This window comes from Streptomyces yerevanensis (assembly GCF_000716805.1).
In the GTDB taxonomy this organism is placed as follows: domain Bacteria; phylum Actinomycetota; class Actinomycetes; order Streptomycetales; family Streptomycetaceae; genus Streptomyces; species Streptomyces flaveus.
Genome location: NZ_JNWJ01000003.1, coordinates 227,191 through 281,507, shown reverse-complemented (window position 1 = coordinate 281,507; position 54,317 = coordinate 227,191). Strand labels below are relative to the sequence as shown.

Sequence of the window (54,317 nt, the reverse complement as noted above, 5' to 3'; positions counted from 1 at the left end):
GGGTTACGCAGCAGCTCCCGGCCCAGCAACACCGCATCCGCCTCACCATTGGCAACGATCTTCTCGGCCTGCTCGACATCGGTGATGAGACCGACGGCGGCCACGGGCATGGACGTCTCGTTCTTCACGCGGGCGGCGAAGGGAACCTGGTAGCCCGGGCCGACGGGGATGCGGACACCGGAGGCGTTGCCACCGCTGGAGACGTCGAGCAGATCGACGCCATGGGCGTTCAGTTCGTCGGCGAAGCGGACCGTGTCGTCGGCCGTCCAGCCGTTCTCCTCCAGCCAGTCGGTGGCCGAGATACGGAAGAACAGAGGCTTGTCGTCCGGCCATACGGCCCGTACGGCGTCGACGATTTCGAGGGCGAGGCGTGTGCGGTTCTCGTACGAGCCGCCGTACGCGTCCGTGCGCCGGTTGGAGTGCGGGGAGAGGAACTCACCGATCAAGTAGCCGTGCGCACCGTGGACTTCGACGATCTCGAAGCCGGCGGCGAGAGCGCGGCGCGCGGCGTCGGCGAACTGGCCGACGACCTCCCGGATCCCCTCGACCGTGAGCTCGGTCGGCACCGGGTGGTTCGCGTCGAAGGCGAGCGGGCTGGGCCCGAGCGGCTGCCAGCCATGGGCGTCGGGACCGACGGGAGCACCGCCCATCCAGGGGCGGTCCGTCGAGGCCTTGCGGCCGGCGTGCGCGAGCTGCACGGCCGGAACGGTGCCCTGCCCCTTGAGGAAGCGCGTGATCCGCTGGAAGGCCTCGGTCTGCGTGTCGTTCCAGATGCCGAGGTCGTACGGCGAGATCCGGCCCTCGGGACTGACGGCCGTGGCCTCGACGACGATCAGGCCCGTGCCGCCGGTGGCGCGCGCCGCGTAGTGGGCGAAGTGCCAGTCGTTCGGGGCGCCCGCCTCCGGGCCGTCGGGCGCCGCCGAGTACTGGCACATCGGGGGCATCCAGACCCGGTTCGGGATGGTCAGATCGCGCAGGGTGTAGGGCTCGAAGAGCGCGCTCACGGCGGACTCCAATCGTCACGGGGCCGGGTTACGACTCGTACGATAGGCATCGTAGTACGGGAGATGTCAAACTACGAGAGCTCTCGTACAATGAAATCCTCCGGAGCGATGGAGCCCCCAGAAACCTCGGAGACCGCCGGAACCTCCGGACCAGAAGGCCTGAGCACTCTGAGCACAAGGACTGGAGCCGCCGTGACGACCGCCACCCCGACCAGCAGCAGCCGTGAACTCCCGCACCCCGCACGCGAAGAGATCCGGCTGGAATCCGTGCTGCATGCGCTCTCCGACCCGATGCGGCTCCAGGTCGTACGAGAGCTCGCCGCCGACGGCGACGAGCTCTCCTGTTCGCACTTCGACCTGCCCGTCACCAAGTCCACCACCACGCACCACTTCCGGGTGCTGCGCGAGAGCGGAGTGATCCGGCAGGTCTACCGCGGCACCGCCAAGATGAACGGGCTACGCCGGGACGACCTAGACGATCTCTTCCCGGGACTTCTCGCCAGCGTCCTGACCGCCGCCGCTCGCCAGGCCGTCCGCCTCGGGGGCGGCTGAACCACCCTTTGAACTGCCCTTCGAGGGAAGGTGGTTGAAGAGCAGGTTCAGCACGATCGCCGTCAGGCAGCCCGCGCTGATCCCGCTGTTCATCACCGTCTGGAACCAGTCCGGGAACTTCCCGTAGACCGTCGGCACCCCGACCGGCAGCATCCCCACGGCGACCGAGACGGCCACGACCGTCAGGTTGTCGTTGCCCTTGAAATCCACCTGCGCCAGCGTCCGCAGCCCGCTCGCGGCGACCGTCCCGAACATCACCAGGCCCGCGCCGCCGAGCACCGGCGCCGGGATCGCCGCGACCACCGCACCCAGCTTGGGCAGCAGGCCGAGCAGAACGAGCATGCCGCCGGCCGCCGCCACGACCCAGCGGCTGCGGACCCGCGTCATGCCGACGAGGCCGACGTTCTGCGCGTACGCCGTGTACGGGAAGGTGTTGAAGACACCGCCGAGCACCGTGGACAGGCCGTCGGCGCGCAGACCGTCGGCGAGCGGGCGAGGCTCGACCTTCCGCCCGGTCATCTCGCCGACCGCGATGAAGTCACCCGTGGTCTCGGTCATGGTTACCAGAGCTACTACCAGCATCGACGCGATCGCCGACGCCTCGAAGGTGGGGGCGCCGAAGTGGAACGGCGTGCTGATCCCCAGCCAGTCCGCGTCCCCGACCCCGCCGAAGTCCGTGAAACCGAAGGGCACCGCGACGGCGAGGCCCACGGCGATGCCGATCAGTACCGCGATCCGGCGCAGGAACACCGGGGCGAACCGCTGCACACCGAGCACCACCGCGAGCACGAAGGCCGCCAGCGCCACGTTCTTCGGCTCACCGAAGTCCTCCGCGCCCGCGCCACCGGCCGCCCAGTTGCCCGCCACCGGCAGCAGCGAGAGTCCGATGATCAGGATCACCGTGCCGGTGACCAGCGGCGGGAAGAACCGCAGCAGCTTTCCGAAGACCGGTGCCAGAAGGATGATCGCGAGTCCGGCGACGATCACCGACCCGTAGATCGCGGGCAGTCCGCCGCCGCCCGTACCGATCAGCACCATCGGCGACACGGCCGCGAAGGTGCAGCCCTGCATGATCGGCAGCCGCACCCCGAAGCGCCAGAAGCCGACGCACTGGATGAGCGTCGCGATCCCGCACAGCAGCAGATCGGCCGTGATCAGATACGCCATGTCCGCGGGCGACAGCTTCATCGCACTGCCCACGATCAGCGGGACCGCCACGGCGCCCGCGTACATCGCGAGCACGTGCTGCAGCCCGAAGGCGGCCAACTGGCGGACGGGTGGGACCTCGTCCACGGGGTGCACGGGACGTGCGGGTGTGGTGGTTGCCATGGGCACTCCAGGAGCGGCGGGGGAGCGGAGCGGGGACTGCACGTGACCGTAAGGGGCTTGAACAGTTTGTTGATTTCCTCGCTGTTGCCGTCAGGTGTCATGCCCTCCGAGGCCCGCTCGACCCTGCTACGGCCCCGCCGTCCGCGCCGCCTCCATCAGTGACGACCAGTCGGGCAGCTTGACCACGCTCCGCCCGAGTGAGGCCCCGAGCTCCGCCTCGGCCCGCTCGATCGCCAGCCAGCCGGACCACTCGACCGGCCGCAGACCCTCCGCGCGCAGCACTGCGAGGGGATCGTCCGGCACCTCACGGCGTACGAGTACGGGGGCGTCCTCCAGCAGCGAGGTCACCGTCTCCTTCGCGCAGGGCCGGTTGGTGCCGATGACGCCCGTCGGACCCCGCTTGATCCACCCCGCCACGTACTCGCCCGGCGCCACCGAGCCCTCGCGCAGGACTCGTCCCGCGAGATGCGGCACCGTGCCGTGCTCCCCGTCGAACGGCAGGCCTTCCAGCGGTACCCCGCGATAGCCGACCGAGCGCAGGACCAGTTGCGCCTCGATGTCCTCGTACCGCCCTGTGCCCGTCACACCACCGTGCCCGTCCGGCGCCGTCCGCTCGAAGCGCACGGCGCCCACGCGTCCTCCGTCGGGGAGCAGCTCGACCGGGCGGAGGAAGAAGCGCAGCCGGATCCGCCGGGAGGCGCCCTGCGGTGGCCGCGTGGCCCAGTCGCGCAGCACCTCCACGTTGCGGCGCCGGGCGGCGGGGAGCACGGAGGGGTCGGCGTACGCCGGATCGAGCGCCAACTCCTCGGGGTCCACGATCACTTCGGTGTCGGGCAGTGCGCCCAGCTCCCGTAGCTCCTTGGTGGTGAAGCGGGCCTGGGACGGGCCGCGCCGGCCCACCATCTGGATGTCCCGCACCTGGCTGTGGGCCAGCGCGGCGAGTGCTCCCTGCGGCATGTCGGTGGGGCTCAACTCGGCGGCGCCGCGGGCCAGCATCCGGGTCACGTCCACCGCGACGTTGCCCACGCCGATGACGACGGCCGCACGCGCGCCGAGCACGAAGCCGTCGGCGATGGCGTCCGGATGCGCGCTGTACCAGGACACGAACTCGGTCGCCGACCAGCTGCCCGGCAGCTCCTCACCGGGCACTCCGAGACGCCGGTCGGTGGCGGCTCCCACGCAATACACGACCGCGTGGTACAGCTCCCGCAGCCGGGCGGCCGACAGCCCGTCCGGGCCGATCTGGACGCCGCCGAGGAACCGCACCCGCTCGTGCTCCAGGACCGTACGCAGATTGTTCTGCAGCGACTTGATCTTCTCGTGGTCGGGCGCCACGCCGTACCGCACCAGTCCGTACGGGCACGGCAGCCGGTCCAGGACGTCCACGTGGACCTCCGGCACCTGGCTCTGCTGGACGAGACTCTGCGCGGCGTAGACCCCACTCGGCCCCGAACCGACCACGGCGACGTGCAGCACGGCGGAACTCCTTCCCGTAGGAGCTACCTCCACAATCGCACCGAGCCGCCCTCCACGGGAGGGCCACGAACGCGTCGCTACGCCACCGGAGTGCACCACCGCGCGACCGGCCCGGCCCACCCCGAAGGTGCGCGCCACCGGCACCCTCCACTCGACGCGCGCCGCCCGCGCCGGGCCGACCCCGCAGAAGCGGCATGCGCGCCCCGGGTCAGGGCATGTCCCTCATCTTGTTGATCTCTGTCGTCTGCTGGGCGATCACGTCGTCGGCCATTTCGCCGATCTGGATGTTGTTGCCCTGCGCGAGCACATCCGTGGCCATGGTGATGGCGCCGTCGTGATGGGTGATCATCAGCTTGAGGAACAGTTCGTCGAAGGCTTTGCCCTTCGCCGCGCGCAACTTCTTCAGCTGGGCCTCGGTCGCCATGCCCGGCATCGCCTCGTGGTCGTGCGCCTGGTCGCCCTTCTTGTCGCCGCCGTGGGCCTGCTGCCAGCCCTTCATGGCGTCGATTTCCGGCCCCTGCGCGGCGGCGATCCGCTCGGCGAGGCGCTTCACCTGGGTCGACTCGGCGCGTTTCGGGACGAGTTCGGTCATGTCCAGGGCCTGGGTGTGATGCTCGATCATCATCCGCGCGTACGTGAAGTCCGCCGAGTTGGGGGAGTCGTCGGGCCGCCGCTTCTCGGCGTCCTCGGCAGAGAGCGTCTCAGCCGCCTCACCCGGTTTCCCCGGAGCGATCACCGAAGGACCCTTGCCCGACGCGGACTTGGGCTCGTCGTCCGAACCGGTGCAGCCGGCGAGCGTGAGCACGGCGACCGTCACGGAGGCGGTGACCACGTGACGGTACGTACGACGAATGAGCACAGCGGCCTCCTGTGGCACACGAAATGGCGGACACCTTGTGGGTGTTGGGAACCGTCCTACCCCGTTGCCGTTCGCCGATGACACGTTGCCGTTCGTGAATGATCAGAAGAATTCGTTACGACTACATTGCACCCTGTTGTTCTGAGCATGATGAAGACGATACTGCGGTGGTGCCTTAACCGTTCAACTGCGAACGGCTACAAGGGAGGACGCAGTGACCCTGTTGAACAACCACCGAACACGGCGCAGACGACTGGGAGTTGTCGCGACCGCGGCCGGACTCCTGGCCGCGCTGCTCACGGCCGGTCCGGCGGTCGCGACCCCCGACCCCGGGGACACGCCGGCCACCCCGGACAAGGTCTCCAAGAGCAAGGCGGCCGAGGTCAGGGAGGCGATAGAGAGCGGCGACATACCCGGGAAGGACGAGATCGTCCACTCGGACAACATCACCCACCTCGCCAACATCCCCAAGGACGCGCTGCCGGGCACCAATTCGGACCTGGCCTTCCAGGGGAAGTACGCGTACTCCGGCAACTACGACGGCTTCCGCGTCTTGGACATCAGCAACCCGAAGGCCCCGAAGACGGTCTCCCAGGTCCTCTGCCCCGGTTCGCAGAACGACATCTCCGTCTCCGGCGACCTGCTCTTCCTCTCCACCGACTCCTCGCGCAGCGACAACTCCTGCAGCAGCACCACGCAGCCCGCGACCGAGAAGTCCTCGTGGGAGGGCATGAAGATCTTCGACATCAGCGACAAGCGGAACCCCAAGTACGTCGCCGCCGTCGAGACCGCCTGCGGCTCGCACACCCACACGCTGGTGCCCGAGCGTAAGAACGTCTACGTGTACGTCTCCTCGTACTCGCCCAGCGCCACCTTCCCGGACTGCCAGCCACCGCACGACGGCATCTCGGTCATCAAGGTGCCGCGCAAGGCGCCCCAGAAGGCGGCGGTCGTCGGCTTCCCGGTGATCTTCCCCGGTGAGGGCCCCGACGGCGGCGGCAATCCCGGCGCGCCCACCAACCCGGGTGTCTCCAAGACCACCGGCTGCCACGACATCACCGTGCTGCCCTCCAAGGACCTCGCGGCGGGCGCCTGCATGGGCGACGGCATCCTGTTCTCCATCAAGGACCCGGAGAACCCGAAGGTCATCGACCAGGTTCAGGACAACGTGAACTTCGCGTTCTGGCACTCGGCGACCTTCAACCAGAAGGCCAACAAGATCGTCTTCACCGACGAGCTGGGCGGCGGCGGCGCGGCCACCTGCAACGCGGAGATCGGCCCGAACAGGGGCGCCGACGGCATCTACGACATCGTCGGCAAGGGTGACAAGCGCAAGCTCGTCTTCCGCAGCTACTTCAAGATCGACCGCCACCAGGCGCCCACCGAGGTCTGCGTGGCCCACAACGGCTCGCTGATCCCGGTCAAGGGCAAGGACATCATGGTCCAGGCCTGGTACCAGGGCGGCGTCTCCGTCTGGGACTTCACCAACTCGGCGAAGCCCAAGGAGATCGCCTACTTCGAGCGCGGCCCGGTGGACACCGAGCGGCTCACGACCGCCGGCTCATGGTCGGCGTACTACTACAACGGCTACATCTACTCGAACGACATCGCCAAGGGCTTCGACGTCCTGAAGATCAGCGACCGGCGTACGGACCCGGCGAAATGGGTCCGCGTGGATGAGCTGAACGTGCAGACCCAGCCGGACTACTTCGGCTGGCGAGGCTGACCGGCCAGGCCTGCCGCGTCGGCTTCGGGGTCCTGGGGCGAGAAGAACCGTGACAGGTCCCCGCCATTGGTCCCGCCGGGCGCCTCGGCGTCCGGCGGGACCCCCAGCTCCCAGTCGAGCCCATAGCGCTTGAACAGCTCGGCCCGCAGAGTCGGCAGCGGCATCGGGACGCCCGGCACCAGGGCCGCGTACACCGAGCCCATGAGCAGCGCCCGCAGCATCGGATACTCGACGGCGGCGTCCGGCGAACCGTAGCGGGCGACGGTGTCCCTGAGCAGTTCCGCCAGGCGTTGCTGCTCCGGGCACTGTACGAACCCCTCGGCCTGCAGGATCCCGGCCATGTGCTGGCGCATCAGCAGGGGATGGTCCCGGGCCAGGCCCAGGATCGCGTCAATGGCGCGCGCCATGCGCTCCCGGCCGTCCCCTGTGCGCGGCTCGCGCTCCAGCGCCTCCTGGAGCGTGCAGTGCATCAGCCGGTGGACCGCCGACTGCACGAGCTGACGTTTGCCCGGGAAGTAGTACGAGACGAGTCCGCGCGCGGAGCCGGCGCGGTCAGCGATGTCGCCAAGTGTTGTCGCCTCGTAACCATGCGCGCTGACCAGCTCAAGGGCGGCCTGCAGCAGCTTTTCCCGGGATCGCCGCCGCAACTCTTCATTGACCGAGCGGCTGCGGGGGGACATTCTGTAACTCCTGGGTTGACTGGCTGCCAGCCAACTATACTCAGCGCGTCCATGGTGGCCCCTTCCCAGGGGTCCCCTTCGGGCTGCCGTCCGCCTGGGCGACGCGGGGGATCGTCCAGGCGGACGGGAATCTCAGAGCTCTCAGCCGACCAGGCCCAGGACCGGGCGGAGCCCGTCCGGACGCTCGGTCACCGGCAGATGGTCGACGAAGTGCACCGCGCAGCCCAGGGTCGCCGCGCCGCCGTCCGCGCGGCGGTCGTCGCCCACCATCAGCGTCTCCCGCGGATCGACACCGAGTGCGTCGCAGGCGGTCGCGAACAGGCGTGGGTCCGGCTTCTGGATGCCGTGTTCGTACGACAGGACGTACGCGTCGACGTACGGATCGAGCCCATGGTCTCGGAAGACGGGCCGCAGGTCCCAGCCGATGTTGCTGACCACACCGACCACCACACCGCGCTCACGCAGCGCGCCCAGCACCTCGGCCGTGTCGGGGTACGGGCGCCAGGCGGCCGGTGTCATATGGCGGTCGTACAGCGCGTCGTGCAGGGCCGGATCGGGCAGCGACACCTGACGGGAGAGGCCGGTGTAGGCAGTCCGGTGCAACTCGGCGCTCTTGTCGCGGATCTCCCACACAGGGGCGAGCTCATCGGGGATCCGCCCCGAGGGAAAGGACCCGCCCGGCAGCGCGCCCACCGTGTCCAGGGCCCGGGCAGCCCGGATCAACTCGGGCTCGGGGAGGGAGACTTCGGTCTCGGCCAGCACCGCGCGCAGCCAGGACTCGGTGGATTCGATACGGAAGAGCGTTCCGGAGAAGTCGAACAAGACAGCAGCCACGCGCTGGACCTTACCGGTGTTCCTGTTCGGCGAGTGGCCGCTGTGGCGCATCGGCCGAAGGCGCCGGCCATCGCTCGTACGCCACCACCGTGAGCGCGACGGTCAGCGCGCCGAGCAGCCAGCCGCCGAGCACGTCCGTCGGCCAGTGCACGCCCGTCCAGACCCGGGTGAGGCCCACGCCGACGACGGAGACCGCCGCGAGGGTCACGGCGATACGCCACAGGACGCGTCCGGCGCCGTACAGGTGCAGGAGCCAGAGCAGCAGGCCGCACACCACCGCCGCCGTCATGGCGTGGCCGGACGGGAAGGCGGCGTAGTGGGCCGAGTCCACGGGGTCGGGCCACACGGGCCGCTCCCGGCCGACCGCGGCCTTCATGCCCTGCTGAAGCAGGGTGCCGAGGAGCGTGGCGGCCCCCAGCCAGAGGGCGGGCCGCCAGGCCGAGCGTCGGATGATCAGCCAGAGCACGGTCGCGGTGGCCAGGGCACGCATGGTCCAGGGGTCCCACACCCAGTCCGTCAGGATGCGGGCCGTCTGCGTGACGTCGGGCTCGTCGACCGCCCACTCGTGCGTCGTACGAGCGATGTCGCCGTCCAGGTCCATCAGCGGGTCCCAGGACAGGGCGACCAGTGCCAGCAGCAGCACGGAGGGAACGACGAGGGCCACCGCGGCCCGGACGGCGGCTGTGGGGGCCGGCGTGCGGGGTGGCGAGTCGACAGTGGGGGAGTGCATGGAACGATTCTCGCGGACCTCTGGGGCCGAAGGCCAACTCCGGGGCGTACGTCGACTTGTGCGCTTGGTTACCCCAGCGCCCGCAGCCCCGGCACGAACGCCACCAGCAGTGGAACCACCGGTACCAGCGCCGCGGACGCCGTGAGCCGCAGCCGGTGGACGGGCGGCAGGCGGTCCGGGGGAGTGAGCAGACGGTTCACGCGCTGCGGGACATGGGCCTGCGGAGTGGGACAGGGGCCGAACACACCCCGGTCCTCGTTCAGTTCCACCAGCGCGAGGGCGGTCGTCAGCCGGCCGAAGCGGCGAGACGCCATGTCGTCGGCGGCGAGCTCGACCAGCCGGTGCATCTCGTCGCGGAACGCCGCGAACACGGGAACCTGCGGAAAGCCGTTGGCCAGTGCCGCCGAGGAGTGCAGCAGCCAGTCGTGCCGGGCCCGCGCGTGCCCCTGCTCATGAGCGAGCACGGCGTCCAGTTGGCTCCCCTTGAGGCGGCGCAACGCGGCGGTGGTGATGACGAGTTGGGGCGCCGCCCCGGGCAGCCACCAGGCGTCCGGACGCTCGCCCTCCAGCACGACGAGCCGGTCGCTGCCGGGCTCCTCGCCGGGCAACAGCGGGGCGCGTACGCGGAGTTCGGCCCGCTCGCGGCGGCGGCGCGCACGGGCCCGTACGATCTCGCGGACCAGCATCGCCGCGCTCCACAGGCCGCCTGCGGCGAGTGTCACGGCGGTCGCCGCGGCCCAGGGGCTCGCTTCGGCGAGCGCGTAGGCGTCCACGACGTGGTGCGGGGCGGGGGCGAACACATGGCCGCGCACCGCCTGCCAGGCGGCAGCCGCGCTGAGGGTCATCGACAGCACGCAGCACAGCAGGACCGCCGCCACCACGCACTGCCACACCCACAGGGCGACCACCGGTTCGCGGTCCGCCCAGTTGGCTCGGGCGAGCAGCCGCGGAGCCAGGACGGCGGCCAGAGCGCCGAGCAGCAGCAGTGCCGCGGGGACCATCATGAGGGCAGCCTATGAGCGGGGCGGCGCCAGAGGATACGGGCTGCCGCGGCAAAGTGACGCAGACCACGGTTTCGTACAGTCGGGTCACAGTGCGAGAAGCATCGCGAGCATCCCGATGCCCATCGAGAGCCGGCATGCCAGCGCCAGCTCCGGGCGGTCCCCCCAGCCGACCGTGCGGGTGCCCCCTTCGGGTGCGTCGACGACGGCCGGCATCAGGCGCGTCCCGGTCCACAGCACGTATCCGGTGAAGTACGCGAAGAGTGCCCCGGTGAGCACGGGCAGCCCGGAGTGTGTCCCGCCTGCCATCACCACCGCCATGTAGAACATCGCGGCCGCGCCCACCAGATGGTGCAGATGATGGCGGCAGGTCCGCGCCGCCCACAGGGCGCGCAGCGCGGCCGCGCCGAACACTGCCGCGCAGACGAGCCAGGCCCATCTCGGCGGCGTCAGCACCGCGGCGGGCACGGCCATCGCGGCCATGCCGAATCCCATGAGCGCCTCACCGCCCGCCGTGCGCCGCTGCTCCTCGACGGAACTGCGCATCCGCAGCAGACAGTAGGCCCCGGTCGCCGCGCACAACGCGACGAGCAGCCAGAGCGCCGACACCGGTCCGTGCACCGCGCACCTCCCCGATCAACGGTGTTCGGACAATCCGGTCGAAGAGATGCCCTGGCCTGCTTGCGGGCATGCGAGCGCAAGGGTGTACACGGGGAGCGTGCGGGGGTGCACCTGCCTCGGGAGCGGGTGCTGCGCGCCGGGCAGGCCGGACGCCGTACGCTCGCAGCGACGGTACGACGGCAGGGACTGCGGGCACTCGGGGGCGCACAGGCATGACGACAGTGAACGGGCGGGCGATAGCGGGGGACACCGTCGCGACGGTGGTACGGCAGTGGCGGACGGTCCACCCCGACCTCGACACCGGACCCATCGAGATCATCGGCCGCATCAACCGCTGCGCCGCCCTGCTTCAGCAGGCGGAGGATGCCCCGCTGCGCCATGCCGGGCTCACCCGTCCCGAGTTCGAGCTGCTGGCCGCCCTGCGCCGCACCGGCCGTGAACTGACCCCCAGTGAGCTGGCCCGGGAGACCTTCTCCTCCGGCGCCGCCGTCACCAAGCGGCTCAAGCAGCTGACAGGGCGCGGCCTCGTCGAGCGCCGCGGTGACAGCCGTGACCGGCGCGTCGCCCATCTGCGTCTCACGGACGCCGGACGCGAGCTCGTCGACGAAATCGTCCCCGGCCAACTCGCGTACGAGACGGCCGTCCTGTCCGGGCTCGACCCCTCGACGCAGGGTGAACTCGGCGCGCTTCTCGGGGAGTTGCTGGGCCGACTGGAAGAACGGCTGGGCGCGCCGCGGGTCTGAGTGTTTCTGTCGCGTCGGAAACTTCTTGGTTACCGACCGTTGACATGAGACCTGTGTCACTCCTAGCGTTCGGCACGCCGGTTCGGGAAACCGGCTGACGTACGAAATGTCGAACGACTCTGGGTGTGGGGGAGGTGTGTCCGCGATGTCGAACCGGTTCGACGAGGTGGCCGAAAACAGCCGCGCCCCCATCCAGGGCGACCGCACCTCTGCGGCCGAAGACAGCCGCATTCCCGTGAACAACGGCAGCCCCACGCCCGTCAACATCGGCGAGATCGCCCGCCTCGCCGGTGTCTCGCGCAGCACGGTCTCGTACGCCCTGAGCGGCAAGCGGCCGATCTCGGAGCGGACCCGGCTGCGCATCCAGCAGGTCATCGACGAGCACGGCTTCCAGCCCAACGCCAGCGCCCGCGCTCTGGCCCACGGCCGCACCCAGACCATCGGCGTGGTGTTCCCGCCGGCCGGACGGCGCTACACCGACATGCAGCTCGACTTCCTCAGCGCGGTGATCGACGCCGCCGCCGTGCACGACCACGACGTACTGCTGTCCCGCAGCGGTGAGGGCTGGGACGAGGCCTTCGACCGGCTGGTGGGCCAACGCCGCGTGGACGGCGCGATCCTGATGGAGATACGCGTCCAGGACTCGCGGGTGGACAGGCTCCTCGGCAGCGGATTCCCCTTCGTCACCATGGGGCGGACCGCGGACCCCGATGCCCTGTCCTGGGTCGACATGGACTGGACGGAGCTCACCGCACGCTGCGTACGGCATCTCGCCGAGCTCGGTCACCGGCGGCTCGCCCTGGTGAACCGGCCGCGGAAGCTGTTCGCCGTGGGGTACGAGGCGGCGCACCGAGCCGTCGACGGCTTCCGGACGGCCGTCGCCGAGCTGGGGCTGACCGGCGAGATCCACCACTGCGGGGACGACGCGGCCTCCGGCGAGGCGGTCGTCCAGGAACTCCTCGACCACGACCCGCTGACGACCGGGCTCGTGGTGCTCAACGAGGCGGCGCTCGTGGGCCTGTACCGCGGGCTCGACCGGGCGGGCCTGTCCGTGCCCGGCGATGTCTCGGTGACCGGCGTCGTCGGCGCCCGCTGGGCCGAGACTGTCACCCCGATGATGACCGGCTTCGACAACTCGTCGGACGTCATGGGCCGGCTCGCCGTGGACCTGCTGCTGGAACGGCTGGCGGGCTCCTCGACGGCAAGGCCCCGGCAGCACCTGCTCACCCCCGAACTCACGGTCCGCGCGAGCACTGGCCCCGCGCAGACGCGCAGTTGATTCACGCACCCTCTGGGAGACGCACATGTCGAACCGGTTCGACCGCCGCTCGTTCATGCGGATATCGGGCACTGGAGTTCTCGCCGCGGGCCTGGCCGGCCCGCTCACCGCCTGCGGCGGCTCGGAGAGCGGCTCGTCCGGCTCGAACGAACTCGTCTGGTGGGACTACCTCGTCGAGGAGGCCCGCCAGCCCGGGATGAAGGCCCTCATCGCCGACATCGAGAAGCAGGTCGGCGTCAAGATCACCCGGCGGACCTTCCCCTTCGCCGAGCTGGAACCCGCGATCATCAAGGGTGCCGCCTCCGGGGACCTGCCGGACATCGCGATCGTCGACAACACCTCGATGAACTCCTTCGTCCCGCAGGGACTCCTCACCGACCTCACCGACCGCGTGAAGAAGTGGGGCCAGTCGAAGGCGTACTACGAAGGCCCGTGGAACAGCGGTGTCATCGACGGCAAGACGTACTCCGTGCCGAACAACTCCAACTGCCTCTGCCTGTACTACAACACCGAGATGCTCGAGGCCGCGGGCGTCGAGCCCCCGAAGACCTGGGACGAGCTCGCCGAGGCGGCGAAGAAGCTCACCAAGGGCGACACGTTCGGGTTCGCCATGAGCGCGATCAAGACCGAGGAGGGTGTCTTCCAGTTCGAGCCCTTCCTGTGGTCCACCGGCGGCGACCTGGACACCTTCGGCACCGACGGCGCCAAGGCGCTCGCGTTCCTCAAGGAGTTGGTGGACGCCGGCTCGCTGTCGAAGCAGAGCGTGGGCTGGACGCAGCAGGACGCCAACACCCAGTTCGTGTCCGGCCGCGCGGCCATGCAGATCAACGGGCCCTGGCAACTGCCCGCCCTGCAGGACCAGACGAAGGTCAAGTGGGGCGTCGTACCGATTCCCGTCGACAAGGAGCCGGCGAGCTGCCTCGGCGGTGAGAACTGGGTGATCCTCAAGACCAGCAGCAAGGCCGACCAGTGCTGGGAGGCCATCGTGCGCAGCCAGGAGAAGGCGGTCCTGGCCAAGTACCTCGACGGGCTCGGCCTGTTGCCCGCCCGCTCCGACATGGCCGACGCGGGCAAGTGGGCCACCGACCCCACCCTGAAGGTCTTCGTGCAGGAGTTCGCCAACGCGCGCCCCCGCTCCTACGGCCCGAACTACCCGCAGATGTCACAGGCGATGGCCGAGGCCCTCCAGGCGTCCCTCACGGGCAGCTCCAGCCCGCAGGCCGCCGCGCGGAAGGCCGCGTCCGCCATCACGCCCAAGCTGCAGAAGTAAGGCAGGGAATGAGCCTTCAGGTGAAAGCCCCCGAGCCGCTGAAGGCGGTGGAGAAGACCCAGACCGTGCGGCGCGGCCGATCCCTCTCGGCGCGTCGCACGGGGGCCGGGTACGTCATGTCGGCGCCGGCCCTGCTGTTCCTCGGCGCGACCATGCTCTTCCCGCTCGCCTACAACTTCTGGACTTCCGTCCACGATGTGGCCATCGGCGATCTCATCACCGGGGACTGGCAGTTCAGCGGCGCCGACAACTACGACAGCGTCGTCTCCGAAGGCGCCTTCTGGCATGCGATGCGCATCTCGCTGGTGTTCACGGCCGGCTCGCTGTTCTTCCAGTTCACGATCGGTTTCGCGCTGGCCCTGCTGTTCGCGAAGACATTCCCGCTCGCGGGCCTGTTCCGCTCGCTGATGCTGGTGGCCTGGCTGCTGCCGCCGATCGTCAGCGGCACCCTCTTCCGCTGGATGCTCGACGCCGACGCGGGCGCGTACAACGAACTCCTGCGCCTTGTCGGCCTCGACTCCCTCGCCCACAACTGGCTCACCGACCCCAGCACCGCCCTGCCCGGCGTCATCGCCGCCAACATCTGGGTGGGCGTGCCCTTCAACATGCTGCTGCTCCTGGTCGGCCTGCAGTCCATCGACCCGACGCTCTACGAGGCGGCCGAGATCGACGGCGCCGGACCCTGGCAGCGGCTGCGGCACATCACCGTCCCGATGATGAAACCGGTCTCGGCGGCCGTACTGCTGCTCGGCCTGATCTACACCTTCAAGGTCTTCGACCTGGTCTTCGTCCTGACCGGCGGCGGGCCCGTCGACAGTACGAGAGTCCTGCCGCTGTACGTGTACGAGGTCGCGTTCAAGCTCTTCCAGCTCGGCCGGGGCGCGGCGGCGGGCGCACTCCTGCTGGTCATCCCGCTGATCGTCGCGATCGTCTACGTACGACGCCTGCGCAAGGAAGGAGCCGCCTCATGACCCGTACCAAACGGCCCTGGCTGCTCACGCTCGTCGCGGGCGTCATCACGGCCTTCTTCCTGCTGCCGCTGTACTGGATGATCGCCACCTCGCTGAAGAAGCCCGACCAGGTGCTCGTCTCGCCACCGCAGTGGATCCCCTCGCCGTTCACCGGCGAAAGCTACTCGCGGGCCCTCGACAAGCCGATGATCGGCCAGGCGCTGCTCAACAGCGTCGTCATCTCGCTCGGCGTCGTGGCGCTGACGCTGCTGCTCGCGGTGCCCCTGACGTACGCGGTCGCCCGGATCCGGATGCGGGGCTCCGGCGCGATGGTCCTGTCGCTGCTGGTGGCGCAGTTGCTGCCGAGCATCGTGCTGGCCGCGCCGCTGTTCATCGTGCTGCGGCAGGTGGAGCTGACCAACACCCTCATCGGGCTCGTCATCGCGGATACGACGCTGACGTTGCCCTTCGCGGTCATCGTGCTGCGGCCACTGGTGCGGGCCATGCCCGTCGAGGTGGAGGAGGCGGCGCTGGTGGACGGCTGTGGCCTGCCGGGGGTGCTGTGGCGGGTCGTGCTGCCCATCATGCGGCCGGGACTGATCGCGATCGGCGGCTTCTCGTTCCTGCTCGGCTGGGGCGAGTTCGTCTTCGGGATCACACTGAACAGCGATCCGAAGGTGCAGCCGGTGACCGTCCTGCTCAACACCTTCGTCGGCCAGACGGGTACCGACTGGGGGCCGCTCATGGCGGTCGCCACGCTCGTCAGCATCCCCGTGGTATGCGTCTTCGCGATGCTCCAGCGCTACATCGTGGGTGGGCTGACCGCCGGAAGCGTCAAGTCCTGAGGTCCACCGCGACCGACTCGGTGACTTCGTGGCCGTCCGGTAGTCGTGGGTCGGCGGCACCGTCCGCCGACCCACGACCCTGTACAGGCAACTACCCGGTCTCGCCCGGCAGTTGAGCGCCCGCTGCCGCGGCGTCGTCCCCGCCGACGGGGTGCAGCACCCGTGGCGGCGCGGCCTCGTGCCCGCGAAGGGAAGGGGCTGTGCCGTCCCACCAGTCGGCGTTGCCGTCCTCGATGCAGCGGAGCAGAACTCCCTCGCGCAGCGCCCAGGGGCAGATGGTCACCTCGTCGATACCCATCAGCTTCATGGTGGTGTGCGCGACGATCGCCCCGGCCAGGGACTGTCCGGCGCGGGCGGCGGAGATGCCGGGCAGAACGGCGCGCTCCGCGGCCGGCAGCTCGGCGAGCCGACGTGTGGCCCGGCCGAGGTCGGCGCGGGTCATGCCGCGCGGCGTGAAGGGCCCCGACCGGCCGGGCGGCGCCCCGCACAGCCGGCCGAGCTGCTGGAACGTACGCGAGGTGGCGACGGTCGTACGCGGCGCCTCCCAGCGGATGCGGGCCGCGACATCGCGCAGCTGGTGGCGGACATGACGACGCAGCGCCCTGATCCTGCGCTCCGAGGGCGGGTCCTGGCCGCGGAAGTGCTCACGGGTCAGCCGGTTGGCGCCCAGCGGCAGCGAGATGGCGAAGTCCGGCAGCTTGCTGCGGCCGAAGGCCACTTCCAGCGAACCGCCCCCGATGTCCAGCATGGCCAGCGGTCCCGCACGCCATCCCATCCACCGCCGCGCTGCCAGGAACGTCAGCTCGGCCTCGACCTCACCGGGCAGGACGTGCAGCGGCACTCCGGTCTGCGTGGCGACCTTCCGCAGGATCTCCGCGCGGTTCGGGGCGTCCCGCACGATCGCCGTGGCGAAGGCGAAGGGCGTCGTCACACCCCAGCGCATACCCTCCTCTCTGGCGGCCGTGACGGCGTCGACAAGCCGGGCCACCTGTTCGTCCGGCAGGTGGCCGCCCCGCTCGACGTACTCCGACAGTCTCAGCCGCCGTTTCGAGGTGTGCACGGGCAGTGGAACAGCACCGTCCGTCTCGGCGATGACCAGCCGTACCGTGTTCGAACCGACATCAAGCACTCCCATACGCATGGCTTCCCAGTACCCCGGGCGGTGCCCACCATGCGGTGGCCGGGCGCGCCCGCGTGCGAACCCCCAGAAGGGCCCGCGGGACACCGTTTCAGCGGGTCCTCAGGGGTACACGAAAGGTATGGACACCTTCGGCAGAGGTTTGGCCGTCCCTCACGAGATCGCGGCAGGGGCCATCCCCTTCGCGATGGGGGTGGTGATCGCGTCGATACTGATCCTCGCGGTGTGGTGGGGCATGCGTGTGCGTGACCGGGAACCCGGGCCGCCGGACCCCGAGGACCAGCCCCATCTCCCCGAATCCGGCCCCGTCCACGAGATCCGCGAGATGCGCGAGCCCGACGAGGTGCCGCATGACGGAGGGGTGCTCCTCCCGCACGAGCTGCGGGGCTTCGGCAACATCCGCTCGCACACCGCGAAGGACCAGACGCCGCCGACCTGGAGCCCGAACAGCAGCGGCGGTTTCGGCAGCGGCTCGCCCGGACACCACTGAGGGTCGCCGGCCGGTCCACGAAGGGGCGGGGCTTGTGACGGAGCCCCGTCCCGTCGAGGGCTGCCCGCGCGACCCGGCCGGATGGGGCCTTGGGCCGGGCGTCAGCAGTAGGGAGCGGCCGTGACCGCCATGCAGCCGTTCCTCGACCGGCTCGACCACCCCGTGTACGTGGTGACCGTCGCGGCCGACGGAGAGCGAGCCGGCTGCCTGGTGACCTTCGCCTCGCCGTGCTCGATCAAGCCCGCCCGTTTCATGGTCTGGCTGTCGACGCTGAACCGGACCTACCGGGTGGCAAGATCCGCCGAACAACTCGCCGTACACCTGCTCGGCCGCGACCAGCACGGGCTCGCGGAACTGTTCGGCGGCGAGACCGGCGACCGCGTGGACAAGTTCGCCCGCACGGCCTGGACGCCGGGCCCCGGTGACGTTCCCGTGTTGGACGACACCCTCGCCTGGTTCACCGGCCGGGTCGAAGGGCACGTCGACACGGGCGATCACATCGGCTTCCTCCTCAGCCCTGTCGCGGGCGAGGCACAGGAGCGAACGGAGCGAGAGCCGCTGTGCCTGAGCGATGTCGTCGACATCGCCGCAGGGCATCCCGTCAGCTGAGCTCAGGCAGTTCACACACGGCGATCCCGTCCTCCAGGAGGCTGCCCAGCACCAGGGCGCCCTCGTGTGCGTACACGCTGGTCACCATCCGGTAGCCCGCCTTGCGCCGCCTGAGGTCGTGGTGGACGCCGCCATCGGGACCGATGCCCATGACGCGCGCGACCGGCAGCGGGCGGATGTGCAGGGGGCGTACGGCCCGCCAGACCGCCCGGCGGACCTGGACCGGCGCGTGTCGCAGCCAGTCGAGGGGTGCTTGTCGTGGACCTGCGAGGGCGACCCAGATCGTCCCGTCCGTGGCACGGGAGAGGTTGTCCGGGAAGCCCGGGAGGTTCTCGATCAGGGTGTCGCGGTGCCCGGCCCGCGGCCCGGACAGCCACAGCCGGGTCAGACGGTACGCGCCGGTCTCGGCCACCACGACACAGGACTCGTCCTCGGACAGCACGACTCCGTTGGCGAAGTCGAGGCCGTCCAGCAGGACCTCCGGCGCGCCGCCGTGGGGCCGGAGCCGGAACAGCCGGCCGGTCGCCGTGTGCTCCATCAGATCGCCGAGCCAGTCCTGAAGGCCGTATCGCGTGCTGGAAGCGGAGAAATACACGGTGCCGTCCGCCGCAGCGGTCGCGTTGCTGCAGAACCGCAGCGGCGCGCCCGCCACGGAGTCGACGAGAACCTCGACCTTGCCCTCGCCGGAGCCGCCGGAGCCGCCGGAGCCGCCGGAGTCGGGGGAGCCGCCGGAGTCGGGGGAGTCGGGGGTGATGCGCAGCAGTCCGCGCTCCGCGTCGCACACCAGCAGCCGTCCGTCCGGCAGGACCTCGAGCCCCAGCGGCCGCCCTCCGGTGCGGGCGATCTGCTCCACCCGGGCGGGACCGTGGGGATGGACGCGCAGGATGCGACCGTCCTCGACACCCGTGACCACGCGCCCTTCGTGGTCGACGACCACGTCCTCCGGGCCCCTGCCGCCGAGTGGGATCCGACGAGGGGACGGCAGCGGACGAGGAGCGGTTCGTCGTGGTGTCATGAAGAGCGTTGTGCCCGGATACAGCGCCTCAACTCCTCGGCGTAGGGCAGCGCGACACCGGCACCGATCACCACGCCCAGACCCAGCAGATACGGGGTGGACAGCGGCCTGTCCTTGGGCAGCGGCTTCCAGTCGTCGCGGCCGGGACCGCCACGCAGCGTCGCACGCACCTGATCCGCGTGCAGGCAGCCGATGAAGGCGAGCCCGGACAGCGGCAGCACCTCCAGGAAACTGTGGATGTGCTGCTCGACGGGACGGACTTCGCGCTTCTCGGTGGCCAGGGTCACGTCGTAGAGGGCGGTGGCGCCGTGGGCCACCGCGGCCCCGCCCATGACGGACAGGACAAGGGGATTGATCCGGGCCAGCAGGCCCATGACGACCGGGACCCCGGCCTCGGTCATCATGAGCGCGTGCACGACGGACTCCTTCGTGCCGGACGTGTGCTCGATCCGGGTACGCCGGTGCATCCACCAGTCGGCGACCGCGGGCACGACCCACAAGGGCAGCACACCGTAGAGCAGAAACCTCCGGTTCGCGTCCTCCACGTCGGTGGACGAGAGGGAGACCGGCAGCCGGGCGCGTCCCCGCCGCCAGTGCCTCCAGGAGTCGGTCAGGGACTTGCCGGGCAGAGCCATGGAAACCTCCGTCGCAACACGAGGATGTGACGTGCCCGGCCCCGGTACCCGGCACCGGCCCGGGCACACTCACCGTCAGCCGTCGCGCCGGGCTTGCAACGGGCTCGGCGTCAGCGGTTCCGCAGCGCCTTGATCAGCTCGTCCTTCGACATCGAGGAACGGCCCTTGATGCCGACCTTCTTGGCTTCCTCGTAGACGTCCGACTTCGACTGTTCCTCGTACTTGCCGCGCTTGCCGCCCTTGCGGGAGGAGGACGTCGGGCTGTTGGCGATCCGCGCCGCCTTCTCCTTGCCCGCACCCTCACGGCGCAGCGACTCATACGTCTTCTCGTCCTTGATCTGCGGCCTGGGCATGAAGATCCCTTCCTTCCTCGAAAGCAGGTTTCGGGTACCCCCGACCGGCCACCCGGAACACATGGTGCGAATCGGATACACGATGATGACCGAGCAGGCCGGCCCCCGTGAGCTCGTACGGCATGTGGTGGCCGCGGAGCAGGCCGGATTCGACTTCTCCGTCACCTCGGACCACTACTTCCCGTGGCTCGAGGAACAGGGCCACGCCCCGTACGCGTGGAGCGTGCTCGGCGCCGCGGCCCAGGCCACCTCCACGATTCCCCTCATGACGTACGTGACCTGCCCGACGACCCGCTATCACCCGGCGGTCGTCGCGCAGAAGGCCGCCACCACGCAGCTACTCGCCGAGGGCCGCTTCCGGCTCGGGCTCGGCTCCGGCGAGAACCTCAACGAGCATGTGGTGGGCGGCGGTTGGCCCGCCGCGCACGTGCGGCTCGAGATGCTGGAAGAGGCCGTGGAGATCATCCGCGCCCTGTTCACCGGTAAGACGCTGAACCACCACGGCGAGCACTTCGACGTGGTCAACGCCAAGCTGTACGACCTCCCCGACGAACCGACCCCGATCGGCATCGCCGCCTCGGGCGAGCACTCCTGCGCACTCGCCGGCCGGCTGGCCGACCTGCTGATCGCCACCGAGCCCAAGTCCGAGCTGGTGGACTCCTTCGACCGCCACGGCGGAACCGGCAAGCCCAGGGTGGGCCAACTCCCCGTCTGCTATGACCCCGACAAGGACGCCGCCGTCACCCGGGCCCACGAACAGTTCCGCTGGTCGCTCGGCGGCTGGCCGGTCAACGCCGAACTCCCGGGCCCCGCGAACTTCGACGCGGCCACCGGGAACGTACGCCCCGAGGACGTCGCCCAGACCATCCCGTGCGGCGACGACGTCGACACCTTCGTCGAGGCCGTACGCCCCTACGTCACGGCGGGCTTCACCGAGATAGCTCTCGTCCAGGTCGGCGGCGACCACCAACTCCCCTTCCTGGAGTGGGCGGAGAAGAAGCTGCTGCCGGCACTGAAGGACCTGTGAACGAGACCCGAGCGGGAAAGGACGTCCGCGCCATGGCCATCGCCGAGTACCGCCTCGTAGCCCTGGACTGCCCGGATCCACCGGCCCTCGCCACCTTCTACGCGGGCGTGCTCGGCGGTGACGTGAAGCAGTACAACGACGACTGGTACGACCTCTACGTGCCCGGCGGCCACCACATCTCGTTCCAGCGCGCTCCCGGCTACCGCCCGCCCGACTGGCCGCGCGCCGACGACAACTCCCAGCAGATGCATCTGGACTTCACCGTCCAGGACATCGACACCGCCGAGACTCAGGTACTGGCCCTCGGCGCCACCCCACTCGACCTGGACGACGAGAACGGCCGACGCCGCTTCCGCGTGTACGCGGATCCGGTGGGACACCCGTTCTGCCTGTGCTGGGACTGACGAGGGAGGCTTACGGCCGATACCGCAGTGGATGGTCCGCCGGTACTTCCACCACCACGATCTCGGTTCCGTCCGGATCGGTGAGCCACATCTCGATCAGACCCCACGGTTCCTTGACCGGGGGCTGCAGGATCTCCGCGCCCCGAGCCGTCAGCTCCTCGTACGCGGCTGTCGCGTCCGCCACCTGGAGCCACAGCTTGACCGCGGGGGAGGGGGGTTCGGCGGAGCGGCCGGCGACTTCCAGGAAGCCGCCGCCGAGGAAGTAGACGGTGCCGCGTTCGGGGCCGGTGCCGAACTCGCGGTAGACGGCGAGGCCCAGTTGCTCGCCGTAGAAGGCGCGGGAGCGCTCGGGGTCGGTCGGGCGGAGCAGGGTCCGGCTGCTCAGTACATGCACCATGGAGCCGCACCCTAAGCGGGCTCGGGGAAGTGAGGCACGCCCCCACGCCGCCCGGCACGGCACCTCGCCGCACTGCCGCATCACCCAAGTACGTCCAGTACGAGGGCGATGCGGCAGCACGCCGATGCACCGCACCGGACGACGCGGGAACGCACCCCACCTCCCCGAGACCGCTTAGTAGGAGAGTTACGCTCTTCGGTGCCCGAGCCGCGCCGAGATCGGAGACTCGCTCCCGTGGACACCGCCGCCACCGGTCTGACCTTCCGCGATGCCACCGAAGCCGACGTCGACGCCCTTGTCGCGCTGATCGAGTCGGCCTACCGCGGGGACTCCAGCCGGACCGGCTGGACCACCGAGGCGGACATCCTTCAGGGGCAGCGGACGGACCCGGAGGGCGTGCTCGAGGTCATCAAGTCGCCCGACAGCCGGCTGCGTACCGTCGAGCGCGACGGCACCCTGATCGCCTGCTGCCAGCTCGAACACCGCGGTGACCATGCCTACTTCGGCATGTTCGCGGTCAGCCCGTCGCAGCAGGGCGGGGGTCTCGGCAAGGTGATCCTCGCCGAGGCCGAGCGGTACGCGCGCGAGATCTGGGGCGCCGCGGAGATGCACATGACCGTGATCTCCGCACGAGAAGACCTCATCGCCTGGTACGAGCGGCGCGGCTACCGCCGTACGGGACAGATGACGCCCTTCCCGTACGGCGACGAGCGGTTCGGTATCCCGCAGCGCGACGACCTGCAGTTCGAGCTGCTGGTGAAAGCGCTCGCATAGCCGTTACGCCGTGAAGCGTCCGGTGCGCTTGATCTCCGGGTAGTCGGTGGTCGCGCCGTCCAGCTCCAGGGCGCGTACCAGCCGCAGATGGTCCTGCGTGTTCACCACCCAGCCGATGATCCGCAGATCCGCCTTGCGTGCGCACTCGACGATCTCCAGGGTGAGCCGCCGGATGTTCAGTACGACACTGGTGGCGCCGACCGCGGTGGCGCGCTCGACGACATCGGTGCCGTAGCGACTGGCGACCAGCCCGGTGCGTACGCCCGGGACGAGCCGCGCGATCTCGGCGATCGCCTCGTCGTGGAACGACAGCACCTCGACCCGGCCGGCCAGATCCCGCCGGTGCATGACCTCGGCGAGCGCCTGAGCCGCCGCGACGTCCTTGATCTCGGCCTGGAGCGGGGCCGTGACGGCGTCCAGGACCTCCTCGAAGACCGGGATGCGCTCACCGCGGCCCGCGTCCAGTGCGCGCAGCTCGGCGAGGGTCTGCTCGGCGATCGGCCCCGAACCGTCGGTCGTCCGGTCCACGTCGGCGTCGTGCATGACGACGAGCGCGCCGTCCTTGCTCAGATGCAGATCGAGTTCGATCACGTCGAGGCCGGCCTGCTCGGCGGCGACGAAGGAACGGAGGGTGTTCTCGGGCTCGACACCCATGATTCCGCGATGACCGATGGTGAGGAAGTTCAAGACTGGCTCCGCTTCCGTCGACGGCGGCTCGGCTGCCGCGCGCTGCGGTCCCGTGCCCACGCGGCCAGGCCGCAGCCTAATCGCCCGGCTCGGCGATGAACCCGGTCCGAACGAGAGGAATCACGCCGTCCAGCTGCCTGTCAGACGCTGTGCAGCCGCCTGGGCGCAGCCTGTCGCGGTGGCCCGGCTCACCCTTGGGTGGGCGAGTCCCGAGACGGGTTGACCGGCCACACGCCGACCGGCTGCACCGCTACCCAGGCGGTGGTGGAACTAATCGTCGAAACGGTATCCGACAGGAAAAAGAGCGGTGAAGGTAGGGGTATGGCAGGACGATTTCCCGAACCTCCACTTGTGGGAGAGAACCCCACATGCATACGGTGTGGGTACGCGAGGTTCTCCCGTGGAGGATGGGGTCATGACGGAAATTCTTGTGCAGGTGGGTACGGAGGAGCAGGTTCCTCCCAGTGGCAGGGTGGTGGAGCACCCGGCCTGGCCCGTGCTCAAGGATGCCGTGGAGCGGATCCGGCCATGGCAGTCCAAGGACGGCTCGATCGACTTCGAAGCCGAGGGCGCTCCCGATCCCGGCGACGCCGAGCTCGCCGTACGCCGAGTCGTGGACGCCGTCGAGGCGCTCGCCCCGCTGCTGCCGCACGACGCCGCGTACCACAAGGCGCTGGTCGACGACCTGCGCCGGTGGGCCGACGACGGCTTCAAGGTGCCCGACTTCCTCGACTCGCTGCTGGCCTTCCAGCCCGCCGCCAACCGCCGGGACGGCCTCCAGCACCTGGTCGTCTTCCCGATGTACACGCAGAACGGCAATCCGAACCGCAACCTCGAAGCCCTCGTGCTGCGCATGGTCTGGCCGGACTGGCTGGCCGAACTGGAGCGCACCCGCTACGACAACCCGCTGTTCTGCGGCATCACCTTCGAGGACTTCACCTCGGGCTACGACACCAACTCGGCCGTCCTCTTCCCGGAGACCATCGCCGTGCGCGAGGCCCCCGAGCGGTTCAGCTGGGGCGGCATCTTCTGTGACCGCGAGGCCGCCCGGTTCCGCCGGGTCACCGAGGCCGCCGTCGGCATCCTCGGGCTCGAACTTCCCGACGACGTACGCGAGATGGTCGCCGACCAGGACCGCTGCCAGCAGGCCTTCGTCCTGTGGGACATGGTCCACGACCGCACCCACAGCCATGGCGACCTGCCCTTCGACCCGTTCATGATCAAGCAGCGCCAGCCCTTCTGGATGTACGGCCTCGAGGAGCTGCGCTGCGACCTCACCGCCTTCAAGGAGGCCGTGAAGCTGGCGGACGACGGCGTCCCGCAGGGCCGTGACGTCCAGTACGCGGTGCTGTTCGACCGGATGTTCCGCTTCCCGGTCACCGGAGAGCGCGTCCGCAACTACGACGGCCTCGGCGGCCAGCTGCTCTTCGCGTACCTGCACAAGCACGATGTCGTCCGCTGGAGGGACAACAAGCTGTCCATCGACTGGCAGCGCGCCCCGCAGGTCACCAACGAGCTGTGCGCCGAGATCGAGAAGCTGTACCGCGACGGCATCGACCGCCCGAAGCTGGTCCACTGGTTCGCCGGCTACGAACTCGTCTCCACCTACCTCGCCCCGCACCCGGGCTCCAAGTGGGCCAAGGGCCCGGACGCCCTTGATCTGAGCCAGCCGCCGCGAAAACTCGTCGATGACGTGCTTCCGGACGAGTTTCCGCTGAGCATGTTCTATGAAGCACTCTCCAAGAAGCTAAAGAGTGTGATCGCCTCAACCCGAGGCATCACCGGGGAGCGCGCCGAGCGGGTCGCCGCGTGAGCGACGTCGCGACTAGTACTGCTCAGGAGGCGAGGACCATGGGGAACGGGGCGCTCGACGGCGCGGTGATCGCGGTGGCCGGCGCGGGCGGTCCGGCCGGCCGGGCCGCGTTGATGCGGCTCGCCGAGGCGGGAGCGGTCGTCATCGGCTCCGACAACGATCCGGAGCGGCTCGCGGAGGCCGTGGACGCGGCGAGCTACGCACACGGCGGCGCGACCGTCATCGGGGACACGGTCGACCTGCTCGACCGGCAGTCGGCCCAGGACTGGGCCACCCGCATCGAGAAGGACTTCGGCCGCGTCGACGGCCTGGTCCACCTCGTCGGCGGCTGGCGCGGCAGCGAGACCTTCACCAGGACGAGCCTCGACGACTGGGACTTCCTCGAGATGCTGCTCATCCGTACCGTGGCGCACACCTCCCTCGCCTTCCACGAGGCCTTGCAGCGCAGCGATCGCGGCCGCTACGTCCTGATCAGCGCCGCGGGCGCGAGCAAGCCCACCGCGGGCAACGCCGCCTACGCCGCCGCGAAGGCCGCGGCCGAGGCCTGGACGCTGGCCCTGGCCGACTACTTCCGCAAGGCGGGGGGTGAGTCCGGGCCCACGTCGGCGGCTGCGATCCTGGTCGTGAAGGCGTTGGTGCACGACGCGATGCGCGCCGAGCGCCCCAACGCGAAGTTCGCGGGCTTCACGGACGTCAGGGATCTGGCCGAGGCCATCGTCGACGTCTGGGAGCGGCCCGCCGCCGAAGTGAACGGACAGCGCCTGTGGCTGACAAAGAAGCCGTGAACCCTCCGAAGACCGACGCGCGGCGGCATCACGACCCGGAGGTCCATGGCTTCGCCAGCGACAACTACGCGGGGGCCCATCCCGAGGTGCTCGCCGCCCTGGCCCTGGCCAACGGCGGTCACCAGGTCTCGTACGGCGAGGACGCGTACACCGACCACCTCCAGCAGGTGATGCGCAGTCACTTCGGGGCGACGGCCGAGGCGTACCCCGTCTTCAACGGCACGGGGGCCAACGTCGTGGCACTCCAGGCGCTCACGGACCGCTGGGGTGCGGTGATCTGCGCGGAGAGCGCGCACATCAACGTCGACGAGGGCGGTGCCCCCGAGCGCATGGGCGGCCTCAAGCTGCTGACGGTGCCCACCCCCGACGGCAAGCTCACGCCGGAGCTGATCGACCGGCAGGCGTACGGCTGGGAGGACGAGCACCGCGCGATGCCACAGGTCGTCTCGATCACCCAGAACACCGAACTCGGCACCGTCTACACGCCCGACGAGATCCGCGCGATCTGCGAGCACGCTCACGCCCACGGCATGAGGGTGCACCTCGACGGCGCCCGGATCGCCAACGCCGCCGCCTCGCTGAACGTGCCGATGCGCGCGTTCACCAACGCGGTCGGCGTGGACGTCCTGTCCTTCGGCGGCACCAAGAACGGCGCGCTGTTCGGCGAGGCCGTCGTCGTCCTCAACCAGGACGCCGTCAGCCATATGAAGCACCTGCGCAAGCTGTCGATGCAGCTCGCCTCCAAGATGCGCTTCGTCTCCGTGCAGTTGGAGGCCCTGCTCGCCAAGGACCTGTGGCTGCGCAACGCCAGCCACTCCAACGAGATGGCCCAACGCCTCGCCGAGGGCGTGCGCGCGGTGCACGGCGTCGAGATCCTCCACCCCGTCCAGGCCAACGCCGTCTTCGCCCGGCTGCCCCACGACGTCAGCGAACGCCTCCAGAAGCGCTACCGCTTCTACTTCTGGGACGAGGCCGCGGGCGACGTCCGCTGGATGTGCTCCTTCGACACGACGGAGGACGACGTGGACAGCTTCGTGGCGGCACTGAAGGAGGAGATGGCGCGCTAGCAGGCTCGCGACAAACCGGGCGTCGACGTGCAGTTCCCGCTCAGCGTGCCTCGGCGGCCTTCACTTCTTCGGGCGTCGGAGCCGTGCCGCCGAGATGGGCCGGCATCCACCAGGTGTCGCTCGGGTCCTTGGGGCGTACGGGGTAGGCGCGCTGGGCGGCTTCCAGGAGCTCCTGGACGCGCTCGCGCACTTGGCGGGTGATCGCGCCCGCGTATTTGTCGCGGGAGGCCTCGATCGCCTCGCCCACCCGGATGGTGATCGGGATGTGGCTGCGCTTGAAGTTCTTCGGGTGACCCTTCGTCCACAGTCGCTGCGTACCCCAAAGGGCCATCGGGATCAGCGGGACGCCGGCCTCCTGGGCCATGCGCGCGGCACCCGACTTGAAGCTCTTCAGCGTGTACGACTGCGAGATGGTGGCCTCGGGGAAGACCCCGACGATTTCACCGGAACGCAGCGAGTCCAGCGCGTGCGCGTACGCGGCCTCACCGTTCTTGCGGTCCACGGGGATGTGCTTCATGTTGCGCATCAGCGGGCCGGAGACCTTGTGCCGGAACACCGACTCCTTCGCCATGAAACGGACCAGGCGCTTCTGCGGCAGGGCGGCGAGGCCGTCGAAGATGAAGTCGAGGTAGCTGATGTGATTGCTCACCAGCACCGCACCGCCCGAGCGCGGGATGTTCTCCGATCCCTTGCAGTCGATCTTCAGGTCCCAGGCCTTGAACAGCGTGCGGGCGAGACCGATGGCGGGACGGTAGGCAAGCTCAGCCATGGACGGAGTGGACCCTTCTCTCTGCCTGGGAAGGGGGCTCCCGGCGGGAAAGTTACGCAGCCGTAGGTTTACGGCATTGGGCAGATCGTGCCCGAAGAACGGACGAGTAGCCAGTCCTGGTTCCTTCGAACCGCGAGATTCTCGTCACTTCGGGGGACAGTCCGACTCCAGTGAGCCGGGAATCTTCAGGCTTTCATAAGTGCTGAAGTGTCGTGGTGCTCGCGGTGGCGAGCGACTACGGAGTGCCGCACCGGCAGCGGAGCAGGAGGTGAAGGTGCGCGGGCGTGACGGCGAAAAGCGGATCGGCGCGGTTGAGTTGGGGGAGAACCTCGGTGAACGGGCTACGCTCGTCCAGTTCTCCAGCGCCTTCTGCGCGCCCTGCCGCGCGACCCGCAGGGTGCTCGCCGAAGTGGCCGGAATGGTCCCGGGCGTGACGCACATCGAGATCGACGCCGAGGACCACCTGAATCTCGTACGCGAACTCGACATCCTCAAGACCCCGACCGTGCTTGTGCTCGACGCGAACGGATTCGTTGTGCGCCGAGCGACCGGGCAGCCGCGCAAGGCGGACGTGATCGCCGCGCTGGGAGAGGCCGTTGGAACGCCCTGACGGCAGGGGCATGTGCCCCGTGCCGCTGCCGGTGACGCATCTCCCAGATGCCGGAACACACTTGACTGTGCGCACCACCTATCGTCAGCCTGGCCGTGTGCCCCCGGAACTCCTTCTCTACGAGCGCGTCTACGTGGACCTCGCCCGCAACGCGAGCGCGCGCTGTCCGGTCTGTTGAGCAGTCCAGGACCTCGTCGCCCCCTGCAGAAGGACAACTCCATGACGGCCCTGCCCGGCCTCAGCACCCCTCAACTCGCCTCTCCCGACCTGCTCCGCTCCGTCTTCCGGCGGCACGCGGCCGGAGTCGCCGTGATCACCGCTCAGCGCGGCGGCAGCCCGGTCGGCTTCACCGCCACCTCGCTCACCTCCGTCTCGGCCGAGCCCCCGATGATCTCGTTCGGCATCGGCACGCGCGCCTCGAGCTGGCCGGTGATCTCCGAGACGGAGCACGTCGGCGTCCACATACTCGGCGAGCACCAGCGGGAACTGGCCGCCACCTTCGCCCGCAGCGGCGCCGACCGTTTCGGCGCGGCCACAGGGTGGCGCCAGGGTCCGGAAAGGGTGCCCGTGCTCGACGACGTCCTGGCCTGGCTCGTGTGCCGGATCGTCGCGCGCGTACCCGCGGGGGACCACCGCGTCGTTCTGGCCGAGGTCGTTCTCGGGGATCCCACCGGCGCCGGGCGCCCACTGCTCTACCACCAGGGACGCTTCCATGGTCTGAGCGACTGAGAGGCGTCAGCCTGTGCATGAGCGTCGGGTTCCGATTACGCTGCGTTGCAAAGGTCACAGTTCAAAGCGCTTGCTTAGCGGGCAAGAACTGGGTGTACTGGCGAGTAATATTTGGTTCGGAGCGCAGGCCGCCCCAACCGGGACGGGCCGCTCGAGGCGCCTATGCTGCCTGAAACAAAGCAGCTCGGAAATGACGATTGCAGTAGGAGAGCCGGCGTGAGCTTGAGGATCGTTGTCACTGTGAAGTACGTGCCCGACGCCACTGGCGACCGGCACTTCGCCGATGACCTGACCGTCGACCGCGACGACGTGGACGGTCTGCTCTCGGAGCTCGACGAGTACGCGGTCGAGCAGGCACTGCAGATCGCCGACGAGGCCGACGACGCTGAGATCACCGTCCTGACGGTGGGCCCGGAGGACGCCAAGGACGCGCTGCGCAAGGCGCTGTCCATGGGCGCCGACAAGGCCATCCATGTCGAGGACGACGACCTGCACGGCACCGACGCGATCGGCACCTCGCTGGTGCTGGCCAAGGCGATCGAGAAGGCCGGCTACGACCTGGTCATCTCCGGTATGGCATCCACCGACGGCACCATGGGTGTCGTCCCCGCGCTGGTGGCCGAGCGCCTGGGCGTCCCGCAGGTCACCCTGCTCTCCGAGGTCTCCGTCGAGGACGGCACGGTCAAGGGCCGCCGCGACGGCGACTCCGCCTCCGAGCAGTTGGAGGCCTCCCTCCCGGCGGTCGTGTCCGTCACCGACCAGTCGGGCGAGGCGCGCTACCCGTCCTTCAAGGGCATCATGGCCGCCAAGAAGAAGCCGGTGACCTCCTGGGACCTGTCCGACCTCGACATCGAGGCCGAGGAGGTCGGTCTGGAGGGCGCCTACACGGTCGTCGACTCCGCCACGGAGCGACCGGCGCGCACGGCCGGCACGATCGTCAAGGACGAGGGCGAGGGCGGCAAGCAGCTCGCTGAGTTCCTCGCGGGCCAGAAGTTCATCTAAGGCCCAGCTCGCTTACCGCCCCTCATCTTTCGCAAGCAGGAGAGAAGAAGTCCCATGGCTGAAGTTCTCGTCTACGTCGACCACATGGACGGTGCCGTCCGCAAGCCCACCCTGGAGCTGCTGACCCTGGCCCGCCGCATCGGCGAGCCGGTCGCCGTCGCGCTCGGCGCGGGTGCCGCCGACACCGCCGCCGCGCTCGCCGAGCACGGCGCGACCCGCGTCCTGACCGCCGACGCTCCTGAGTTCGCCGACTACCTGGTCGTACCGAAGGTGGATGCGCTGCAGGCCGCGTACGAGTCCGTGTCCCCGGCCGCCGTCCTGGTTCCCTCCTCGGCCGAGGGCAAGGAGATCGCCGCTCGCCTCGCGGTCCGTATCGGCTCGGGCATCATCACCGACGCCATCGACCTGGAGGCCGGCGACGAGGGCCCGGTGGCCACGCAGTCGGTGTTCGCTGCCGCCTTCTCCACCAAGTCCCGTGTCTCCAAGGGCACTCCGGTCATCACGGTCAAGCCGAACAGTGCGGCCGTGGAGGCGGCCCCGGCCGCCGGCGCGGTCGAGGCTCTGTCCGTGACCTTCTCGGACCAGGCGACCGGCACCAAGATCACGTCCCGTACGCCGCGTGAGTCCACCGGCCGCCCGGAGCTGACCGAGGCCGCGATCGTGGTCTCCGGCGGCCGTGGCGTCAACGGCGCGGAGAACTTCACGGTCATCGAGGCGCTCGCCGACTCCCTCGGCGCTGCTGTCGGTGCCTCGCGCGCCGCGGTCGACGCCGGCTGGTACCCGCACTCCAACCAGGTCGGCCAGACCGGCAAGTCCGTGTCCCCGCAGCTGTACATCGCCTCCGGTATCTCCGGTGCGATCCAGCACCGGGCCGGTATGCAGACCTCGAAGACGATCGTGGCGGTCAACAAGGACGCCGAGGCCCCGATCTTCGACCTGGTCGACTACGGCGTGGTCGGCGACCTCTTCGAGGTCGTCCCCCAGCTCACCGAGGAGATCAAGACCCGCAAGGGCTGAGTGTTTTCCGAAGGGTACGAGGCCCCTGTGACCGTCGACACGGTCACAGGGGCCTCGCCTCATCCCGGGCTCATGCCAGTGCTCAGCCCAGAGTCAGCGACGCCTGGACGGGCAGATGGTCGCTCGGGAACTGGCCGTTCACGGAGAAGGTGTTGATCGAGGCCCGGTGCGCGGTGACGCCGGGAGTGGTGAGGACCCAGTCGATACGGTCGCCGTCCGGGATCAGTGGCCGGTAACCGTGGAAGGTCGCGTACAGCTTGCTCCGCTCGGCCGCCGTGTCCCAGGTGTCGACGAGACCGGCGCCCAGCATCGTGTCGTAGACCGGGTTCTTGTGCGCGGCGACGTTGAAGTCGCCGGTCACCACCAGCGGCAGTGACCGGTCGAGGCCCGCGATGCGCTCGGCGATCAGCTGGGCGGCACGCGCGCGTGCGTTCTGGCTCGCGTTGTCGAGGTGGGTGTTGAGGAAGTGGAACTCCCGCTCCCCGTCGCGCAGATCGCGGAAGCGGACCCAGGTCACCATGCGGATGGAGCCGCCGCCCCAGGTGTTCGAGCCGATCACGTTGGGCGTGTCGGAGAGCCAGAAGTGGTCGTACTCCACGGGAGCGAGCCGGCGGGTGTCGTAGAAGATCGCCATGAACTCGTCGCGGCTGCCGCCCGCGCGGCCCGTGCCGATCCAGTCGAAGTTCGGTCCGAGGTCGGCCTCGATGTCGCGCACCTGCTGGTAGAGGCCTTCCTGAGTGCCGATGACATGGAGGCTTTCGCGGCGCAGCAGTTCGCGCGTCACGGGGCGGCGGGCGGCCCAGCTGTTGGGTTCGCTGGTGCTCGCGTACCGCAGATTGAACGACATGACCTCCAGGCGGCCGGATCTGTCCGGCGCCGCGGCGGTCGCGGTGAGAGGTGCTGTACTGGTCAGAGGCAGGGCGACCGCGGCGGCGATGGCGGTCTTCAGGCCCAGACGACGCGTGACTCGGCTGTGCTTGATGGGCACGGGAGGGCTCCTTCGGTGGCGGATGCCGGGCGAGTCGTGCGCATCGCAGTGTCGGAGTTGGGCGTGAACATGTCGAGATCCCGCGGTGACTACGGAGGGAAGTCCCGGGTGGGCCTGGGCGGAGGAGGGTGTTGACCAGCGGGAAGGTCCGCGGATAACTTCGCTCTACGGATTGTTGATTCCGGCCAGCGGAAACTGGAGGGGTGTCGGGATGGGCCAGGGCGCGCAGGAGAAGGTGGCGACGAGCCTCGCGGGCGCCGTCAGCGAGGAGATCAGCGCCTCCCTCGCTCCGGTCGACGCCGAACTGGAACGCCGTTACCCCGGAGATCCGGGCACCCGCCAGCCCGTCCACACCGTCTACGTCCCCGGGGACGTGTTCGCCGCCGACACCATCCGTTCCTGGGGCGACCAGGCCCTCGCCGCCCTCGACGAACACGCCCCGGACGCCGCCTCGTTCGCCGCCGTCCTCGGCCTCGCCGACGAACTGGCCGAACCCGTCCACGCCCGCGTACGGGCCAAGCTGGAGCACGAGCCCATCGAGGACCTGCGTGTCGATTTCGAGGACGGCTACGGCCCGCGCCCCGACGCCGAGGAGGACGAGACCGCCGCCCGCGCGGCACGGCTGGTCTCGGAGGCGTACGAGAAGGGCACGGCCGCCCCGTACATGGGTATCCGTATGAAGTGCATGGAGGCGCCGGTACGCGACCGGGGCATCCGGACGCTCGACATCTTCCTGACCGGGCTGATGGAGGCCGGCGGACTGCCCGAAGGTCTGGTGCTCACGCTGCCGAAGGTGACGTACGCCGAGCAGGTCACCGCCATGGTGCGGCTGCTGGAGGAGTTCGAGAAGGCGCATCAACTCGAGCCGGGGCGGATCGGGTTCGAGATCCAGATCGAGACCAGCCAGGCCATCCTCGCCACCGACGGCACCGCCACCGTCGCCCGGATGATCCAGGCCGCCGAGGGCCGCGCCACGGGCCTGCACTACGGCACCTTCGACTACAGCGCCTGCCTCGGCGTCAGCGCCGCCCACCAGGCGAGCGACCATCCGGCAGCCGACCACGCGAAGGCGATCATGCAGGTCGCGGCGGCGGGTACCGGCGTACGCGTCTCGGACGGCTCCACCAACGTCCTTCCCGTGGGCCCGACTTCGAAGGTCCACGACGCCTGGCGGCTGCACTACGGCCTCACCCGCCGCGCCCTTGCCCGTGCCTATTACCAGGGCTGGGACATGCACCCGCGCCACATCCCGACCCGGTACGCCGCCGTGTTCGCCTTCTATCGCGAGGGCTTCGAGCAGGCTGCGGCGCGCCTCACCCGGTACGTCAACCGCGCGGGCGGCGACGTGATGGACGAGCCCGCGACCGCCAAGGCACTCAGCGGCTACCTGTTGCGGGGCCTGGACTGCGGTGCCCTGGACATCGCGGAGGTGGCGCGTGTGACGGGTCTGACCCGCGCGGACCTGGAGGGTTACGCGGCGCCGAGGCGGGGCGATCTGACGGTTTCCGCCAAGTGACCGAGAACGTCCTCGTCAAGTAGCGGGCCTGTCACAGGAGTTGCCACTGGCGCGCGCTGTCACCCCTGGCCCCTAGGCTGTACGGGAGTTGATGGGTGTGTCACAGGAACGGGGCAGCGGTGTCTTCGGGGGAGAACGAACACACGGACGGGATCGGCCGACTCCTCGCCGGGCGCTATCGGGTCGTGGCCCAGCTTGGACGCGGCGGTATGGGCATTGTCTGGCGGGCCCATGACGAGGTGCTGGGCCGAGAGGTCGCGGTCAAGGAACTGCGGACGTACACCGACGCCGCAGCGCCCGAACTGGCCGACCTGGGGCGCAGGATGCAGCGCGAGGCGCGCGCGGCGGCTCGCGTGCGCCACCCCGGAGTCATCGCCGTGCACGACGTGGCCGAGGTCGACGGGCGTCCGCTGATCGTCATGGAGCTGGTCGACGGGCCCTCCCTGGACGACGTCCTGCGTGAGCAGGGCCCCCGCGAGCCGCGCGAGGCCGCCGAGATCGGCGCGAAGGTCATGGACGCGCTGGCCGCGGCCCACCAAGCCGGAGTCCTGCACCGCGACGTGAAGCCAGGCAACATCCTGCTCGACCGCTCCGGCCGCGTGGTCCTCACCGACTTCGGCATCGCGACGATGGAGGACCCCGGCGACGGCTCCACCACGCATCTCACCCGAAGCGGTGAACTGGTCGGCTCCCTGGACTACTTGGCGCCCGAGCGCGCCCAGGGCCACGACTTCGGGCCCGCCTCCGACGTATGGGCCCTGGGCGCCACGCTGTACGCGGCCGTCGAGGGCACCTCACCGTTTCGCCGTACGTCGACCTGGTCCACGCTCACCGCGATCGTGGCCGAACCGCTGCCGGAGCCACGGGCCTCCGGGCCGCTGGGCCCCGTACTGCAGGAGCTGATGCAGAAGCAGCCGCAGGACCGGCCGGACGCCGACCGGGCCCGCGAGCTGCTGGAAGCCGTGGCGCAGACCCCTGACCAGGACGCCGCGACCACCAACCTGCGTGGATCCGCACCGAAGCAACGCGAGGCCACCGAGCGAAGCGTCGCGGCGGTACCGCCCGGCTTCGGGGCTCCGGGCTCGGCCGGGCCGGGCCTCGGAGCGCCACAGCCTCAGGACGGGGCCACCGCCTCCGACGGCGGCCCCCGGCGTCGTAAGGCCCGAGTCCTTCTCGCCGCCGCTGCCGTCACCGTCGTCCTGGCCGCGACCGGCGTCTCCGTGGCCCTGCTGACCGACTCCGACGACTCCAAGACGGCCGGGCGGCCTTCGGCCTCCCGGGAAGCCGGCGACTCCCTGTCCTCGGCGGGCCCCAGTCGTGGCACGGTGGACGCGTCGGACGAGCCCGATCCCACCCAGCAGGGCGACCAGCAGTCCTCGCCCACGCCCGCGCCCGGGAAGCCGGAGCGCCCGGAGGCCGCCGAGCCGACGAAGAAGGCCCCCGCCCCTTCGCCGGGCCTCACCGACGGCGGCGGTGCCACAGGCGGCGGCAACTCAGGCGGCACGAGCGGCGGCGGCTCCAGCCCCGCTCCCGGCTGCAATCCCATCGGCGGCGGCAAGTACGACTGCGAAGTCTGGCGCACCGCTGCGTCCTACACCGCGGACGGAGCCGAGGTCGGCACTCTCAAGGCGGGCACCAACTACTTCTACTGCCAGCAGAACCTGGGCCGCCGCGAGACCTACGACGAGTGGACGAACATCTGGTGGGCGAAGACGGACGACGACAGCGGCAACAAGAACGTCTTCATCAGCGACGTCTACATCAAGGGCGGCGACAACGACGAACCGGTGCCGGGACTGCCGGAATGCTGAGAGCGTACGTACTTCTCCAGGCCGGAGGCCGTCGTCCACCCCTCCTCGGCGAACAGCCGGGTGCCGCGCATGCACAGGGCCTGGTCGCCGCGCGCGCGGAAGCAGAACTCCTCGGGTGTGGAGCCGAACAGTTCCCTCAACCGCGGTGACTCGGCGAGGAGTTCGGTGAGCAGCGCATGCTCGCCGAGGTGCCTGCGCGGGGTACCGGAGCCGTTGTGCAGGACGCCACGCCGGTTGACGTAGAGATGGGCGCCGTCGAGCAGCTCGCCCGACTCCAACTCGACGGGAACGTCGCGAGCGGGCAGCAGGACACGGTCGTACGCACCGGACGGCGCGGTGACGCCCTCGCTCCGGTCGATCGCGTCGAGCTGCGCCGGGTTCAGCCAGGTGAGGAACAACTCCCGGGTGAGTCCGGGAGCGCGGAAGGGCGAGGCGGACACGTAACCGAGCCCGGTGATATGCGCGGAGACACCGATCTCGATGCCCGTGACCTTCGCCTTCACCAGGGGGATGGGTGCGGTGACCCCGTACTCCCGCATCTTGTGCCGGAGTTGGGCGGGGCAGGCGTTGGAGCCGACCGCGAGGACCGGGACGCGGTCCTCGAAGGTGAGGCGGGTCAGCGGCAACAACCGGTCGCCGTCCAGGAGTCCGGACTCCTCGGGCCAGGCGCCCGGATAGGTCAGGGGGCGGTCGCGCGGGGCCTCGGCGAGGCCGAGTGCCGTGAGGGCGCGGTGATCCGGATACGTCATCGGTCAGCTCGCCGGCGGCAGTTCGCCCGAGCCGCGGGTGATCAGTCTGGTCGGGAGTTCGATGCGCTCCGGGAGGGCGAGTGTGCCGTCGAGCCGGCGGAAAAGACGGTCGGCGGCGGTGCGGCCGAGCTGGGCGGCGTCCTGGGCGACGACGGTGACGCCGGGCTGGAGGAGATCGGCGAGTTCGATGTCGTCGAAACCGACGAGGGCGACGGGCCGGGAGTGTTCGGCGAGGACGCGGACGACGGTGACCGTGACGCGGTTGTTGCCCGTGAAGATCGCGGTGACGGGAGAGGGCCCCGACAGCATGGCCTCGGCGGCCCGGCGGACCCGCTGCGGATCGGTGACGCCCAGGGAGGTCCAGGCCTCCTCGACCGGGACGCCCGCGGCCTCCATGGCGGTGCGATAGCCGCGCAGCCGCTCGGCGGCGGTGTGGATGCGGGGCATGTCGCCGATGAAGCCGATCCGGCGGTGCCCGTGGGCGATGAGATGGGCGACGCCGTCGCGCGCACCGCCGAAGTTGTCGGACAGGACGACGTCCGCGTCGATCTGACCGGCCGGGCGGTCCACGAAGACCGTGGCGACGCCCGCCTTTATCTCCGGTTCCAGATAGCGGTGGTCGTCACCGGCCGGGATGACGACGAGCCCGTCCACGCGGCGCGCGCACAGCGCCAGGACCAACTCCTGCTCGCGGTCCGGGTCCTCGGCGCTGGAGCCGTTGATCAGCAGGGCGCCGTGCGCGCGGGCCACTTCCTCGACCGCGCGGCTGAGCGGGCCGTAGAAGGGGTCCGAGAGATCCTCCAGGACCAGGCCGATGCTCGCGGTGCGCCCCTTGCGGAGCACCCGCGCGCTGTCGTTGCGGCGAAAGCCCAGTGCGTCGATCGCCTCCTGCACCCGGCGCTCGGTGTCCGGGGTGACCCCCGGCTCACCGTTGACTACGCGCGACACCGTCTTGAGGCCGACTCCGGCACGCGCCGCGACGTCTTTCATGGTCGGACGGTTGCCGTAGCGGTTGTCGGGTCGGCGGGCGGTCTCGGCCACGATGCGCTGTCCTGTCCTGTTGTCCACGGGATGCGTTGGTCCTGACGTGCTCAATACATGCTCAACACGTGCTCATTGCGCATGTGGCGTCGAGCATAGGGCCTGGACAACGTTGTCAGATACGGGAGACACTATCCCCCGCAATCTCCGGCCTGCCCTGCTACGGGACCAGTCGTGCTGCCTGACTTCGAGGCCAGTCGTACTGCCTGTTTCGTCCGGCCGGTGGGCCGGGGGACATCCCTGGTAAGACTTCGGGGGCGCCGCCGCCGCGGGCCGCCGCAGGAAAGACACCGCACCGGGAGACTCAGACACAGATGCACACCGACCTCGTGGCCGCGCTCGACATCGGCGGCACCAAGATCGCCGGAGCGCTGGTGGACGGCCATGGCCGGATCCTCCTGCGTACGCAGCGCGCCACGCCCGCGCAGGAGGACGGCGACACCATCATGCGGGCCGTCGAGGCCGTGCTCGGCGAGCTGACCGGCTCGCCGCTGTGGAGCCGCGCCACTGCCCTCGGCATCGGCAGCGCGGGCCCGGTGGACGCCTCGACGGGCACGGTGAGCCCCGTGAACATCCCGGGCTGGCGCGACTACCCGCTGGTCGGGCGGGTCCGCGCCGCCACCGAAGGGCTGCCCGTGGAGCTGATCGGCGACGGCGTGGCGATCACGGCCGCCGAGCACTGGCAGGGCGCGGCCCGCGGGCACGACAACGCGCTGTGCATGGTCGTCTCCACGGGCGTCGGCGGCGGTCTGGTCCTGGGCGGCCGACTGCATCCGGGGCCCACGGGCAACGCCGGCCACATCGGTCACATCAGCGTGGACCTCGACGGCGATCTCTGCCCGTGCGGGTCCCGCGGCTGCGTCGAGCGCATCGCCAGCGGGCCGAACATCGCCCGCCGCGCCATCGAGGGCGGCTGGCAGCCCGGCCCCGACGGCGACACCTCGGCCGCCGCGGTGGCCGCCGCCGCCCGCGCGGGCGACCCCGTCGCTCTGGCGTCCTTCGAGCGCGCCGCCCAGGCCCTGGCCGCCGGCATCGCCGCGACGGCGACCCTGGTGGAGATCGACATCGCGGTGATCGGCGGGGGAGTGGGCAAGGCGGGCGACCTCCTGTTCACGCCCCTGCGCGCCGCCCTGCGCGACTACGCGACGCTGTCGTTCGTCCAGCGCCTCACCGTGGCGCCCGCCCAGATGGGGACGGACGCGGGGCTGGTCGGCGCGGCGGCGGCAGCGCTCAGCAGGCAGTCGAGCACGACGACGGCGGGGGTGGGGGGCTGACCGTGACTCATGCCGGGTTTCGCAGTTGAGTCGGGCATGAAGAAGCGAAGCATGCTCGCCGTCGCGTCCCTCGCCGCCGGATTCGTCGTGGCTGCGGTCACCCCGTCCCACTCACTCGAAGGCGACGCCCTCGGCAAGCTCGACGTACAGGACACGATCGGCACGCTGGACAAGACGGTCAGCGACGGCAAGGCGGCCGTCAAACCCGTGGTCGAGAACACGCAGCGGAAGGGCTGACCGAACTTCGGCCCTGCGGGGCTGTATCTCGACATCTCGACATACCCACGTCCCGACGTCCCGACGTCCCGACAAGAAGCCCGGCCCGCCCACGGCCGGGCTTTCGCATGTGTACGACCCTTTGTCCGCCCGTGTGTCCGGCTCCTGTCTCCGGGGCGGCGGAAGGCGCCCTCATCAGGACCTGGTTTCCGTGGCAAGGTGGAGGGCAAGCCTCAGGGGGTCAACAGAAGAGGGGGAACCGTGACCGTCGTTTGGATCAACGGCGCGTTCGGTGCGGGGAAGACCACCACCGCACGGGAACTGATCGACCTGATCCCGAACAGCACACTCTTCGACCCCGAGCTCGTCGGAGCCGGGCTGACGCATCTGCTGCCGCCCAAGCACCTCGCCGAGGTCGGCGACTTCCAGGACCTGCCGATCTGGCGTCGGCTCGTGGTCGACACCGCGGCCGCGCTGCTCGCCGAACTCGGCGGCGTCCTGGTGATTCCCATGACCCTGCTCCGCCAGGACTACCGCGACGAGATCTTCGGCGGGCTCGCCTCCCGCAGGATTCCGGTACGGCATGTGCTCCTCGCCCCGGCGGAAACGATCCTGCGAGAGCGAATAGCCGGCCGCGAGGTGCCACCCGACCTCCCCGACGGGGAGATACGGGTGCGCCAGTGGTCGTACGACCACATCGAGCCCTACCGCGCCGCCCTGGCAGGCTGGCTCACCGCCGACGCCCACCTCGTGGACACCAGCGCGCTCACCCCGTACGAGTCCGCGGAGCGCATCGCCGACGCCGTACGCACCGGCGCCGTTCCCGTCTGCGACATCGTGCAGACTCCGGAGCCCACCGCGGAGACCGTAGCCGCCGGGGTGCTCCTCTTCGACGAGCAGAATCGCGTACTCCTTGTCGACCCCACGTACAAGGCCGGCTGGGAGTTCCCCGGAGGTGTCGTCGAACGGGGCGAGGCCCCCGCGCGCGCCGGCATCCGCGAGGTCGCCGAGGAGACCGGCATCCAACTCGACGACGTACCACGCCTGTTGGTCGTCGACTGGGAACCGCCCGCGCCGCCCGGCTACGGCGGACTGCGTCTCCTCTTCGACGGCGGACGGCTCGACGGCGCCGAGGCCCGGCGGATGCTGCTGCCGGGCCCCGAACTGCGCGGCTGGCGCTTCGCCAGCGAGGAGGAGGCCGCCACCCTGCTGCCACCGGTCCGCTACGAGCGCCTGCGCTGGGCGTTGCGCGCACGGGAACAGGGGGCGGCGCTCTATCTGGAGGCCGGCGTGCCCGTGGGGTAGGCCCTCAGCCGGCGCCCGCGAACTCGCTCAGCCCGCCGCGTAGTTGCGCAGGAAAAGCGCCTCGGCGACCGAAAGGCGTTCCAACTCCTCAGGAGACACGCTCTCGTTCACCGCGTGAATCTGCGCCTCCGGCTCGCTCAGGCCGATCAGGAGGATCTCCGCGCGCGGGTACAGGGACGCGAGAGTGTTGCACAGCGGGATGGAGCCACCCTGCCCGGCGTACTGCATCTCCTCCCCGTCGTACGCGATGCGCATCGCCTCGGCCATCGCCGCGTACGCCGGGCTGGAGATGTCGGCGCGGAACGGCTGGCCCTGGCCGCTGAGTTCGGTGCTCACCCGCGCGCCCCACGGCGTGTGCGCCTCCAGGTGGGCCTGGAGCAGTTTGGTCGCCTCGGTCGCGTCCACGCCCGGCGGCACCCGCAGGCTGACCAGGGCGCGGGCGCTCGCCTGCACGGACGGAGTGGCACCGACCACCGGCGGGCAGTCGATGCCGAGCACGGTCACGGCAGGACGCGCCCAGATTCGGTCGGCGACCGTGCCGGAGCCGATCAGCTCCACACCGTCGAGCACCTTGGCGTCCTCGCGGAACTGGTCTTCCTCGTACTGCAGGCCGGCCCAGCGCGCTTCGCCCGTCAGCCCGTCGACCGTCGTCGAACCGTCCTCGGCGCGCAGCGAGTCCAGTGCGCGGATCAGCGCGGCGAGCGCGTCGGGTGCCGCGCCGCCGAACTGCCCCGAGTGCAGATTGCCGCCGAGGGTGTCGATCCGGACGCGTACGGCGGTCATGCCGCGCAGCGCCGTGGTGACCGTCGGCACGCCGACCCGGAAGTTGCCGGAGTCACCGATGACGATCGTGTCGGCGGTGAGGAGATCCGGGTGTTCCTCGGCGTACCGCTCCAGACCGCCCGTGCCCTGCTCCTCCGAACCCTCCGCGATCACCTTGACGTTGACCGGGACGCCGCCGTTCGCCTTGAGCGCGCGCAGGGCGAGAAGGTGCATGATGACGCCGCCCTTGCAGTCGGCGGCGCCCCGCCCGTACCAGCGGCCGTCGCGCTCCGTCAGCTCGAACGGCGGTGTCACCCACGCCGTTTCGTCGAGCGGTGGCTGCACGTCGTAGTGCGCGTACAGCAGCACGGTCTTCGCGCCTTCGGGCCCGGGCAGGAAGCCGTACACCGACTGTGTGCCGTCCGGGGTGTCGAGCAGCGCCACGTCCTGGAAGCCCTCGGTGCGCAGCGCCTGGGCGACCCAGTTCGCGGCGCCCTCGCTCTCGCTGCGGGGGAACTGGCTGAAGTCCGCCACCGACTTGAAGGCCACCAGCTCGGTGAGCTCCGCCTTCGCCCTGGGTATCAGCGAGGCGACGGTCTCGGCGACCGGGTTCGACGACATGGGCACGCTCCTCGTAGGTGCGACGTTGTACGGATGGGTATGTGTGGGATGCACGCGCGTACGGGTGCGCGGCGTGCATACGCTGCCGATACTCCCACAGCGGTCTTCGGCTGGGGGGTGATCCAAACGGCACCCCCTGGGCCCGCCGTAGGATGCGGGGGGCAGGAGCGGCAGGCGGCTGGATCGGAGCAGCAGACCATCGTGAGCAGCGAGAACTCTTCGGACGACGCACAGCGAGTATGGGACGTCGTCGTGGTCGGTGCGGGGCCCGCGGGTGCCTCGGCGGCTTATGCGGCAGCGGTCGCGGGGCGCCGTGTCCTGGTGCTGGAGAAGGCGGAGTTGCCCCGCTACAAGACATGCGGCGGCGGCATCATCGGTCCCTCGCGCGACGCCCTGCCGCCCGGCTTCGAGCTGCCGCTGCGGGACCGGGTGCACGCGGTCACGTTCTCGCTGGACGGCAGGTTCACCCGCACCCGCCGCTCCAGGCAGATGCTCTTCGGGCTCATCAACCGGTCCGAGTTCGACCAGCGGCTCGTCGAGCACGCACAGAAGGCGGGTGCCGAACTGCGCACCGGCGTCACGGTCGCGCGCGTGGAACAGCACGGCTCCGCCGTACCGGACCGGCGCACCGTGGCCGTCGTACTGCAGGACGGCGAGACCGTGTTGGCGCGCGCCGTGGTCGGCGCGGACGGCAGCGCCAGCCGGATAGGAGCCCACGTCGGAGTGAAGCTCGACCAGGTCGACCTCGGCCTGGAGGCGGAGATCCCCGTCCCGGAGACCGTCGCCGAGGACTGGAAGGGGCGCGTCCTCATCGACTGGGGCCCCATGCCCGGCAGTTACGGGTGGGTCTTCCCCAAGGGCGACACCCTCACCGTCGGCGTGATCTCGGCCCGCGGTGAAGGGGCCGCCACCAAGCGGTACTTGGAGGACTTCATCGCCCGGCTCGGGCTCGCCGGTTTCGAACCGAGCATCTCGTCCGGGCATCTGACGCGCTGCCGCGCCGACGACTCGCCGCTCTCGCGCGGGCGGGTGCTGGTGTGCGGGGACGCGGCGGGGCTGCTCGAGCCGTGGACCCGCGAGGGCATCTCGTTCGCGCTCCGGTCGGGGCGGCTCGCGGGGGAGTGGGCGGTACGGATCGCCGAGGCGAACGACGCCGTGGACACCCGGCGCCAGGCCCTGAACTACGCCTTCGCCATCAAGGCGGGCCTGGGCGTCGAGATGAGCGTGGGAAAGAGCCTGTTCCTGGTCTTCGCACGCCGGCCCGGTATGTTCCACGCGGCGCTCACGGGCTTCCGGCCCGCCTGGAAGGCGTTCACGGGGATCACCCGCGGGAGGACCTCCCTGGGCGAGATCGTTCGTACGCATCCCCTGGCCGGGCGCGCCCTGAGCTCGCTCGACCGCTGACTGGTAGGGGGCGTGGTTCAGCCCTTGACGGTGATCCGGAAGACGGGGTGGTTGCGCGCCGCGGCGAGCAGCTCCTCGTCGCTGGACTTGGCCGTGACGTCACCGAAGAAACGGCCGACCTCCCAGCCCCACTTCTTGAGGTAGGTGCGCAGGACGACGGGCTTCTCCTCGTCGGGCAGCTCCACTGCCGTGAACTCCTGTGTCTTGCGGCCCACTTGGAGCCGCCCGCCGCCGGCCGCCCGCAGATTGCGCACCCACTCGGAGTGGCCGCGCGCCGAGACGAGGTACGGGCCGCCTTCGTAGGGGAGCGGGTTGACCGGCACGCGCCGCCACTCGCCGCTCTTGCGGCCGCGGACGGAGAGCTCGGCGTTGCCGACGAGGCTGAAACCGCGGCGGGCGAGCCAGCCGATGAAGCGGTTCATGCCGGCCTCGAAGCCGCCGGGCTTGATGTAGCGCTGCTGTGCCATCGCGGGACCCCCATTGGTGATGTCGGTTGCGAGAGCACTGCTCTCGCTTGAGAGCAGTGTGCACGAGATCGGTGATCCAAAGCAAGAGCGGTGCTCTCGAATGTGTGCATCGCTCTCCAAGGTGAGCGTTGCGCTGATGCGAGAGCGTTGATCCAACTTCAGAGCACCGCTCACGTTTGTGTGCAGTGCTCCGAATTCATGGGACACTGCCTGGCATGAGTACCGCCCGAGGGGCCCGTGCCCGAGCCAGGACCGAAGTGACCGCGGCCATCAAGGACGAGGCGCGCAGACAGCTCGCGAAGGAAGGTGCCGCCAAGCTCTCGTTGCGGGCCGTCGCCCGTGAACTCGGCATGGTCTCCTCCGCGTTGTACCGCTACTTCCCCAGCCGCGACGACCTGCTGACCGCCCTCATCATCGACGCCTACGACTCGCTCGGCCAGACCGCGGAGGCCGCGCACGAGAAGGTCGCCGACGTCGGCCCGATCCGGCGCTGGGCCGCGGTGTGCGAGGCGGTGCGCGGCTGGGCGCTCGCGCATCCGCACGAGTACGCGCTGATCTACGGTTCGCCCGTGCCCGGATACGCCGCCCCCGACTCGACCGTGCCGGCGGCGTCCCGGGTCGCGCTGCTGCTCATCGAGATCGTCCGCGACGCGCACCGGGGCGTGGGCGTCGCCCTGCCACGCCTGCCCGCCGAACTCAAGCCGGAGGCGCGGCGGTTGGGCCAGGACCTCGCGCCGGATCTGCCGCCGGAGGTGGTGATGGCCTTCGCCGCCGCCTGGGCCCAGCTGTTCGGGCTGATCGGCTTCGAGGTGTTCGGCCAGTTCAACCGGGTGGTGGAGGATCGCGAAGCCTTCTTCCGGCACGCCGTCGCCCAACTCGGCCATGGCGTGGGCCTGGTGTTCCCTCAGGACACCGGCATGGGAGGCGGCGGCAGCCGGTCGGGATCCTGAGGCAGGATCGGCGCGAGCAGCCGCGAACGGCGGAGGTGTACTTCCCCGGGAGTACGTCTGATCACCACGCTCGGCGGACGCCCGGACCAGCCGTGGCGTCTAGCGTGGCTGTCATGGAAGAGCAGCGCACACGCCTGAGCGGTGGTCCGCCCTGGGCGCGGGGCGGCGGACCGCCGTGGCGATGGCGGCACGGGCCGCCGTGGTGGAACGACGGCGACGACGAGGCAGCGGAGAGCCGGCCCCGCCGGCCATGGCGTTCGACACTGCTGCTCACCGTGTTCGTCCAGGTCGGCAGCAATTTCGCCGCGCAGGAGCAGGAGAGCGTCCGCGAGTCTCTCGGCCTCTTCGCCCGGGCGCTGCTGTTCGTGGGCACCCTTCTGCTTCTGTGGCGGCATCGGTATCCGGTGTTCGTGGTGTTCGGCGTCGCGGCGTCGGCGCTGCTCTACTTCGGCGCCGGATATCCGTACGGCCCGATCTTCCTGACCGTTGCGCTCGCCTGCTTCAGCGCCGTCGTCGCGGGGCACCGACGGGCGGCCTGGGCGGCGCTCGGCATGCTGTGGGTGGCCCATCTGCTGGAGGGGCACTGGCTCTACCAGTGGCTGCCGCCGAACGACGACACGGTGGGCGACTGGGGCGAGGACGTCTCGGTCGCCGCCTGGATGGTGGCCATCGCCGCGGTCTCCGAACTCGTCCGCGTACGCCGAGAGCAGTGGGACCGGGACCGTACGGAACGCCGCCAGGCGGCCCGGCGGCGCGCCGACGAGGAGCGGCTGCGGATCGCCCGCGAGCTGCACGACGTGCTGGCGCACAGCATCTCGGTCATCAACGTCCAGGCGGGCGTGGGCCTCGCACTGCTCGACTCCGACCCGGATCAGGCCCGTACCGCGCTCACCACCATCAAGGCGGCGAGCAAGGAGGCCCTCGGGGAGGTACGCCAGGTCCTCGACACGCTCCGCACGCACGGCGACGCGCCACGTGCACCGGCGCCCGGCCTCGACCGGCTGCCCGAACTCGTCGAGCAGGCGGCAAGCGCCGGACTGACCGTCGGAGTCGAGACCCAAGGGAAGCGCAGAACCCTGCCACCGGGCGCCGACCTCGCCGCCTTCCGCATCGTGCAGGAGGCGCTGACCAACGTTGTACGGCACTCCGGTTCGCGGCACGCGCGTGTGCTGGTCGGCTACGAGGACGACGCGCTGAAGCTCCGTATCGACGACGACGGACCGGCGACCGGCGCGGACGCGGGCGGCAGCGGCAACGGACTGGCCGGAATGCGGGAGCGGGCCGCGGCCCTGGGTGGCACGATCGAGGCCGGGCCGCGCGAGGACGGCGGTTTCCGGGTACTGGCCGTACTGCCGCTCGAGCACAAGGCCAAGCCCGCCGAGCTCAAGGAGGACCGGTGATCCGCGTACTGCTCGCCGACGACCAGTCACTGGTCCGCGCAGGCTTCAAGGCGCTCCTCGACGCACAGAAGGACATCGAGGTGGCCGGAGAGGCCGCCGACGGCGAGGAGGCGCTGCGTAAGGTGCGTGAACTGCGCCCCGACGTCGTCCTGATGGACATCCGAATGCCCCTGCTCGACGGTCTCGAAGCGACCCGCCGCATCACAGGGGACGCCGACCTGCACGACGTCAAGGTGGTCATGCTCACCACCTTCGAGCTCGACGAGTACGTCTTCGAAGCCATCCGTTCCGGGGCCTCCGGCTTCCTCGTCAAGGACACCGAACCGGACGAACTGCTGCGCGCGGTCAGGGCGGTGGTCGAGGGCGACGCGCTACTGTCGCCCGGCGTGACGCGGCGGCTGATCGCCGAGTTCGCGGCCCGGTCCAAGGAGCCGGCTGTCGCTCAGTCGCTCGCCGAGCTCACGGAGCGGGAGCGGGAGGTGATGGCCCTGGTCGGCATCGGGCTGTCCAACGACGAGATCGCCCGCCGTCTGGTCGTCAGCCCGCTCACGGCGAAGACGCATGTGAGCCGCACGATGGTGAAGCTGGGCGCGCGCGACCGGGCCCAACTGGTCGTACTGGCCTATGAGTCGGGGTTGGTACGGCCGGGCTGGCTGGGCTGAGGCCCGCGCTGGAAACGGACCAGCACACTGACCACCCGTACGAAGAAGAGCATGACCGCGAGCCCGCACCCGGCCATGACCAGCAGGTCTTCGGCGCCGGCAGGCAGGTCGAAGAGCAGCGCCGGACCGGACACGGCCCCGAAGACGAGGGCAGCCAGGACCGCCGCACTGCACAGCGCGTATCCGGTCTCGACGGTGATCGCGTCCCGCTCGGCCTGAGTCCGCCGTCCCCCACTGTTCTCCATGCGTCGAAGTCTCACAGCAGGACGCCCGGCGGGCAAGAACAGCCCGCCGGGCGCACGTAGTTGCGTAGAGGGATGTGGGAGGGATCAGTCGCGGACCGGTACCCGCTCCTCCCGCTCCTCCTGTACGGACTCGGACTTGGCGACCAGGACCGTCCGCCCGGGCCCCTGTGTACGCTGCTTGCGCAGACCCGTGGCCGTGATGAGCAGCCCCGCCACCGCGATCGCCGTCACCACGATCAGCCCCGTGCGGTAGCTGTCGAGGACGGCCTGCGGAGAGGCGTCGTCGGAGGCGCTCGCGGTCACGACGGCCGTCACGATCGCCAGGAAGATCGCGCCGCCCACCTGCACCGAGGTGTTGAGCAGACCCGAGACCATGCCCTGCTCGTGGTCGTCCACGCCGTTGGTGGCCTGGATGTTGAGCGAGGGGAAGACCAGGGCGCAGGCGGCGCCGATGAACAGCATCGTCGGCAGGATCACCGCCGCGTACACCGGCTCGAGGTCGATGCGCAGGAACAGCACGTACCCGAGAGCCATCAGGGCGAAGCCCACCGGAATCAGCCGCCGGGTGCCGAACCGGTCGACGACGGCTCCCATCTTCGTGGCGGACAGCGCCACCAGCGCGCCCGCGGGCAGGAAGGCCAGCGCCGTCTCCAGGGCCGACCAGCCGAGCAGCGTCTGCAGGTACAGTGTGGCCAGGAACTGGTAGCCGATGTACGAGCCGAAGAACGTCATCGCGCCGAGCTGGGCCCGGATCTGGTTGCCGGAGCGCAGCACGCCGAGCCGGATCAGCGGGCCCGCCGAGCGCTGCTCGATCCGGACGAAGACCGTGAGCAGGACGGCGACCGCGAGGAACGAGAGCAGCGTACGGGCCGAGGTCCAGCCGACCTCCGGGGCCTGGACGACGGTGTAGACGAGCAGCAGCATCGAGGCCGTGCCGATGATGGCACCGGGGATGTCGTAGCCGTTGTGGTCCTTCTCCCGCTCGCTGCGCGGGAGCAGCTTGAGGCCGGCGATCAGGGCGATGATCGCGATGGGTGCGGGCAGCAGCATGGTCAGGCGCCAGCTTGCCTCGGTGAGCAGCCCGGACAGAACGAGGCCCATGGAGAAGCCGGTGGCGGCGCAGGTGGTGTAGATCGAGAGAGCGCGGTTGCGCAGCGGGCCCTCGGCGAAGGTCGTGGTGATGATCGACAGGCCGGCGGGTGCGGTGAACGCCGCGCTCAGGCCCTTGATGAAGCGGCTGGCGATCAGCAGCGGGCCGGAGTCGACGAGTCCGCCGAGCAGCGAGGCGAGCGCGAAGACGGCCAGGGCGACCAGGAAGACCTGGCGGCGGCCCAGCAGGTCGGCGGTCCGTCCGCCGAGGAGCAACAGGCCGCCGTAGCCCAGGATGTAGCCGCTGACGACCCATTGCAGGGCCGAGGTGGAGAGGTCGAGTTCGGATCCGATGGACGGCAGGGCGACGCCGACCATCGACACGTCCAACGCGTCCAGGAACATCGCGGCGCAGAGCACCAGGAGGGTGCCCCACAGGCGAGGTGTCCAGCGTTCCTGGGCCGCGGAGTTGGTGAGCGGAGAGGTCATGCGCCTCACGCTACATGCGTATGCATTGAATGCAAGCGCATTTAATTCAGATGCAACAAAGCCGGTTCTTTGCTACGGTCCGGCTTCATGGCGGCTATGGAGAACGCCGAGCAGGGGCTCGTCGACCAGTGGCGCGACCTCCTCGCGGTGCATGCGCGCACCGTGTCCGAGCTCGACCGCGCACTGCATCAACACGGCTTGTGCGCCAGCGACTTCGAGGTGCTCGACGTGCTGGCAGGGTGCGCCGCCTCCGACGGCGCCGGTGCGTATCGCGTCCAGGAGATCGCCGAGCGGGTCCATCTCAGCCAGAGCGCACTGTCCCGGCTGATCGGCCGGCTCGAGAAGGACGGTCTCGTGGAGCGCTGCATGTGTCCGCAGGACCGGCGAGGCGTGCGCGTCTCGCTCACGCTCAAGGGGCGTGCGCTGCACGGCGACGTACTGCCGGTGCAACGCGCTGTACTGGGGCGGATGCTGGCGGAGGGTTCGGGCGGCTGACGGGGTTCGCCGCCTGGTCCCGCCGAGCAGTCAGGACTCAGCTCCAGGTGACCGCCGACGTCTCGCGCCACAGCGTCGCGATGGAGGAGTCTCCGGTGACCCTCGGGAACGGCCGCCGGTTCCACAGTGACAGGTAGAGCTCGGCCGCCGGACCTGCCAACTCGCAGTCGGCGCCGGTCAGTTCACCCCGCTCGCTCACCGGCGGCTCGGGCGACAGTCGTACGGTCCACACCGCGTCGGTGTCCTCGGCCCGCACCCTCAGTACGCGCGGCACCTCCGTGCGCACCCTGCTCTTCTTGCGTGCGTGGAAGCCGAGGAGCAGCTCGTCGACGCCGTCGAGCGCGAAGTCGACGGCGATCGGGTTCGGGGTTCCGGAGAGCGCGGACTCCGCGTCGTACCGGTGCACCGTCGTCTCGTGTGCCTGTCTCCGTGCCCAGAAGGCGAGCGGTGAGGGCGCGGGCAGGAAGCTCCAACAGTCCACGTCGGCAGGGGCGTTGGTGAGCGTGTCGACCAGCCGACGATGGCCCTCGCGGAACCAGGTCAGCAACTCCGTACCGTCCAGATCCGGCAGGCCCTCGTCGGGGTGGTACGAGGTGTGTCTCTCGGCGACGAACGCCGTGGCCCAGCGGTGCACCATGCCCGTGTGCCGCACCAGGTCCCGCACCTGCCAGCCGGGACAGGTGGGCACCTTGGCCTCGGTCCCGGCCTCCTCGGCGGCCCTGGCCAGCAACTGGCCCTCGGCGTCCAGGATTCGAATGTGCTGCGCGGTCTCCATGCGGTGAGTCTGCCGGATGGAGTGCGGTCGAGGGGAAGGGGTTGCCGAGTCGGGTCACCGACCTGGACTCCGGCTTGTGGTGGGCGGGCTCGGCCAGTAATCGGCTGTGCCACGCCCACCCATGATCCATAGCCTTGGACGGTCTGCCGGTTGACGCTTCAAGGAGTCCCCCCACGTGACCACCGCACCGGACCTGCCCGACATCCTGTCGAACGAATTCGCCGAGGATCCCTATCCCGCCTACCGGGTCATGCGCGAGCGCGCCCCGCTGATCTGGCACGAGGCCACCCAGAGCTACATCGTGTCGCGCTACGAAGACGTCGAACGGATCTTCAAGGACCGCGACGGGCAGTTCACCACCGACAACTACGTATGGCAGATCGAGCCCGTGCACGGCAGGACGATCCTGACGCTCAGCGGGCGTGAGCACGCGGTGCGACGGGCCCTGGTGGCCCCGGCCTTCCGCGGCCGTGACCTGCAGGAGAAGTTCCTGCCCGTCATCGAGGACAACGCCCGGGCACTCATCGACAGGTTCCGCCACACGGGAAGCGCCGACCTCGTCGCGGACTTCGCGACACGCTTTCCCGTCAACGTCATCGCCGACATGCTGGGCCTGGACAAGGCCGACCACGACCGCTTCCACCGCTGGTACACGTCGGTGATCGCCTTCCTCGGCAATCTCGCGGGCGATCCGGAGGTCGCCGCGGCCGGTGAGCGCACCCGCACCGAGTTCGCCGAGTACATGATCCCGATCATCCGGCACCGCCGTGACCACCTCGGCGACGACCTGCTGTCCACGCTGTGCGCCGCCGAAGTGGAAGGCGTGCGCATGAGCGACGAGGACATCAAGGCGTTCTGTAGTCTGCTGCTCGCGGCGGGCGGGGAGACCACGGACAAGGCCCTCGCGAGCATCTTCGCCAACCTGCTGGCGCATCCCGAACAGCTCCAGGCCGTGCGGGAGGACCGCTCACTGATCGAGCGGGCCTTCACGGAGACCCTGCGGTACACCCCGCCGGTCCACATGATCATGCGACAGACGGCCGTGGAGGTCGAGCTGAGCGGCGGCACCGTTCCGCCGGGAGCCACGGTGACCTGCCTGATCGGAGCCGCGAACCGGGACCCCGCCCGCTACCGGGAGCCGGACCGCTTCGACATCTTCCGCGACGATCTGACGACCACGACGGCCTTCTCCGCCGCGGCCGACCATCTCGCCTTCGCCCTGGGCCGCCACTTCTGCGTGGGCGCCCTGCTGGCCCGCGCCGAGGTCGAGATCGGGGTGGGCCAACTCCTCGACGCCATGCCCGACATGCGGCTCGACGATGGTTTTCGGCCAGCCGAGCAGGGCGTGTTCACACGGGGACCGCAGGCGCTGCCGGTGCGCTTCACACCGGTCGGCCTCTGACGGCGTTGCCCGGGGCGGGCCTCACCGCAGAGTGGGCGTGAACTCCACCGGCAGTGAGGTCAGTCCCCGCATCCAGATGGACGGCCGCCACACGAGATCCTCCGGATCGACCGACAGGACGACGTCGGGCAGACGCTCCAGCAGCGTCTCGACGGCCGTACGCGCGATGACGTCGGCGAGCAGCGGAGCCGGATAGGGGCAGCGGTGCTCGCCGTTGGAGAAGGACAGGTGGGCGCCGTTCCCCTCGGCGCCGACATGGCCCTCGGGCCAGATCTGCGGGTCGGTGTTGGCCGCCGCGAGCCCGAGGACCAGGCAGTCGCCCGCCTTGATCCGGCGCCCGCCGAGCAGCGTGTCGCGCACCGCCCAGCGGCCGATGAAGTTCTGGGTGGGCGTGTCCAGCCACAGCACCTCGGTGAGGGCCTCGCCGACACTGACCCGGCCGCCGGAGACGTTGAGCGCGAAGCGGTCGTCGGTGAGCAGCAGCCGCAGCGTGTTGCAGATCCAGTTGGCGGTGGGCTGCTGGGCCGCCGCGACGACCGAGATCAGGTCCTGGACGATCGCGTCGTCGCTCAGCCCCTCGGGGTGGGCCAGCATGCGGGAGACGACGTCCGCGCCGGACTCCGCGCGCTTGTCCTTCACCAGTTGCTGGATGCGTTCCTGGACGCGGACGTAGGCTGCGACCGGATCCTCGCCCTCGCCCGTGTCCAGGGAGATCCGCAAGTCCCGTACGAGGTCGTCGGTGTCCGTGCTGTGGGCCGCCATACCGCACATCTCCACCGCGGCCCGCATCGCCAGGGGGTGTGCGTACGCGCTCATCAGCTCGGTCTCGCCACTGCCCGCGAAGGCGTCGATGAGCTGGTCGGCGATCCGCCCGCAGTTGACCCCGAGTTCGAACTGGTCGACGCCCTCCAGGGCCTCGGTGATGACGCCGGCCCGCCGCTGGTGCTCGGCACCCTCGGTGAACAGCACCGAGGGCTGGTAGCCGACGAAGGGGAGCAGCGGCCAGTCCGCGGGAATGTGCTCCCACTGGTTCCAGCGCCGCGAGTCGCGGGCGAAGAGTTCGTCGTGGGAGGTGACGAAGGAGACCTCCGGATAACCGAGGACCAGCCAGGCGGGCACGCCGCCGTCCAGCAGTACGGGCGCCACGGGGCCGTGGGAGCGGCGCAGTTCCTGGTACAGCGCGGCGGGGGTCTGCTGGTACTCCAGACCGCTCAGCGGAACCGCGTCCGCGTGCACCGGGCAGCCCGAGGTGCTCTGCTTCGGGTCGGCGGGGCGCGGGTCGGGGCCGGTCGCGTCGTCGTTCATGGTGTCATCTCCCGGGCCATGGCCAGTTCGTAGAGGTGGTCGACAAGAGTGATCAGGACGTTCTTGCCGGACGAGCGGACCCGTGCGTCGCAGTCGATCAGCGGTATGTGCTCGGGCAGCGTGAGTGCCTGGCGGATCTCGCTCAGGGAGAAGGCGTTGGTGTCGTGCTCGAACCGGTTGACCGCGACGACGAAGGGAGTCTTGTGATGCTCCAGACGGTCGATGGCGTACCAGCAGTCGCTCATCCGCCGGGTGTCCACCAGCACGACGGCGCCCAGTGTGCCCGCGAAGAGCCGGTCCCACAGGAACCAGAAGCGCTCCTGGCCCGGGGCACCGAACAGATACAGGACCGTGCGCTCGGTCAGGCTGATCCGGCCGAAGTCGAAGGCGACGGTCGTCGTGGACTTGTCGGCCAGGCCCGCCGTCCGGTCGATGCCGACACCGGCCTTGGTCATGACCTCTTCGGTGTTCAGGGGCCGGATCTCGCTGACCGAGCGGACCAGAGTGGTCTTGCCGACACCGAAGCCGCCCACCACGACGATCTTGAGCCCGGTCTCGGCCGTGGCGCTGAGCGGCGTACGGGCAGGGGGCTCAGAGCTTGTGGAGGGCTCAAAGCTTACGGAGTCCATCGAGAACCTCCAGCAGGAGAGCGGATTCGGGCAGGGCGGCCACGGCCGGGGCGGACCGGGGATGGCGAGCGGTGACCTTCGCCATCGCCAGCAGGTCTCCCACCAGGATCCGGACGACCGTCACCGGAAGCCGCAGCTCGGCGGCGATCTCGACCACGGCGGTCGGGCGACGGCACAGCTCCAGGATCCGGACGTGCTCGGACTGCATGCCGCGCGCGGGCTCGCACTCGCTGACGATCAGTGAGACGAGGTCGAGATCGTCGGGGGCCTCGCTGCGGCCCCCGGTGATGGTGTACAGCCGGTCCGGGTCCCCGGTGTCGACCGGACGTCGGCTCATGGGATCAGCTCTCCTCTATCGGGGCGCGGGCCTCGGCACGCAGGTGCTCGCCGATCCGCTCCACCAGGTCGGTCATGTGGTGCCCCACCACACCCGGATCGGCGCCGTCATCCGCGACGACCGCCAGGTGCGCGCCCTCACCGGCCTCGACGATGAACAGCAGTCCGCCGTAGAACTCCGTCATCGAGTGCCGTACGCCGCCGCTGCCGTCGCCGAACTCGACCGAGGCGCCCTGCGCCAGGGCCTGCATCCCGGAGGCGATGGCCGAGAGCTGGTCGGCCTGGTCGACGCCCAACCGCTCGGTCCAGCACAGCTTCAGCCCGTCGCGGGAGAGCACGAGGGCGTGCCGGGTGCCGGGGGCGCGCTCGAGAAGGCCTTCAAGAAGCCAGGTCAGTGTGGTGTCAGTGGTCTGCATGGGTGGGTGAAGAGCTGGTGATCCGTTCAGGCCCGGCCACCGGCCCTTTCCTCCAATCTCCGGTCTGTGGCGGGTCGGGGCGCCCGGTCATGGCGTCCCGCGAGAAGAAGGGCCGGGCTCAGTCGGCGTCGTGGCCGTGCGGGTCGGTCGGCTCGGTGGACGGGGCCGGTTCGCCTGCCGCCGCTGCCTGGCGTGCGCGGTGGAAGGCGCCGAAGCTCTTGCCCGCGTCACGGGAGGCGGGCCTCTCGTCCGCGGGACGTTCCGCAGGCGTACGGACGCGGTCGGCGGCCGCCATCGTGCGGCCGGGCGGACGTACGGGCAGGCCGTTGGGGGTCACCGACCCGCTGTCGCCGCCGCCGGTCGAAGCCATCGGCTCCGGCTCGGGCGCCGGGAGAGGGGGCGGGTCGGCCGGCTGCGAACGGGTGCGCCCGGCGGCGGCCACAGCACGCTCGCGCGGTCGCGCCGACGGGTCGTGCAGCGGAGTCCGGGGGAGTGCCGTGCGCTGCTGGGCGAGCAGTTGGGCCGGCAGGTGTACGACGACTCCGGTGCCGCCTCGGGAGGAGGGGCGGTAACTGACGGAGATGCCGTACTTGACGGCGAGCCGTCCGACGACCGCGAGCCCCAGCCGGGTTCCCTGGAGGAAGGCGAGGTCGCTCATAGCGCCCGACACCGCCTCCTCGGCGCGTCGCAGGGCGGCGTCGGCCATCTTCAGACCGCTGTCCTCGATGGTGACGACGATGCCGGCGGAGC

Annotated in this window: 58 protein-coding genes and 1 pseudogene (2 of these 59 only partly in view); 30 read left to right on the top strand and 29 right to left on the bottom strand. The window is 70.1% G+C overall.

All coding sequences use genetic code 11. The features are described 5' to 3' along the window. Positions 1-1,004, bottom strand: partial view of an NADH:flavin oxidoreductase/NADH oxidase gene (locus OP79_RS04895; RefSeq protein WP_033318666.1) — the 5' portion only. Its footprint begins 76 nt before the window's first position; only the first 1,004 of its 1,080 coding nucleotides appear in the window; it begins with the start codon at positions 1,002-1,004; its stop codon lies beyond the left edge, outside the window. A 192-nt stretch (positions 1,005-1,196) separates the two neighbouring features. Here OP79_RS04895 and OP79_RS04890 point away from each other — a divergent pair, with 192 nt between their 5' ends. Then, positions 1,197-1,556 (top strand): ArsR/SmtB family transcription factor, encoded by a 360-nt coding sequence (locus tag OP79_RS04890; RefSeq protein ID WP_033318665.1) that lies wholly within the window; start codon positions 1,197-1,199, stop codon positions 1,554-1,556. Here OP79_RS04890 and OP79_RS04885 read toward each other — a convergent pair. The 3 genes from OP79_RS04885 to OP79_RS04875 form a co-directional block, all read right to left on the bottom strand. After that, complete coding sequence (locus OP79_RS04885; protein WP_033318664.1) at positions 1,476-2,885, bottom strand: nucleobase:cation symporter-2 family protein; 1,410 nt, start codon at positions 2,883-2,885, stop codon at positions 1,476-1,478. The genes OP79_RS04890 and OP79_RS04885 overlap by 81 nt on opposite strands. A 126-nt stretch (positions 2,886-3,011) precedes the next feature. Then, positions 3,012-4,361, bottom strand: a complete 1,350-nt coding sequence (locus tag OP79_RS04880; RefSeq protein WP_033318663.1) for an FAD-dependent oxidoreductase — start codon at positions 4,359-4,361, stop codon at positions 3,012-3,014. Positions 4,362-4,569: 208 nt separating this feature from the next. Beyond that, positions 4,570-5,220: a DUF305 domain-containing protein gene (locus OP79_RS04875; protein WP_033318662.1), complete on the bottom strand. Its 651-nt coding sequence runs from the start codon at positions 5,218-5,220 to the stop codon at positions 4,570-4,572. A 214-nt stretch (positions 5,221-5,434) separates the two neighbouring features. Between OP79_RS04875 and OP79_RS04870 the strand changes: the two genes are divergently transcribed. Beyond that, positions 5,435-6,946 carry an LVIVD repeat-containing protein gene (locus OP79_RS04870; RefSeq protein WP_033318661.1) on the top strand — a complete coding sequence of 504 codons (1,512 nt, stop codon included), beginning with the start codon at positions 5,435-5,437 and terminating at the stop codon, positions 6,944-6,946. Here OP79_RS04870 and OP79_RS04865 read toward each other — a convergent pair. From OP79_RS04865 to OP79_RS04845, 5 genes are all read right to left on the bottom strand, one after another. Continuing rightward, positions 6,925-7,626, bottom strand: a complete 702-nt coding sequence (locus OP79_RS04865) for a TetR/AcrR family transcriptional regulator (RefSeq protein WP_033318660.1) — start codon at positions 7,624-7,626, stop codon at positions 6,925-6,927. The two genes, OP79_RS04870 and OP79_RS04865, sit on opposite strands and share 22 nt — an antisense overlap. A gap of 141 nt (positions 7,627-7,767) precedes the next feature. Continuing rightward, positions 7,768-8,460: an HAD family hydrolase gene (locus OP79_RS04860; RefSeq protein WP_033318659.1), complete on the bottom strand. Its 693-nt coding sequence runs from the start codon at positions 8,458-8,460 to the stop codon at positions 7,768-7,770. Positions 8,461-8,470: 10 nt separating this feature from the next. Beyond that, the gene (locus OP79_RS04855; RefSeq protein ID WP_033318658.1) at positions 8,471-9,190 is read right to left on the bottom strand and encodes a phosphatase PAP2 family protein; all 720 of its coding nucleotides are present in this window, start codon (positions 9,188-9,190) and stop codon (positions 8,471-8,473) included. A gap of 68 nt (positions 9,191-9,258) precedes the next feature. Continuing rightward, the gene (locus OP79_RS04850) at positions 9,259-10,194 is read right to left on the bottom strand and encodes a M56 family metallopeptidase (RefSeq protein WP_033318657.1); all 936 of its coding nucleotides are present in this window, start codon (positions 10,192-10,194) and stop codon (positions 9,259-9,261) included. Positions 10,195-10,278: 84 nt separating this feature from the next. Then, on the bottom strand, positions 10,279-10,812 hold the full coding sequence (locus tag OP79_RS04845) for a DUF5134 domain-containing protein (protein WP_033318656.1): 534 nt from the start codon (positions 10,810-10,812) through the stop codon (positions 10,279-10,281). A gap of 212 nt (positions 10,813-11,024) precedes the next feature. On the opposite strand from OP79_RS04845, the gene OP79_RS04840 reads away from it, so the two are divergent. From OP79_RS04840 to OP79_RS04820, 5 genes are all read left to right on the top strand, one after another. Beyond that, a complete protein-coding gene (locus OP79_RS04840) occupies positions 11,025-11,555 on the top strand; it encodes a MarR family winged helix-turn-helix transcriptional regulator (protein WP_033318655.1) in 531 nt (176 codons plus the stop codon). Positions 11,556-11,700: 145 nt separating this feature from the next. Continuing rightward, positions 11,701-12,834 carry a LacI family DNA-binding transcriptional regulator gene (locus OP79_RS04835; protein WP_078491610.1) on the top strand — a complete coding sequence of 378 codons (1,134 nt, stop codon included), beginning with the start codon at positions 11,701-11,703 and terminating at the stop codon, positions 12,832-12,834. Positions 12,835-12,859: 25 nt separating this feature from the next. Continuing rightward, entirely contained in the window at positions 12,860-14,104 is a 1,245-nt protein-coding gene (locus OP79_RS04830) for a sugar ABC transporter substrate-binding protein (RefSeq protein WP_051744413.1), read from the top strand. A gap of 8 nt (positions 14,105-14,112) precedes the next feature. Continuing rightward, positions 14,113-15,075: a carbohydrate ABC transporter permease gene (locus OP79_RS04825; protein WP_051744412.1), complete on the top strand. Its 963-nt coding sequence runs from the start codon at positions 14,113-14,115 to the stop codon at positions 15,073-15,075. Further along, a complete protein-coding gene (locus OP79_RS04820) occupies positions 15,072-15,899 on the top strand; it encodes a carbohydrate ABC transporter permease (RefSeq protein WP_033318654.1) in 828 nt (275 codons plus the stop codon). Before OP79_RS04825 ends, OP79_RS04820 begins: the two co-directional genes overlap by 4 nt. 91 nt (positions 15,900-15,990) lie before the next feature. Here OP79_RS04820 and OP79_RS04815 read toward each other — a convergent pair whose 3' ends face one another. Then, complete coding sequence (locus tag OP79_RS04815) at positions 15,991-17,040, bottom strand: Ppx/GppA family phosphatase (protein ID WP_078491609.1); 1,050 nt, start codon at positions 17,038-17,040, stop codon at positions 15,991-15,993. A 118-nt stretch (positions 17,041-17,158) separates the two neighbouring features. Here OP79_RS04815 and OP79_RS04810 point away from each other — a divergent pair, with 118 nt between their 5' ends. Both OP79_RS04810 and OP79_RS04805 read left to right on the top strand, forming a co-directional pair. After that, positions 17,159-17,527, top strand: coding sequence for a DUF6479 family protein (locus OP79_RS04810; RefSeq protein ID WP_033318653.1), 369 nt, complete (start codon positions 17,159-17,161; stop codon positions 17,525-17,527). A gap of 120 nt (positions 17,528-17,647) precedes the next feature. Beyond that, positions 17,648-18,136, top strand: coding sequence for a flavin reductase family protein (locus OP79_RS04805; RefSeq protein WP_033318652.1), 489 nt, complete (start codon positions 17,648-17,650; stop codon positions 18,134-18,136). Here the strand turns inward: OP79_RS04805 and OP79_RS04800 are convergent. From OP79_RS04800 to OP79_RS04790, 3 genes are all read right to left on the bottom strand, one after another. Continuing rightward, a complete protein-coding gene (locus tag OP79_RS04800) occupies positions 18,129-19,151 on the bottom strand; it encodes an SMP-30/gluconolactonase/LRE family protein (RefSeq protein WP_033318651.1) in 1,023 nt (340 codons plus the stop codon). The genes OP79_RS04805 and OP79_RS04800 overlap by 8 nt on opposite strands. Next, the gene (locus tag OP79_RS04795) at positions 19,148-19,786 is read right to left on the bottom strand and encodes a diguanylate cyclase (RefSeq protein ID WP_245685217.1); all 639 of its coding nucleotides are present in this window, start codon (positions 19,784-19,786) and stop codon (positions 19,148-19,150) included. The genes OP79_RS04800 and OP79_RS04795 overlap by 4 nt, the downstream gene beginning before the upstream one ends. Positions 19,787-19,896: 110 nt before the next feature. Then, on the bottom strand, positions 19,897-20,139 hold the full coding sequence (locus tag OP79_RS04790) for a DUF7218 family protein (RefSeq protein WP_033318650.1): 243 nt from the start codon (positions 20,137-20,139) through the stop codon (positions 19,897-19,899). A 61-nt stretch (positions 20,140-20,200) separates the two neighbouring features. On the opposite strand from OP79_RS04790, the gene OP79_RS04785 reads away from it, so the two are divergent. Continuing rightward, complete coding sequence (locus tag OP79_RS04785; RefSeq protein WP_033318734.1) at positions 20,201-21,166, top strand: LLM class F420-dependent oxidoreductase; 966 nt, start codon at positions 20,201-20,203, stop codon at positions 21,164-21,166. A gap of 32 nt (positions 21,167-21,198) precedes the next feature. Then, positions 21,199-21,570: a VOC family protein gene (locus OP79_RS04780; protein WP_033318733.1), complete on the top strand. Its 372-nt coding sequence runs from the start codon at positions 21,199-21,201 to the stop codon at positions 21,568-21,570. Between the two features lie 10 nt (positions 21,571-21,580). Here OP79_RS04780 and OP79_RS04775 read toward each other — a convergent pair whose 3' ends face one another. Continuing rightward, positions 21,581-21,967, bottom strand: coding sequence for a VOC family protein (locus tag OP79_RS04775; protein WP_033318649.1), 387 nt, complete (start codon positions 21,965-21,967; stop codon positions 21,581-21,583). A 234-nt stretch (positions 21,968-22,201) separates the two neighbouring features. On the opposite strand from OP79_RS04775, the gene OP79_RS04770 reads away from it, so the two are divergent. Next, entirely contained in the window at positions 22,202-22,741 is a 540-nt protein-coding gene (locus OP79_RS04770; protein WP_033318648.1) for a GNAT family N-acetyltransferase, read from the top strand. A 3-nt stretch (positions 22,742-22,744) separates the two neighbouring features. Here OP79_RS04770 and OP79_RS04765 read toward each other — a convergent pair whose 3' ends face one another. Next, positions 22,745-23,428, bottom strand: a complete 684-nt coding sequence (locus tag OP79_RS04765; protein ID WP_033318647.1) for a glycerophosphodiester phosphodiesterase — start codon at positions 23,426-23,428, stop codon at positions 22,745-22,747. A gap of 415 nt (positions 23,429-23,843) precedes the next feature. On the opposite strand from OP79_RS04765, the gene OP79_RS04760 reads away from it, so the two are divergent. The 3 genes from OP79_RS04760 to OP79_RS04750 are packed head-to-tail and all read left to right on the top strand — an operon-like array spanning position 23,844 to position 27,093. After that, positions 23,844-25,241 (top strand): DUF6421 family protein, encoded by a 1,398-nt coding sequence (locus OP79_RS04760; RefSeq protein WP_033318646.1) that lies wholly within the window; start codon positions 23,844-23,846, stop codon positions 25,239-25,241. Positions 25,242-25,279: 38 nt separating this feature from the next. Continuing rightward, positions 25,280-26,026: an SDR family NAD(P)-dependent oxidoreductase gene (locus OP79_RS04755; RefSeq protein ID WP_033318645.1), complete on the top strand. Its 747-nt coding sequence runs from the start codon at positions 25,280-25,282 to the stop codon at positions 26,024-26,026. Beyond that, a complete protein-coding gene (locus OP79_RS04750; RefSeq protein ID WP_033318644.1) occupies positions 26,023-27,093 on the top strand; it encodes a threonine aldolase family protein in 1,071 nt (356 codons plus the stop codon). Before OP79_RS04755 ends, OP79_RS04750 begins: the two co-directional genes overlap by 4 nt. Positions 27,094-27,133: 40 nt before the next feature. Here OP79_RS04750 and OP79_RS04745 read toward each other — a convergent pair whose 3' ends face one another. Beyond that, positions 27,134-27,862, bottom strand: coding sequence for a lysophospholipid acyltransferase family protein (locus OP79_RS04745; RefSeq protein ID WP_033318643.1), 729 nt, complete (start codon positions 27,860-27,862; stop codon positions 27,134-27,136). A 215-nt stretch (positions 27,863-28,077) separates the two neighbouring features. Here OP79_RS04745 and OP79_RS04740 point away from each other — a divergent pair. From OP79_RS04740 to OP79_RS04725, 4 genes and pseudogenes are all read left to right on the top strand, one after another. After that, a pseudogene (locus OP79_RS04740) lies at positions 28,078-28,472 on the top strand (TlpA family protein disulfide reductase). 219 nt (positions 28,473-28,691) lie between these two features. Then, positions 28,692-29,201, top strand: coding sequence for a flavin reductase family protein (locus tag OP79_RS04735; RefSeq protein ID WP_033318642.1), 510 nt, complete (start codon positions 28,692-28,694; stop codon positions 29,199-29,201). A 216-nt stretch (positions 29,202-29,417) separates the two neighbouring features. Continuing rightward, positions 29,418-30,203 (top strand): electron transfer flavoprotein subunit beta/FixA family protein, encoded by a 786-nt coding sequence (locus OP79_RS04730; protein ID WP_033318641.1) that lies wholly within the window; start codon positions 29,418-29,420, stop codon positions 30,201-30,203. 54 nt (positions 30,204-30,257) lie between these two features. After that, positions 30,258-31,220 carry an electron transfer flavoprotein subunit alpha/FixB family protein gene (locus OP79_RS04725; protein ID WP_033318640.1) on the top strand — a complete coding sequence of 321 codons (963 nt, stop codon included), beginning with the start codon at positions 30,258-30,260 and terminating at the stop codon, positions 31,218-31,220. A gap of 82 nt (positions 31,221-31,302) precedes the next feature. Here OP79_RS04725 and OP79_RS04720 read toward each other — a convergent pair whose 3' ends face one another. After that, complete coding sequence (locus OP79_RS04720) at positions 31,303-32,208, bottom strand: endonuclease/exonuclease/phosphatase family protein (protein WP_033318639.1); 906 nt, start codon at positions 32,206-32,208, stop codon at positions 31,303-31,305. Between the two features lie 211 nt (positions 32,209-32,419). On the opposite strand from OP79_RS04720, the gene OP79_RS04715 reads away from it, so the two are divergent. Both OP79_RS04715 and OP79_RS04710 read left to right on the top strand, forming a co-directional pair. Then, entirely contained in the window at positions 32,420-33,724 is a 1,305-nt protein-coding gene (locus OP79_RS04715; RefSeq protein ID WP_033318638.1) for a DUF6986 family protein, read from the top strand. A gap of 119 nt (positions 33,725-33,843) precedes the next feature. Then, entirely contained in the window at positions 33,844-35,535 is a 1,692-nt protein-coding gene (locus OP79_RS04710) for a serine/threonine-protein kinase (RefSeq protein WP_033318637.1), read from the top strand. Here the strand turns inward: OP79_RS04710 and OP79_RS04705 are convergent. Next, a complete protein-coding gene (locus OP79_RS04705) occupies positions 35,481-36,284 on the bottom strand; it encodes a hypothetical protein (protein ID WP_033318636.1) in 804 nt (267 codons plus the stop codon). The two genes, OP79_RS04710 and OP79_RS04705, sit on opposite strands and share 55 nt — an antisense overlap. A gap of 3 nt (positions 36,285-36,287) precedes the next feature. After that, entirely contained in the window at positions 36,288-37,352 is a 1,065-nt protein-coding gene (locus OP79_RS04700; RefSeq protein WP_033318635.1) for a LacI family DNA-binding transcriptional regulator, read from the bottom strand. Positions 37,353-37,639: 287 nt separating this feature from the next. Between OP79_RS04700 and OP79_RS04695 the strand changes: the two genes are divergently transcribed. From OP79_RS04695 to OP79_RS04685, 3 genes are all read left to right on the top strand, one after another. Next, on the top strand, positions 37,640-38,599 hold the full coding sequence (locus OP79_RS04695) for an ROK family protein (protein WP_033318634.1): 960 nt from the start codon (positions 37,640-37,642) through the stop codon (positions 38,597-38,599). A 36-nt stretch (positions 38,600-38,635) separates the two neighbouring features. Next, complete coding sequence (locus OP79_RS04690) at positions 38,636-38,836, top strand: hypothetical protein (RefSeq protein ID WP_033318633.1); 201 nt, start codon at positions 38,636-38,638, stop codon at positions 38,834-38,836. A gap of 240 nt (positions 38,837-39,076) precedes the next feature. Then, entirely contained in the window at positions 39,077-40,120 is a 1,044-nt protein-coding gene (locus OP79_RS04685) for an NUDIX hydrolase (protein WP_033318632.1), read from the top strand. A 27-nt stretch (positions 40,121-40,147) separates the two neighbouring features. Here the strand turns inward: OP79_RS04685 and OP79_RS04680 are convergent, their stop codons facing one another. Beyond that, complete coding sequence (locus OP79_RS04680) at positions 40,148-41,503, bottom strand: dipeptidase (RefSeq protein ID WP_033318631.1); 1,356 nt, start codon at positions 41,501-41,503, stop codon at positions 40,148-40,150. 201 nt (positions 41,504-41,704) lie between these two features. On the opposite strand from OP79_RS04680, the gene OP79_RS04675 reads away from it, so the two are divergent. Beyond that, positions 41,705-42,907 carry a geranylgeranyl reductase family protein gene (locus tag OP79_RS04675; protein ID WP_033318630.1) on the top strand — a complete coding sequence of 401 codons (1,203 nt, stop codon included), beginning with the start codon at positions 41,705-41,707 and terminating at the stop codon, positions 42,905-42,907. Positions 42,908-42,924: 17 nt separating this feature from the next. Here OP79_RS04675 and OP79_RS04670 read toward each other — a convergent pair whose 3' ends face one another. Continuing rightward, on the bottom strand, positions 42,925-43,374 hold the full coding sequence (locus OP79_RS04670; protein WP_033318629.1) for a nitroreductase family deazaflavin-dependent oxidoreductase: 450 nt from the start codon (positions 43,372-43,374) through the stop codon (positions 42,925-42,927). 215 nt (positions 43,375-43,589) lie between these two features. On the opposite strand from OP79_RS04670, the gene OP79_RS04665 reads away from it, so the two are divergent. The 3 genes from OP79_RS04665 to OP79_RS04655 all read left to right on the top strand — a co-directional run bounded on the left by OP79_RS04665 (position 43,590) and on the right by OP79_RS04655 (position 46,386). Then, on the top strand, positions 43,590-44,324 hold the full coding sequence (locus OP79_RS04665) for a TetR/AcrR family transcriptional regulator (protein WP_033318628.1): 735 nt from the start codon (positions 43,590-43,592) through the stop codon (positions 44,322-44,324). Between the two features lie 113 nt (positions 44,325-44,437). Further along, positions 44,438-45,724, top strand: a complete 1,287-nt coding sequence (locus OP79_RS04660; protein WP_078491608.1) for a sensor histidine kinase — start codon at positions 44,438-44,440, stop codon at positions 45,722-45,724. Further along, positions 45,721-46,386, top strand: coding sequence for a response regulator transcription factor (locus OP79_RS04655; RefSeq protein WP_033318626.1), 666 nt, complete (start codon positions 45,721-45,723; stop codon positions 46,384-46,386). The genes OP79_RS04660 and OP79_RS04655 overlap by 4 nt, the downstream gene beginning before the upstream one ends. On the opposite strand, the gene OP79_RS04650 is transcribed toward OP79_RS04655, so the two are convergent. Both OP79_RS04650 and OP79_RS04645 read right to left on the bottom strand, forming a co-directional pair. Next, positions 46,347-46,631, bottom strand: coding sequence for a DUF6332 family protein (locus OP79_RS04650; RefSeq protein ID WP_033318625.1), 285 nt, complete (start codon positions 46,629-46,631; stop codon positions 46,347-46,349). The genes OP79_RS04655 and OP79_RS04650 overlap by 40 nt on opposite strands. A gap of 84 nt (positions 46,632-46,715) precedes the next feature. Next, complete coding sequence (locus OP79_RS04645; RefSeq protein WP_033318624.1) at positions 46,716-48,209, bottom strand: MFS transporter; 1,494 nt, start codon at positions 48,207-48,209, stop codon at positions 46,716-46,718. Between the two features lie 87 nt (positions 48,210-48,296). Between OP79_RS04645 and OP79_RS04640 the strand changes: the two genes are divergently transcribed. After that, positions 48,297-48,704 (top strand): MarR family winged helix-turn-helix transcriptional regulator, encoded by a 408-nt coding sequence (locus OP79_RS04640; RefSeq protein ID WP_033318623.1) that lies wholly within the window; start codon positions 48,297-48,299, stop codon positions 48,702-48,704. A gap of 37 nt (positions 48,705-48,741) precedes the next feature. Here OP79_RS04640 and OP79_RS04635 read toward each other — a convergent pair whose 3' ends face one another. Beyond that, positions 48,742-49,479: a maleylpyruvate isomerase family mycothiol-dependent enzyme gene (locus OP79_RS04635; protein WP_033318622.1), complete on the bottom strand. Its 738-nt coding sequence runs from the start codon at positions 49,477-49,479 to the stop codon at positions 48,742-48,744. A 175-nt stretch (positions 49,480-49,654) separates the two neighbouring features. Here OP79_RS04635 and OP79_RS04630 point away from each other — a divergent pair, with 175 nt between their 5' ends. After that, a complete protein-coding gene (locus OP79_RS04630) occupies positions 49,655-50,881 on the top strand; it encodes a cytochrome P450 (protein WP_033318621.1) in 1,227 nt (408 codons plus the stop codon). Between the two features lie 21 nt (positions 50,882-50,902). Here the strand turns inward: OP79_RS04630 and OP79_RS04625 are convergent, their stop codons facing one another. The 5 genes from OP79_RS04625 to OP79_RS04605 all read right to left on the bottom strand — a co-directional run. Continuing rightward, positions 50,903-52,186: a cytochrome P450 gene (locus OP79_RS04625; RefSeq protein ID WP_033318620.1), complete on the bottom strand. Its 1,284-nt coding sequence runs from the start codon at positions 52,184-52,186 to the stop codon at positions 50,903-50,905. After that, positions 52,183-52,815 carry a GTP-binding protein gene (locus tag OP79_RS04620; RefSeq protein WP_033318619.1) on the bottom strand — a complete coding sequence of 211 codons (633 nt, stop codon included), beginning with the start codon at positions 52,813-52,815 and terminating at the stop codon, positions 52,183-52,185. The genes OP79_RS04625 and OP79_RS04620 overlap by 4 nt, the downstream gene beginning before the upstream one ends. Continuing rightward, positions 52,796-53,152, bottom strand: coding sequence for a DUF742 domain-containing protein (locus OP79_RS04615; protein ID WP_033318731.1), 357 nt, complete (start codon positions 53,150-53,152; stop codon positions 52,796-52,798). Before OP79_RS04615 ends, OP79_RS04620 begins: the two co-directional genes overlap by 20 nt. Before the next feature lie 4 nt (positions 53,153-53,156). After that, on the bottom strand, positions 53,157-53,567 hold the full coding sequence (locus OP79_RS04610) for a roadblock/LC7 domain-containing protein (protein ID WP_033318618.1): 411 nt from the start codon (positions 53,565-53,567) through the stop codon (positions 53,157-53,159). Positions 53,568-53,685: 118 nt separating this feature from the next. Further along, positions 53,686-54,317: the end of a sensor histidine kinase gene (locus tag OP79_RS04605; protein WP_078491607.1), read on the bottom strand. 1,081 nt of this gene lie beyond the right edge of the window; the window shows 632 of its 1,713 coding nt (coding positions 1,082-1,713); the start codon falls outside the window, past its right edge — the gene reads right to left on this strand; its stop codon occupies positions 53,686-53,688.

What these genes read in the sequence shown, in the direction of transcription:
- OP79_RS04885 (WP_033318664.1), bottom strand. Translation starts at nt 2,885, where the DNA reads ATGGCAACCACCACACCCGCACGTCCCGTGCACCCCGTGGACGAGGTC.
- OP79_RS04865 (WP_033318660.1), bottom strand. Translation starts at nt 7,626, where the DNA reads ATGTCCCCCCGCAGCCGCTCGGTCAATGAAGAGTTGCGGCGGCGATCC.
- OP79_RS04855 (WP_033318658.1), bottom strand. Translation starts at nt 9,190, where the DNA reads ATGCACTCCCCCACTGTCGACTCGCCACCCCGCACGCCGGCCCCCACA.
- OP79_RS04850 (WP_033318657.1), bottom strand. Translation starts at nt 10,194, where the DNA reads ATGATGGTCCCCGCGGCACTGCTGCTGCTCGGCGCTCTGGCCGCCGTC.
- OP79_RS04840 (WP_033318655.1), top strand. Translation starts at nt 11,025, where the DNA reads ATGACGACAGTGAACGGGCGGGCGATAGCGGGGGACACCGTCGCGACG.
- OP79_RS04835 (WP_078491610.1), top strand. Translation starts at nt 11,701, where the DNA reads ATGTCGAACCGGTTCGACGAGGTGGCCGAAAACAGCCGCGCCCCCATC.
- OP79_RS04830 (WP_051744413.1), top strand. Translation starts at nt 12,860, where the DNA reads ATGTCGAACCGGTTCGACCGCCGCTCGTTCATGCGGATATCGGGCACT.
- OP79_RS04825 (WP_051744412.1), top strand. Translation starts at nt 14,113, where the DNA reads ATGAGCCTTCAGGTGAAAGCCCCCGAGCCGCTGAAGGCGGTGGAGAAG.
- OP79_RS04820 (WP_033318654.1), top strand. Translation starts at nt 15,072, where the DNA reads ATGACCCGTACCAAACGGCCCTGGCTGCTCACGCTCGTCGCGGGCGTC.
- OP79_RS04815 (WP_078491609.1), bottom strand. Translation starts at nt 17,040, where the DNA reads ATGCGTATGGGAGTGCTTGATGTCGGTTCGAACACGGTACGGCTGGTC.
- OP79_RS04810 (WP_033318653.1), top strand. Translation starts at nt 17,159, where the DNA reads ATGGACACCTTCGGCAGAGGTTTGGCCGTCCCTCACGAGATCGCGGCA.
- OP79_RS04800 (WP_033318651.1), bottom strand. Translation starts at nt 19,151, where the DNA reads ATGACACCACGACGAACCGCTCCTCGTCCGCTGCCGTCCCCTCGTCGG.
- OP79_RS04795 (WP_245685217.1), bottom strand. Translation starts at nt 19,786, where the DNA reads ATGGCTCTGCCCGGCAAGTCCCTGACCGACTCCTGGAGGCACTGGCGG.
- OP79_RS04790 (WP_033318650.1), bottom strand. Translation starts at nt 20,139, where the DNA reads ATGCCCAGGCCGCAGATCAAGGACGAGAAGACGTATGAGTCGCTGCGC.
- OP79_RS04785 (WP_033318734.1), top strand. Translation starts at nt 20,201, where the DNA reads ATGGTGCGAATCGGATACACGATGATGACCGAGCAGGCCGGCCCCCGT.
- OP79_RS04780 (WP_033318733.1), top strand. Translation starts at nt 21,199, where the DNA reads ATGGCCATCGCCGAGTACCGCCTCGTAGCCCTGGACTGCCCGGATCCA.
- OP79_RS04775 (WP_033318649.1), bottom strand. Translation starts at nt 21,967, where the DNA reads ATGGTGCATGTACTGAGCAGCCGGACCCTGCTCCGCCCGACCGACCCC.
- OP79_RS04760 (WP_033318646.1), top strand. Translation starts at nt 23,844, where the DNA reads ATGACGGAAATTCTTGTGCAGGTGGGTACGGAGGAGCAGGTTCCTCCC.
- OP79_RS04755 (WP_033318645.1), top strand. Translation starts at nt 25,280, where the DNA reads ATGGGGAACGGGGCGCTCGACGGCGCGGTGATCGCGGTGGCCGGCGCG.
- OP79_RS04745 (WP_033318643.1), bottom strand. Translation starts at nt 27,862, where the DNA reads ATGGCTGAGCTTGCCTACCGTCCCGCCATCGGTCTCGCCCGCACGCTG.
- OP79_RS04735 (WP_033318642.1), top strand. Translation starts at nt 28,692, where the DNA reads ATGACGGCCCTGCCCGGCCTCAGCACCCCTCAACTCGCCTCTCCCGAC.
- OP79_RS04725 (WP_033318640.1), top strand. Translation starts at nt 30,258, where the DNA reads ATGGCTGAAGTTCTCGTCTACGTCGACCACATGGACGGTGCCGTCCGC.
- OP79_RS04715 (WP_033318638.1), top strand. Translation starts at nt 32,420, where the DNA reads ATGGGCCAGGGCGCGCAGGAGAAGGTGGCGACGAGCCTCGCGGGCGCC.
- OP79_RS04705 (WP_033318636.1), bottom strand. Translation starts at nt 36,284, where the DNA reads ATGACGTATCCGGATCACCGCGCCCTCACGGCACTCGGCCTCGCCGAG.
- OP79_RS04695 (WP_033318634.1), top strand. Translation starts at nt 37,640, where the DNA reads ATGCACACCGACCTCGTGGCCGCGCTCGACATCGGCGGCACCAAGATC.
- OP79_RS04690 (WP_033318633.1), top strand. Translation starts at nt 38,636, where the DNA reads ATGAAGAAGCGAAGCATGCTCGCCGTCGCGTCCCTCGCCGCCGGATTC.
- OP79_RS04680 (WP_033318631.1), bottom strand. Translation starts at nt 41,503, where the DNA reads ATGTCGTCGAACCCGGTCGCCGAGACCGTCGCCTCGCTGATACCCAGG.
- OP79_RS04670 (WP_033318629.1), bottom strand. Translation starts at nt 43,374, where the DNA reads ATGGCACAGCAGCGCTACATCAAGCCCGGCGGCTTCGAGGCCGGCATG.
- OP79_RS04665 (WP_033318628.1), top strand. Translation starts at nt 43,590, where the DNA reads ATGAGTACCGCCCGAGGGGCCCGTGCCCGAGCCAGGACCGAAGTGACC.
- OP79_RS04660 (WP_078491608.1), top strand. Translation starts at nt 44,438, where the DNA reads ATGGAAGAGCAGCGCACACGCCTGAGCGGTGGTCCGCCCTGGGCGCGG.
- OP79_RS04650 (WP_033318625.1), bottom strand. Translation starts at nt 46,631, where the DNA reads ATGGAGAACAGTGGGGGACGGCGGACTCAGGCCGAGCGGGACGCGATC.
- OP79_RS04645 (WP_033318624.1), bottom strand. Translation starts at nt 48,209, where the DNA reads ATGACCTCTCCGCTCACCAACTCCGCGGCCCAGGAACGCTGGACACCT.
- OP79_RS04640 (WP_033318623.1), top strand. Translation starts at nt 48,297, where the DNA reads ATGGCGGCTATGGAGAACGCCGAGCAGGGGCTCGTCGACCAGTGGCGC.
- OP79_RS04635 (WP_033318622.1), bottom strand. Translation starts at nt 49,479, where the DNA reads ATGGAGACCGCGCAGCACATTCGAATCCTGGACGCCGAGGGCCAGTTG.
- OP79_RS04625 (WP_033318620.1), bottom strand. Translation starts at nt 52,186, where the DNA reads ATGAACGACGACGCGACCGGCCCCGACCCGCGCCCCGCCGACCCGAAG.
- OP79_RS04620 (WP_033318619.1), bottom strand. Translation starts at nt 52,815, where the DNA reads ATGGACTCCGTAAGCTTTGAGCCCTCCACAAGCTCTGAGCCCCCTGCC.
- OP79_RS04615 (WP_033318731.1), bottom strand. Translation starts at nt 53,152, where the DNA reads ATGAGCCGACGTCCGGTCGACACCGGGGACCCGGACCGGCTGTACACC.
- OP79_RS04610 (WP_033318618.1), bottom strand. Translation starts at nt 53,567, where the DNA reads ATGCAGACCACTGACACCACACTGACCTGGCTTCTTGAAGGCCTTCTC.